Source organism: Xanthobacter sp. (assembly GCF_041911315.1).
Classification (GTDB): Bacteria; Pseudomonadota; Alphaproteobacteria; order Rhizobiales; family Xanthobacteraceae; genus Xanthobacter; species Xanthobacter aminoxidans.
The window spans coordinates 1-42,257 of sequence record NZ_JAYRPE010000023.1; the positions used below are offsets into that span (position 1 = coordinate 1).

Genomic DNA, 42,257 nt, shown 5'->3' on the forward strand with positions numbered 1-42,257 from the left:
AGATGGTGATGCCGGGCGACAACGTGTCGATGGACGTGCACCTGATCGTTCCGATCGCCATGGAGGAGAAGCTGCGCTTCGCCATCCGTGAAGGCGGCCGCACCGTCGGCGCCGGCGTCGTCGCTGCCATCATCGAGTGATCAACAAGAACGAAACGCGCTGCGCACCGGCGTGCGCGTTTCCTCTTCCTGGAGCCAATTGAGCCATGAACGGCCAGAACATTCGAATTCGCCTGAAGGCGTTCGATCACCGCATCCTCGATGCGTCGACGCGCGAGATCGTCGCCACGGCCAAGCGCACGGGCGCGCAGGTGCGCGGCCCGATCCCGCTGCCCACGCGGATCGAGAAGTTCACCGTCAACCGTTCGCCTCACATCGACAAGAAGTCGCGTGAGCAGTTCGAGATGCGCACCCACAAGCGCCTGCTCGATATCGTCGATCCGACGCCCCAGACGGTGGACGCGCTGATGAAGCTCGACCTCGCCGCCGGCGTTGACGTCGAAATCAAGCTCTGACGTGGTGCGAGGAGACACGACCATGCGGTCAGGCGTCATCGCACAGAAGGTCGGCATGACCCGCATCTTCACCGATGCTGGCGAGCACGTGCCGGTCACTGTGCTGAAGGTTGAGAGCTGCCAGGTGGTTGCCCACCGCACGCTCGACAAGAATGGCTACGTTGCGGTCCAGCTTGGTGCTGGCCGTCGCAAGCCCAAGAACGTGACCCGCGCCGAGCGCGGCCACTTCGCCGTGGCTCAGGTCGAGCCCAAGCGGAAGATGGCCGAGTTCCGCGTGCCGGAAGACGGGCTCATCCCCGTCGGTGCCGAGATCACCGCTGACCACTTCGTCGTGGGCCAGTATGTGGACGTCACCGGCACCACCATCGGCAAGGGTTTCGCCGGCGGCATGAAGCGCCACAACTTCGGTGGTCTTCGCGCGACGCACGGCGTTTCCATCTCGCATCGTTCGATCGGTTCGACCGGCGGCCGTCAGGACCCCGGCAAGACCTTCAAGAACAAGAAGATGCCCGGCCACATGGGTGACGTCACCGTCACCACCCAGAACCTGAAGGTCGTGATGACCGACGTCGAGCGCGGCCTCATCGCCGTCGAAGGCGCCGTTCCCGGCCACGCGGGTGGCTGGATCACCGTTCGCGACGCCGTGAAGAAGAGGTTGCCCGCCGAGGCCCCCAAGCCCGGCGCGTTCAAGCTCGGCAACGGTTCGGACGCGGCCCCCGCCGCCGAAGCCGCCAATGAGGAGGGCGCGTGATGGAACTCACCGTCAAGACGCTCGACGGCTCCGAAGCCGGCTCCGTGACCCTGTCGGACGCGATCTTCGGCCTCGAGCCGCGCGCCGACATCCTGCACCGTTGCGTCACCTGGCAGCTCTCGCGCCGCCAGGCCGGCACGCACCGCACCAAGGGCCGTTCGGAAATCAACCGCACGTCCAAGAAGCTGTACAAGCAGAAGGGCACCGGCAACGCCCGTCACGGCGCCGCGTCCGCTCCGCAGTTCCGCGGCGGCGGTCGTGCCTTCGGCCCGGTGGTGCGCTCGCACGCCATCGACCTGCCGAAGAAGGTCCGTGCCCTCGCGCTGAAGCATGCGCTCTCGTCGAAGGCGAAGGCCGAGCAGATCATCGTGCTCGACACCGCCAACCTCGCCGATCCCAAGACCAAGGCGCTCAAGGAGCGGCTTGAGAAGCTCGGCATCTCGTCCGTGCTGTTCGTGGACGGCGCCCAGGTGGAGCAGAACATCGCGCTCGCGGCGCGCAACCTGCCCTACGTGGACGTGCTGCCCATCCAGGGCATCAACGTCTATGACATCCTGCGCCGCGACACCCTGGTCCTGACCAAGGCCGCCGTGGATGCGCTGGAGGCGCGCTTCAAATGAGCTCGCGCAATATCGAACCGCGTCATTACGACGTGATCGTCTCGCCCGTCATCACCGAGAAGGCGACGACCGCGAGCGAGCAGAACAAGGTTGTCTTCAACGTCGCGAAGACTGCCACCAAGCCTTCCATCAAGGAGGCCGTGGAGAAGCTTTTCGACGTGAAGGTGAAGAGCGTGAATACGCTGGTCCGCAAGGGCAAGACGAAGATCTTCAAGGGCCGCAAGGGCGTCCAGAGCGACGTCAAGAAGGCGGTCGTGACCCTCGAAGAGGGCCAGAAGATCGACATCACCACGGGCCTCTGAGAGCCGAGGGGAACGGAATAAGACCATGGCGCTGAAGCATTTCAAGCCGGTCACGCCGAGCCTTCGCCAGCTCGTGATCGTGGACCGCTCCGGCCTCTACAAGGGCAAGCCGGTCAAGACCCTGACCGAGGGCAAGAGCTCCTCGGGCGGACGCAACAACAATGGCCGCATCACCGTCCGCTTCCGCGGCGGCGGCCACAAGCAGACCTATCGTCTGGTCGACTTCAAGCGCCTCAAGCGCGGGATGCCGGCGACGGTGGAGCGGCTGGAATACGATCCGAACCGCACCTCGTTCATCGCCCTCCTCAAGTACGAGGACGGTGAGCTGGCCTACATCCTGGCGCCGCAGCGTCTGGCGGTGGGCGATCAGGTGATCGCCGGCGACAGCGTGGACGTGAAGCCCGGCAATGCCGGCCCGCTGTCCTCGCTCCCGGTGGGCACGATCGTGCACAACGTCGAGCTGAAGATCGGCAAGGGTGGCCAGATCGCCCGCTCCGCCGGCACCTACGCGCAGATCGTGGGTCGCGACGAGGGCTACGTGATCGTGCGCCTGAACTCCGGCGAGCAGCGCCTCGTGCACGGTGCGTGCTACGCCACCGTGGGCGCGGTCTCCAACCCGGACCACATGAACATCTCGCTGGGCAAGGCGGGTCGCAGCCGCTGGCTCGGGCGGATGCCGCATAACCGCGGTGTCGTCATGAACCCGGTCGATCACCCGCACGGCGGCGGCGAAGGCCGTACCTCGGGCGGCCGTCATCCGGTCACGCCCTGGGGTATCCCGACCAAGGGCAAGAAGACCCGCAGCAACAAGGCGACGGACAAGTTCATCGTGTCCAGCCGCCACAAGCGCAAGAAGTGAGGGCCTGAGCTATGTCTCGCTCTGTCTGGAAGGGCCCGTTCGTCGACGGCTACATGCTGAAGAAGGCGGAAGCTGCCGCGGGCTCGGGCCGCCGCGATGTGATCAAGATCTGGAGCCGGCGCTCCACCATTCTGCCCCAGTTCGTGGGCTTAACCTTCGGCGTCTACAACGGTCACAAGCACGTGCCCGTGAATGTCACCGAGGACATGATCGGCCAGAAGTTCGGCGAGTTCGCTCCGACGCGGACTTACTACGGGCACGCGGCCGACAAGAAGTCGAAGCGGCGGTGATCGGTCATGGGTAAGCAGGCAAAGCCCCGCGCGCTCGCGGACAACGAAGCCAAGGCGGTGGCGCGCAACCTGCGCGTCTCGCCCCAGAAGCTCAACCTGGTCGCGGGCCTGATCCGCGGCAAGAAGGTGGCGACGGCGCTCGCCGATCTCGAGTTCTCTCACAAGCGGATCGCCCGCGACGTGAAGAAGTGCCTCGAGAGCGCGATCGCCAACGCCGAGAACAACCACGAGCTGGATGTCGACGATCTCATCGTCGCCGAAGCCCACGTGGGCAAGGGACTGGTCATGAAGCGGTTCTCGCCGCGGGCGCGCGGTCGCGCCTCGCGCATCGAGAAGCCCTTTGCCCACATCACCATCGTGGTGCGGGAAGTCGAGGAGCGGGCCTGATGGGTCAAAAGGTCAATCCGGTCGGGCTCCGGCTCGGCATCAACCGCACGTGGGACAGCCGCTGGTTCGCCAACAAGGGCGAATACGGCAAGCTGCTCCATGAGGACATCAAGATCCGCGAGATGCTGATGAAGCAGCTCAAGCAGGCGGCGGTGTCCAAGGTGGTGATCGAGCGCCCGCACAAGAAGTGCCGCGTGACCATCTACTCGGGTCGTCCGGGCGTGGTCATCGGCAAGAAGGGCGCGGACATCGACAAGCTGCGCAAGAAGGTCTCCGAGATGACCAACTCGGAAGTCTTCATCAACATCGTCGAGATCCGGAAGCCGGAAATCGACGCGCGCCTTGTCGCCGAGTCCATCGCCCAGCAGCTGGAGCGCCGCGTGGCCTTCCGTCGCGCCATGAAGCGCGCCGTGCAGTCCGCCATGCGCCTCGGCGCGGAGGGCATCCGCATCAATTGCTCGGGCCGTCTCGGCGGCGCTGAGATCGCGCGCCTCGAATGGTACCGCGAAGGCCGCGTTCCGCTGCACACCCTGCGTGCGGACGTGGACTACGGCACCGCCACCGCCTTCACCACCTACGGCACCTGCGGTGTCAAGGTGTGGGTGTTCAAGGGCGAGATCCTCGAGCACGACCCCATGGCGCAAGACAAGCGCCAGGCCGAACAGGAAGCTGGTCCGTCGTCGCGTCCCCAGCGTCGCGAGCGCGGTGACCGCGATCGTGGCGACCGCGGCGACCGCGGCTCCCGGGCTTGACGGCCGGCTAGAGAGAAGGCGATCAAGCCATGCTGCAACCCAAGCGCACCAAGTTCCGCAAGCAGTTCAAGGGACGCATTCACGGCGTTGCCAAGGGCGGCACGGAATTGAACTTCGGCGAGTTCGGCCTTAAGGCCGTCGAGCCGGAGCGCGTGACTGCCCGCCAGATCGAGGCGGCCCGCCGCGCGCTCACCCGCCACATGAAGCGCGCCGGACGCGTCTGGATCCGGGTGTTCCCCGACGTCCCGGTGTCGGCCAAGCCCACGGAAGTCCGTATGGGCAAGGGCAAGGGCGCGCCCGAGTATTGGGCGGCCCGCGTCAAGCCGGGCCGTATCATGTTCGAGATCGATGGGGTAAGCGTCGAGCTCGCTCGCGAGGCGCTGACCCTCGCGGCGGCCAAGCTGCCCATCAAGACGCGCTTCATCCAGCGCATCGCCGAGTGAGGAGAGGCTCATGAAAGCCGAGGACGTTCGGGCCCTCAGCCCCGATCAGCTCGCTGATGAGCTGCTGAAGCTGAAGAAGGAGCAGTTCAACCTGCGCTTCCAGAAGGCGACAGGCCAGCTCGAGAATACCGCGCGGTCCAAGCAGATCCGCCGCGACATCGCGCGGATCAAGACCGTGCAGACCGACAAGCGCACCGGTTCGCCGGTGCAGAAGGCGAAGTGAGGAAGCGATGCCGAAGCGCGTGCTCCAGGGCGTCGTGGTGAGCGACAAGACTGACAAGACCGTGGTGGTCCGGGTGGAGCGGCGCTTCACCCACCCGCTGCTCAAGAAGACCGTGCGCCGGTCCAAGAAGTATCATGCCCACGATGAGGCCAATAACTGGCACGTGGGCGATACGGTGTGGATCGAGGAGCACCGTCCGATCTCGAAGCTGAAGAACTGGATCGTGATCCAGGGCGAAAAGCGCGCCGAGGTCTGATAAGAGAGTTTCCCGTCCGGATGGATCGTCCGGCCGGGAGGGCTCCGGTGCCGGGTCCGTCGATCGTCCCAAGGGGGATCGAGTGGAGACCGCACCGCGGCAACACCGTGTTCCGATGAGCGGGCACGGCGAACAAGGGTTGAGGCAATGCCGGTGCGCCGGCGGCGCTGGATGACGAGAACAGGTGCGTCATGATCCAGATGCAGACCAATCTCGACGTGGCGGACAATTCCGGCGCCCGTCGCGTCATGTGCATCAAGGTACTTGGCGGCTCGAAGCGGAAGTATGCCCACGTCGGCGACATCATCGTGGTGTCCGTCAAGGAGGCGATCCCGCGCGGCCGCGTGAAGAAGGGCGACGTGATGAAGGCCGTGGTGGTTCGCACCGCCAAGGACATCCGTCGCGTGGACGGCTCGGTCATCCGCTTCGACAAGAACGCGGCCGTGCTGATCAACAACAACAAGGAGCCGGTGGGCACCCGCATCTTCGGACCGGTTCCGCGCGAGCTGCGCTCCAAGAACCACATGAAGATCATCTCGCTGGCGCCGGAGGTGCTGTGATGGCCGCGAAGATCAAGAAGGGCGACAAGGTCGTCGTCCTCGCCGGCCGCGACAAGGGCCGCACCGGCGAGGTCATTCAGGTGATGCCGAAGGACGAGAAGGCTCTCGTGCGCGGCGTGAATATCGTGAAGCGTCACCAGCGCCAGTCGGCGAACCAGGAAGGCGGGATCATCTCCAAGGAGGCTCCCATCCACCTGTCGAACGTCGCCATTGCCGACCCCAAGGACGGCAAGCCGACCCGCGTCGGCTTCGAGGTGCTGGATGACGGACGCAAGGTCCGCGTGGCCAAGCGTTCCGGGGAGAGGATCGATGGCTGAGGCGACCTACAACGCGCGGCTGCGCACCTTCTATGAAGAGGTGGTGCGGCCGAAGATGATCGAGCAGTTCGGCTACAAGAACCCCATGGAAGTGCCGGTCATCGACAAGATCGTCATCAACATGGGCGTGGGCGAAGCCACCGCCGACACCAAGAAGGTGACGACCGCCGCCGCGGACCTCGCCCAGATCGCCGGCCAGAAGCCGGTCATCACCCGGGCCCGCAAGGCGATCTCGAACTTCAAGCTGCGCGAGAACCAGCCGGTCGGCGCGAAGGTCACCCTTCGCAAGACCCGCATGTACGAGTTCATGGACCGCCTCGTGACCGTGGCTCTGCCCCGCGTCCGCGACTTCCGCGGCCTGAACCCGAAGAGCTTCGACGGCCGCGGCAACTATGCCATGGGCGTGAAGGAGCACATCGTGTTCCCCGAGATCAACTACGACCGCGTCGAGCAGATCTGGGGCATGGACATCATCGTGTGCACCACGGCGAAGACCGATGAGGAAGCGCGCGCGCTTCTGAAGGCCTTCAACTTCCCCTTCCGCCAGTGAGCGGGTATGAGAGGCGCTTCGCTCGAAGCGCCTCTTCGGTTCCGGCTCATGGCCGGGGCCGGACGACGAGACGAGTGAGGATGTGATTTTCCGGCCGTGAGGGGCTCAGGTCGAGCTGCTCAGACGCGGAGAACAGGAGCTTAAGATGGCGAAGAAAAGCGCGATCGAGACGAACGAGCGCCGCCGCAAGCTGGCCACCGGCCAGGCGGCGAAGCGCGCGCGTCTGAAGGCGATCGTGAATGACAAGACCCTGCCGATCGAGGAGCGCTTCCAGGCGACCCTCAAGCTGGCGGAAATGCCGCGCAACGGCGCGAAGATCCGGATCCGCAACCGCTGCGAGGTGACTGGCCGTCCGCGTGCCTTCTACCGCAAGCTCAAGATGAGCCGTATCGCGCTGCGCGAGCTGGGTAACCAGGGCATGGTTCCTGGCCTCGTGAAGTCGAGCTGGTGAGGAGGGAACGATGGCTGTAACTGATCCCATCGGCGATCTGATCACCCGCATCCGCAACGCCCAGATGCGCCGCAAGGACAAGACCTCGACCCCCGGCTCGCGTCTGCGCGCCTCGGTCCTCGATGTCCTGCGCGACGAGGGCTACATCCGCGGCTACACCTCGACCGACCACGGCAACGGCCGGACCGAGTTCGAGATCGAGCTGAAGTATTTCGACGGAACGCCGGTGATCCGCGAGATCTCCCGCGTGTCGAAGCCCGGCCGTCGCGTCTATGCGGCGGTCAAGAACCTTCCCCGCGTCGCCAACGGTCTCGGCATCGCCGTCGTCTCCACGCCCCAAGGCGTGATGGCCGACCACGAAGCCCGCGACAAGAACGTCGGCGGCGAAGTGCTCTTCACCGTGTTCTGACGACGGAGGACAAGATGTCGAAGATCGGCAAGCTGCCCGTCGCCATTCCGGCCGGCGTCACCGCCAGCCTGGACGGACAGACGGTGAAGGTAAAGGGCCCCAAGGGCGCCCTGGAAGTGATCCTGGTGGAAGAGATCGCCGCCAAGATCGAGGGCTCGGAAATCAAGCTCTCGATGAACGGCGAGACCTCCCGTCACAAGGCCATGTGGGGCATGTCCCGCACGCTGGTCTCCAACCTGGTCGAAGGCGTGACCAAGGGCTTCGAGAAGAAGCTCGAGATCACCGGCGTCGGCTACAAGGCGGCGGTGCAGGGCAAGAACCTGAACCTCTCGCTCGGCTACAGCCACGACGTGATCTACGCGATCCCCGAGGGCATCCAGATCGTCACCCCCAAGCCCACCGAAGTGGTGGTCACGGGCATCGACCGCCAGAAGGTCGGCCAGGTGGCGGCGGAGATCCGCGAGTTCCGTGGCCCCGAGCCCTACAAGGGCAAGGGCGTCAAGTATGCCGGCGAATTCATCTTCCGCAAGGAAGGCAAGAAGAAGTGACGGAGGCGAACCATGGCTAAGGATTTGGAGGCGCAGGCGCGCCGCAAGGCCAAGGTGCGCCGTGCGATCCGCGTTGCTGCGAACGGGCGTCCGCGCCTGTCGGTGCACCGGACCTCGCAGCACATCTATGCGCAGGTCATTGACGACGCGAAGGGCGAGACTCTCGCCGCCGCGTCGAGCCTTGAGAAGGACCTGCGCGGGTCGCTGAAGACCGGTGCGGACACCGAGGCCGCCAAGACGATCGGCAAGCTTGTTGCCGAGCGGGCGATGGCCAAGGGCGTGACTGCGGTCGTCTTCGATCGTGGCGCATACATCTATCATGGGCGCGTCAAGGCGCTCGCTGAGGGCGCCCGCGAAGGCGGCCTTCAGTTCTGACGCAAGGACGAGCGAACATGGCCCGTGAACGGGAACAGCGCCACGAGCGCGAGGACCGCGACAATACGTTCGTGGACAAGCTGGTCCACATCAACCGCGTCGCCAAGGTGGTGAAGGGCGGCCGTCGTTTCGGCTTCGCTGCCCTGGTGGTGGTGGGTGACCAGAAGGGCCGCGTCGGCTTCGGCCACGGCAAGGCCCGTGAGGTGCCGGAGGCGATCCGCAAGGCCACCGAGAGCGCCAAGCGCGCTCTCATCCGCGTGCCGCTGCGCGAAGGCCGGACCCTGCATCACGACGTGCATGGTCACCACGGCGCCGGCAAGGTGGTGCTTCGCGCCGCCCCGGCGGGTACCGGCATCATCGCCGGCGGCCCGATGCGCGCGGTGTTCGAAACCCTCGGCATGCACGATGTGGTGGCGAAGTCCTTCGGGTCTTCCAACCCCTACAACATGGTGCGCGCCACCTTCGACGCCCTGAAGAACCAGGACTCGCCGCGCTCCGTCGCTGCGCGTCGCGGCATCAAGGTCTCCCAGCTCCAGTCCCGCCGCCGCGTCGAAGACGCGGAAGCGACCGACTGAGCGGCGCAGGCCGAAGGATAGGATTGCGCCATGAGCGACAAGACCATCACCGTGGAGCAGATCGGCTCGCCGATCCGCCGCCCGTTCGACCAGGAGGCCACTCTCGTCGGTCTCGGGCTGAACAAGCGGCACCGCCGCTCCACTCTCAAGGATACCCCGGCCGTCCGCGGCATGATCGCCAAGGTCGCCCACCTCGTCCGTGTGGTCGAGTGAGGAGCGGGACATGAAGCTCGACGAAATCAGGGACAATCCCGGCGCCCGCAAGAAGCGGATGCGCGTGGGCCGGGGCATCGGCTCCGGCAAGGGTAAGACCGCAGGTCGCGGCGTGAAGGGCCAGAAGGCCCGGACCGGCGTCGCCATCAAGGGCTTCGAGGGCGGCCAGATGCCGCTGCATCGTCGCCTGCCGAAGCGCGGCTTCCACAACATCTTCCGCCTGGACTACAACGAGGTCTCCCTCGCCAAGATCCAGGCTGCGGTCGATGCCGGCCGTCTCGACGCGGGCCAGCCCGTGACCGAGGCCGCCCTCGTCGCCGCCGGCGTGCTGCGCCGGGTGAAGGATGGTGTGCGCGTGCTCGGCACCGGTGAGCTCTCCGCCAAGGTGACGCTGGAGGTGGCCTACGCCACCAAGTCCGCCGTCGCTGCCGTGGAGAAGGCCGGTGGCTCGGTGAGCATGCTCGCGGCGGCCGTCGAGGCCGAGTGAGCCGAGGCTGATCCGGAACAGGGGACGGCGCGGGGCTTCATGCCGCCGCGCCGAACCCATGTTCGGACCAACCTCTTGCGGATGCCCGGCCCAAGGCCGGGTCTTCGCGTCTCGGGCGTCCGTTCTGGCGCTCGGGTTCAGGTGACGCTCCGGTGCCGCCGAAGGTGTGACGGGCGCGATGGCCCTCTTGGCCTCAAGCGCCCGAGTCGGGATCGCTCCCGCGCGCCCGGGCGGCGCGCCACCGGGCGGAACCGGCTTTCCTGCCGGCCTGCGGCCTTCCGTCGCGCCGGCCCCAGTTTGCCCCAACGCTCCGTTCCGGACCTTCCGTCCAGGACGCGCCCGGGCAGCGGCCCATGGCACTCCCGCCAAGGGTCCAGCGCCTCGGCAAGGGAGCCTGGTACCGGACCGTCGGCGGGGAGCCCTTGTCCCTCCGCCCGGTCCCTCTGCCTTGGCACCCGAGCGTTGCGCCCTCATATAAGGGCCGCCCACCAGGGTGGCGTCCATCGGAGCAAGGCATGGTCTCGGCGGCGGAACAACTCGCGGCGAACCTCAATTTCGGTGCCCTCGGCAAGGCCGAGGAGCTGAAGAAGCGCATCTGGTTCACCCTCGGCGCGCTTCTCGTCTATCGGCTCGGCACCTACATCCCCATGCCCGGCATCAATCCGGACGCGCTGGCGGACGTCTTCAAGAACGCCCAGCAGGGAATCATCGGCCTCTTCAACATGTTCTCGGGCGGCGCTGTGCAGCGCATGGCCATCTTCGCCCTGAACATCATGCCGTACATCTCCGCCTCCATCATCATCCAGCTCCTCACCAGCGTCTCGCCGACGCTGGAGGCGCTGAAGAAGGAAGGCGAGGCGGGCCGCAAGCAGCTCAACCAGTACACCCGCTACCTCACCGTGGTGCTGGCCCTGTTCCAGGCCTACGGCATCGCCGTCGGCCTCGAGGGCTCGGGCAGCGTGGTGGCGGAGCCGGGCTGGTTCTTCCGCATCTCCACGGTCCTGACGCTTACCGGCGGCACCATGTTCCTGATGTGGCTGGGTGAGCAGATCACCTCGCGCGGCATCGGCAACGGCACCTCGCTCATCATCTTCGCCGGCATCGTCGCCGAGCTGCCCGGCGCTTTCGTGCGCACGCTGGAACTCGGCCGCGAGGGCGCCATCTCCACGGTGGTGATTCTCGGCATGCTGGTGATGGCCGTGGTGGTCATCGCCTTCATCGTGTTCATGGAGCGCGCCCAGCGCCGGCTGCTGATCCAGTATCCCAAGCGCCAGGTGGGCAACCGCATCTATGAGGGCCAGTCCTCGCATCTGCCGCTGAAGCTGAACACGTCGGGCGTCATCCCGCCGATCTTCGCCTCCTCGCTGCTGCTCATTCCCACCACCATCGCCAGCTTCATGCAGGGCTCGGGGCCGGAGTGGCTGCAGACCGTCACGACCTACATCGGCCACGGGCGCCCGCTCTACATGGTGCTGTATGTGGCGCTGATCGTGTTCTTCTGCTTCTTCTACACCGCGATCGTGTTCAATCCGGTGGAGACGGCGGACAATCTGAAGAAGCACGGCGGCTTCATTCCCGGCATCCGTCCGGGCGAGCGCACGGCCGAATACATCGACTACGTGCTCACCCGCATCACCGTCGTGGGCGCCGCCTACATTGCGGCGGTTTGCCTCTTCCCCGAACTGCTGATTTCCTACGCCTCTCTTCCGTTCTATTTCGGAGGAACGTCGCTTCTGATCGTGGTCAGCGTGACCATGGACACCGTGTCCCAGATCCAGGGACATCTGTTGGCCCACCAGTACGAAGGACTGGTCAAGAAGGCCAAGCTGCGCGGGGGGAGGAGGAAGTAATATGAGGCTGGTGCTGTTGGGCCCGCCCGGGGCAGGCAAGGGAACTCAGGCACAGCGGCTGGTGGCCCGTCACGGCATCGTCCAGCTTTCCACCGGAGACATGCTGCGCGCGGCGGTTGCCGCGGGTACGCCGGTGGGGCTGAAGGCGAAGGCGGTGATGGATGCCGGCGGGCTGGTCTCCGACGAGATCGTCATCGGCATCATCGCCGAGCGCATCGGCGAGGCGGACGCGAAGAATGGTTTCATCCTCGACGGCTTCCCGCGCACGGTGGCGCAGGCCGAGGCGCTGGACCATCTGCTCACCGAGAAGGGCCTCAAGCTCGACGCGGTGATCGAGCTGGTGGTGGACCAGGAAAAGCTGGTCAACCGCATCCTCAACCGCGCCGCCGAGGCCGCCGCCAAGGGCGAGCCGGTGCGCAAGGATGATGATCCGGTGGTCTTCAAGACCCGCCTTGAGGCCTACAATCGCGACACCGCTGTCGTGGCGCCCTACTACAAGGCGCGCGGCCAGCTGAAGCAGATCGACGGCATGGCGCCCATCGATCAGGTCACCGCCGCCATCGACGGGGTGCTCGCCGAGGCGGTGTGAGGGCAGGGGGCTCCGGCCGCCCGTGTCACAGATTGAGGACCCTTCCGTCGGACGGCGGGAGGGTCTTTCTGTTTCGGCCGGGGCTGATGGTGTCGCGTTGCGCTCATTGTGGCGAATCGATCGCGTCGGCGTGAAGCGGGCCGCCTTGACCCATCGCGGAATCTCCGCTATGGGCACTCCCTCGCTTCGGAACAGGTGCCGTTCGGTCCACCCGGAAGGGTCGGACAGGGCGGTAGCTTTGTCGTATCCGGGGCAGCTTTCGTCAATATCCCGCATGGGCCGGCCTCCACCGGACGCGGGGACAACAACCGGCCGGCGGCCTTCGGGCTCCGGCGCACATGGAGAGCGCAGTGGCTCGTATTGCAGGCGTCAACATCCCGACCAACAAGCGCGTCGTCATCGCGCTCCAGTACATCCACGGCATCGGCCCCAAGAAGGCTGAAGAGATCGTCGAGAAGGTGGGCATTCCCGCCGAGCGTCGCGTGAACCAGCTGACCGACCAGGAAGTGCTGCAGATCCGCGAGACCATCGACCGCGACTACATCGTGGAAGGCGACCTGCGCCGCGAAGTGGCGATGAACATCAAGCGCCTCATGGACCTCGGCTGCTACCGCGGCCTGCGTCATCGCCGCGGCCTGCCCGTGCGCGGCCAGCGCACCCACACCAACGCCCGCACCCGCAAGGGTCCGGCGAAGCCGATCGCCGGCAAGAAGAAGTGATCGGCCGCAAGGCTTGAGAATTGGGGAGGCCGGCCAAGCCGGCCTTTCCCCGTTGACCGGCCCGTCAAGGGCCATCCCGAGCGCCTGGAGTTACGGGCGCGCCTGAAGGATCTGAGAGACAGATGGCTAAAGAAGCAACACGCGTGAAGCGCCGCGAGCGCAAGAACATCGCCTCCGGCGTGGCGCATGTGAACGCCTCGTTCAACAACACCATGATCACCATCACCGACGCCCAGGGCAACACCATCTCCTGGTCCTCGGCCGGCGCCATGGGCTTCAAGGGCTCGCGCAAGTCCACCCCGTACGCCGCGCAGGTCGCGGCCGAGGATGCGGCCCGCAAGGCGGCCGAGCACGGCATGCGCACCCTGGAAGTGGAAGTCTGCGGCCCGGGTTCCGGCCGTGAGTCCGCTCTTCGCGCGCTGCAGGCGGCAGGCTTCCTCGTCACCTCCATCCGCGACGTGACGCCGATCCCGCACAACGGCTGCCGTCCGCGCAAGCGCCGTCGCGTCTGATCCGCTCTTCGTTCCTCCGCGGACCCGGTCCGCGGGGATCAAGCCCGGTTTCTCCTCCCCCGAGCGGGACGGGCCAGGCTTCTGGTGGACGGCCTCCGGTTGAGGCTCACCACCCTGGCAGCTGCCGTGGCCCGGCGAGAAAGCAAGGTGAAGCAAGTGATTCAGAAGAACTGGCAAGAGCTGATCAAGCCCGAGAAGCTGCAGGTCAATCCGGGCCACGATCCCAAGCGCCTGGCGACCGTCGTCGCCGAGCCGCTGGAGCGTGGCTTCGGCATGACCCTCGGCAACGCCCTGCGCCGCATCCTCCTGTCGTCGCTGCAGGGCGCGGCAGTGACGTCGATCCACATCGACGGCGTGCTGCACGAGTTCTCGTCGATCCCCGGCGTGCGTGAGGATGTGACGGACATCATCCTCAACGTGAAGGATGTGGCCATCAAGATGCAGGGCGATGGCCCGAAGCGCATGGTGGCCAAGAAGACCGGCCCCGGCGTGCTGGTGGCCGGCGACATCCAGACCGTCGGCGACGTGCAGATCCTGAACCCGCATCTGCCCATCTGCACCCTCGACGAGGGCGCGGAGCTGCGCATCGAGTTCACGGTCGACACCGGCAAGGGCTACGTGGCCGCCGACCGCAACCGTCCCGAGGACGCTCCGATCGGCCTGATCCCGATCGACAGCCTCTACTCGCCGGTGCGCAAGGTCTCCTACAAGGTCGAGAACACCCGTGAGGGCCAGATTCTCGACTATGACAAGCTGACGCTTCAGATCGAGACCAACGGCTCGATCACGGCCGAGGACGCGCTGGCCTATGCCGCGCGCATCCTGCAGGACCAGCTGGAGATCTTCGTCAACTTCGAGGAGCCCAAGCGCGAGAGCGAGGCGACCGCGATCCAGACGCTGCCGTTCTCTCCGGCGCTGCTGAAGAAGGTGGACGAGCTCGAGCTCTCCGTCCGTTCGGCCAACTGCCTGAAGAACGACAACATCGTCTACATCGGCGACCTGATCCAGAAGAGCGAGACGGAGATGCTCCGCACGCCGAACTTCGGCCGGAAGTCGCTCAACGAGATCAAGGAGGTGCTCGCCTCCCTCGGCCTGCATCTCGGCATGGAAGTGCCCGGCTGGCCGCCCGAGAACATCGAAGAGCTGGCCAAGCGCTTCGAGGAGCACTACTGATCCGCAATCCGGGGCGGCATGCTGCCCCGAACCCTTTCGAGCGGCCCGAGCCGCGCAACCCATCGACCGGCTCGTCCGTCGCCATCTTCAGGAGTTCGCCGTCATGCGTCACGGCAAGGTACATCGCAAGTTCAACCGCACCTGGGAGCACCGCAAGGCGATGTTCTCCAATCTCGCGGGCGCCCTCATCACCCACGAGCAGATCGTGACCACCCTGCCCAAGGCGAAGGATCTTCGCCCGGTGGTGGAGAAGCTCGTGACCCTCGCCCGTCGCGGCGACCTGCACGCCCGCCGCCAGGCGATCGCCGAGCTGAAGGACCAGGCCGTGGTCAAGAAGCTGTTCGACGTGCTGGCGCCCCGCTATGCGGCCCGCCCGGGTGGCTACACCCGCATCGTCAAGGCCGGCTTCCGCTATGGCGACAACACCGCCGTCGCGGTGATCGAGTTCGTGGATCGTGACGTTGACGCCAAGGGCGCCGCCGACCACGCCCGCACCGCCGCTGCCGCGGAAGCTGCGTGAGCTTCAGCTGATTTGAGGCTATGAAAAAGGGCGGTCCTCGGACCGCCCTTTTTTCGTTCGAGAGAACGTCTTTCGTTGCAAGAATCGGCTGAACCGCGCGAATCGGCCGTGCCTCCCGCCGCGGCGGGAACGGGTCTCCCCGACCGGCATTGGGCGCGGAACAGGCTTCAAGGGTGGCGCAATGTTCGCACGTCTCTCACGTCCGGCGGCTGTGGCCGCCTTCGGTCTCCTCCTCGCTACGGGCGCCTTCGCCCAGCCGGCGGCGCAACAGCCGCGTGTTCCGGCGTCGCAGGCGGAGGTGACCCTCACCTTCGCGCCTGTGGTGGCGAAGACGGCGCCGGCGGTGGTGAACGTCTATGCGCTGAAGACGGCGCAGCAGCGCGTGAACCCGATCTTCGACGATCCCTTCTTCCGCCGCTTCTTCGGCATGCCCGGCCCCGGCGGGCCGGGTGGCCCCGGCGACGGACCGGGGCTGCGCGCGCCGGAGCGGGTGCAGCGCTCGCTCGGATCGGGAGTCATCGTCGATCCCGCGGGGCTGGTGCTCACCAACTATCATGTCATCGAGGGGGCGGACGAAATCCGCATCGCCCTCAATGACCGGCGCGAATACGAGGCTGAGGTTCTGCTACGCGACCAGCGCACGGACCTCGCCGTGCTGCGCATCAAGACCGAGGCGAAGGAGCGCTTCCCCTTCCTGGAGCTGGGCGATTCGGACGGGCTCGCCGTGGGCGACCTCGTGCTCGCCATCGGCGATCCCTTCGGCGTCGGCCAGACGGTGACGCAGGGCATCGTCTCGGCGCTGGCCCGCACCCAGGTGGGCGTCTCCGACTATCAGTTCTTCATCCAGACCGATGCCGCCATCAATCCCGGCAATTCGGGCGGCCCGCTGGTGGATATGGCGGGGCGCGTGGTGGGCATCAATTCCGCCATCTATTCGCGGTCCGGGGGCTCCCACGGCATCGGCTTCGCCATTCCCGCCAACATGGGCCGAGTGGTGGTGGAGCAGGCCAAGAGCGGGTCCAAGTCCGTGCGCCGGCCGTGGCTGGGCGCCCGGCTCCAGCGCGTGACGCCGGACATCGCCGAAAGCCTCGGCCTGCCGCGCCCCACCGGCGTGCTGGTGCAGAGCGTCACCGCCGGCAGCCCCGCCGCCAAGGCCGGGCTCAAGACTGGCGACCTCGTGGTGTCGGTGGAAGGGCAGGGGATCGACGATCCTGAAACCCTGAACTACCGCCTCGCCACCCGCCCCATCGGCGGCAAGGCGGCGCTGCTAGTGAACCGCTCCGGCAAGGAGCAGACCCTGGTGGTGGTGCTGGAAGTGGCACCGGAGACGGTGCCGCGCGAGGAACTGCTGCTGCGCGGCCGCTCGCCCTTCGCCGGGGCGACCATCGTGAATCTCTCCCCCGCCGTGGCGGAGGAGCTGAAGGTGGACGCCAACGCCACCGGCGTCGTGGTCTATGACGTTCAAGACAATTCCCCCGCCGCTGCGGCGGGCTTCCGCCCCGGCGACGTGATCGTCGAGGTGAACAACGAGAAGGTGGGACGCACCGGCGATCTCGGCCAGCTTTCCGCTGTGCCCCAGCGCGGCTGGCGGGTGACGGTCCTGCGCGGCGGGCGCAGCATCACCGCTGTCCTGCGCGGCTGAGGGCTCCGATGGGCGATCTGTTCGAGGTAGCGGGACTGGGAGAGGGAGTGGCGCGGCCACTCGCCGACCGTCTGCGCCCGTCGCGCCTCTCCGAGGTGGTGGGGCAGGACCATCTGGTGGGGCCGGATGGCGTTCTCTCGCGCATGCTGGAGACGCGCTCCCTCGGCTCGCTGATCCTGTGGGGGCCGCCGGGCACCGGCAAGACCACCGTGGCGCGGCTTCTGGCCTCGGCCACGGATCTGCATTTCGAGCAGATCTCCGCCATCTTCTCCGGCGTCGCGGACCTCAAGAAGGTGTTCGAGCAGGCCCGTGGCCGCCGCCTCTCCGGCACCGCGACGCTCCTGTTCGTGGACGAGATCCACCGCTTCAACCGCGCCCAGCAGGATAGCTTCCTGCCCGTCATGGAGGACGGCACGGTGACGCTGGTGGGCGCCACCACGGAAAACCCCTCCTTCGAGCTGAACGCGGCGCTTCTCTCCCGCGCGCGGGTGCTGGTGTTCCGCTCCCTCGACGCCGAGGCTGTCGCCAAGCTGCTCGCCCGCGCCGAGGAGGTGGAGGGCCGGGAGCTGCCGCTCACCGAGGACGCGCGCGTCGCGCTGGTGAACATGGCCGATGGCGACGGCCGCGCCTCCCTCACGCTCGCGGAAGAGGTCTGGCGCGCCGCGCGGCCGGGTGAGGTGTTCGACGTGGCGGGCCTGAGCGAGGTGGTGCAGCGCCGCGCGCCCATCTACGACAAGAGCGAGGACGGCCACTACAACCTCATCTCCGCCCTGCACAAGGCGGTGCGCGGCTCCGACCCCGACGCCGCGCTCTATTATCTCGCGCGCATGCTGGATGCGGGGGAGAGCCCGCTCTTCCTTGCCCGGCGCATCGTGCGCATGGCCATCGAGGACATCGGCAATGCCGATCCGCAGGCGCTTGTCGTCGCCAATGCGGCCAAGGAGGCCTACGACTTCCTCGGCTCCCCCGAGGGTGAGCTGGCGCTGGCGCAGGCGGTCGTCTATGTGGCCACCGCGCCGAAATCCAATGCCGTCTACACTGCCTTCAAGGCCGCCATGCGCGTCGCCAAGGAGGGCGGCTCGCTGGTGCCGCCCAAGGTCATCCTGAACGCGCCGACCAAGCTGATGAAGGCCGAGGGCTACGGCACCGGCTATCGCTACGACCATGACGAGCCGGACGCCTTCTCCGGCCAGAACTATTTCCCCGAGGCGCTGGGCCGCCAGAATTTCTACCGCCCGGTGGAGCGCGGCTTCGAGCGCGAGATCAGGAAGCGCCTGGAGTATTGGGCGCGCCTGAGGGCCGAGCGGGGCGGGAAATAGCGGGGCAGATAGCGTGGGCAAATAGCGTGGGTTTGGGCCTTCGTATATGATCCGCCCACAGGCTGGCACCGACGAAGACCATCATGACCCGGCTGATGCGCGAACTCATCGAGAAGCTCGAAGCCCTGCCCGAGGCGGAGCAGGACGCGCTCGCCCGCGAATTCCTCCATGTGATCGAGGCCGGCGCTGCGGAAGGCGATGTCTACGTCCTCACCCCCGAGCAGGAGGAGGAGGTCCGCCGCGCGCTGGAGGACGGGGAGCCCGTCCTTGAAGAGGAGGAGGCGCGGCGCTTTCTGCGTGGGCTCGGCGCGTGAGCTTTCGTCTGCGCGAAACGGCCCGCCGGAACATCCAGCAGATCGATGCCTATCTGCGCGCGCAGAGCCCCGTGGCAGCGGCCGGCGCCGCACGGCATTTCCTGACGACCTTCGAGCGACTCTCCGCTTTCCCCTATTCGGGGCATCCGACCTCGCGGACGGGGGTGCGCGCGACAGCGATTCCCGGCACGCGATATGTCGTGACCTATCGCGTGCTCCCGACGGGAGACGTCGAGATCATCGCCATCATACATACCGCCCGAGACCGAAAGGCCTGACCTTCCATGGCGTTCTCTTTGCCCCCCGCCCTCATCGTCTTCCTCGGCGCCGGTCTCGGCGGCACCATCCGGCATTTCGTGAACATGGCGGTGCCGCGGCTGCTGGGGACGGGCTTTCCCTTCGCCACCTTCCTCATCAACGTGTCGGGCAGCCTTATCATGGGGCTGATGGCGGGCTATCTCGCGTTCAAGGACGGGGAAGGATGGACACAGCCGGTGCGGCTCTTCCTCACCACCGGGGTTCTGGGCGGCTACACCACCTTCTCCACCTTCTCGCTGGACTTCCTCTATCTCGCCGAGCGGGGCGAGCTGGGGATGGCGCTGGCCTATGCCCTCGGCTCGGTGCTGCTCGGCTTCGGCGGCGTCTGGGCCGGCATCATGCTGGTGCGCAGCCTGACGTGATCGGGATATTTTCGCCGGAGGTGGCCACGGCGCAGCGAAAGCTCTATTGCTGCGGCATCAAAGGGTTTGCGCGAGGACTAGGTCGAATATGGCTGTCGTGACCAGAACCGTGGCCGAGGACGAGGCGGGCATGCGCCTCGACCGCTGGTTCAAGGTGCATTATCCGGACCTCTCCTTCGGGCACCTGCAGAAGCTGGTGCGCACCGGGCAGGTGCGGGTGGACGGCGGCCGGGTGAAGACCTCTTCCCGCGTCGAGCCCGGCCAGAGCGTGCGCATCCCCCCGCTCGGCATGGAAGAGCCCGAGGCGGCGCCCGCCGCGGCGAAGGGAGCGCGCGGCGAGGCTGGCAAGGAGGGCGCCCGCGCGGCCTCCGCCGAGACTGGCGCCAATCCGTCCGCCAATCCACCGGCAAAGCCCCGCGCGTCCAAAGACCCCGCCGTGCGCAAGCTGGAGGAGGACCGGGCCTTCATCAAATCCATCACCCTGTTCGAGGACAAGGACGTGATGGTGCTGAACAAGCCCTTCGGCCTTGCGGTGCAGGGCGGCTCCGGCACCTATCGCCATGTGGACGGGCTTCTGGAGGCGCTGAAGGACAGGGACGGGCAGAAGCCGCGCCTCGTCCACCGCATCGACAAGGACACCTCCGGCTGCCTGCTCATCGCCAAGTCGCGGCTCGCCGCCTCGGTGCTGGCCAAGAGCTTCCGCTCGCGCGAGGCGCGCAAGGTCTATTGGGCCGTGGTGCCGGGCGTGCCGAAGCCCCGGCAGGGGCGCATCTCCACCTATCTCGCCCGCGACGAGGACGAGGAGAAGATGCGCGTCGCCCGCCATGGCGAGGACGAGGCGAGCCACGCCATCACCTATTACGCCGTGGTGGACCAGGCCGCGCAGAAGATGAGCTGGCTGTCGCTGAAGCCGGTGACGGGCCGTACTCACCAGCTGCGCGCCCATCTCGCCCACATCCACCACCCCATCCTCGGCGACCCCAAGTATTTCGACATCGAGAACTGGGAATTGCCCGGCGGCCTGCAGAACCGCCTGCACCTGTTGGCACGACGCCTCGTCATTCCGCATCCGCGCGGGCAGGGGGTGATCGACGTGTCCGCGCCGCTGCCGCAGCACATGGCGCAGACCTTCGCCGTGCTCGGCTTCGACGCCTCCCAGTACGATCCGATCCTGGAAGCGCCCGAGGGATGAGGCGCGCCGCCCTTGGGTGGCTTGTTGCGGCGGCATTGGCCGTCGCGCCGGCGGCGGCGGGCGGTACAGGGGCCGGGCGGGACGGCGTGCTCTACTGGTTCCGCGATCTCCAGATCGCCCAGGCCACCGGCTTTCCCGATTATGAGATCAGCGGGGAGGGCGCCGGCGCCACGGCCTCGGGCGGCCGCCTCTACGGGCCGCGGGCGCGGGTGACGCTCACCCTCGATGTTCCGCACGGATATCTGCGCATCGACGACCGGGGCGATGGGGACGGGGCGGCGCACTTCGTTACGGAAGTCGCCGTGTGGTTCGACCGGGAGGGATTTCCGCTGCTCGGCCTCAGCGAGCGCGCGCTGCGTGGCGGAGTGCCGTTCGGCGGGCGGGTGCGCTTCTATTCCCATGCGTCCGGGCGGTGGAATCTGGTCACGGACGCGGTGATGCCGTCGCAGGACCAAAGCCTCTGCCGCACCGAGCCGCAGGAGGTGGAGGAGAGCACGGCCGCGTTCGAGGGCCTCGGCCGGGCCATCACGCTGCTGCCGCGCCAGGGCACCGACCTTGCGGTGTGGTGCGTGGCGCCCAGCCCCGTCGCGGGAACCGGCCGGGTGCTGGAGTGGGATCGGGCCACCGCCCGCTTCACGCAAGGGCAGCTTTTGCCCGGTCCGCCGCCCTGGCCGGATGCGCCCGCGCCGCGCTGAAGCCGGCGTCTTCGACTTTGGTCGGACCCTTGCCGCATTCGGCAGTCTGGTAACCGCCTCCGGCTTGAAGTCACGTCATCTTCCCCTATGGTGCGCGCCAAGGCCTGAAGGCCAAAGAAGAAGCAGTCCGGAGCCATCTCCGGCCGCGCCCGAGGGAATTGATCTCGATGACAGCCCTTCTCGCCCTCTCGCGGGGGATCGATGCCGTCAACACCCGCATCGGCAAGGCCGCCGCGTGGCTGATCCTCCTGTCCATCCTTGTGTCGGCGCTCAATGCGATCATCCGCAAGCTGTTCGACATGAGCTCCAATTCGTGGCTGGAGCTGCAATGGGTGCTGTTCGCCGCGGTGTTCCTGCTGTGCGCGTCATGGACGCTCATCGACAACGAGCACATCCGCATCGACATCGTGAATTCCCGGCTGCCCAAGCGCACCCGCGACGGCATCGACATCTTCGGCCACATCTTCTTCCTGCTGCCGTTCTCGATCCTGTTGCTGTGGACCTCCTGGCCCTTCTTCCTCGCCTCCTTCGAGATCAACGAGCAGTCGCTGAACGCCGGCGGCCTGCCCCAGTGGCCGGCGAAGCTGCTGGTGCCGGTGGGCTTCTTCTTCCTGACGCTCCAGGGCATCTCGGAGCTCATCAAGCGCGTCGCCATCTTCACCGGAAAGATGGAGGACCCCCACGAGGGCGCGGGTGGCAGCCATGCGGCCCTTGCGGCGGAGGCCGAGCGCCTGCTGGCCGAGGCCGAACTTCCCGATGGGGCGCCCGGCGTCTCCGCGGTCAAGAAGTAGGAGCGCGTTCATGTCCTTCGTCCGCACGCTCCTGAAGCGCCGCCCCCTCGCCGCGCTCGCCGTCGCGCTCCTTGCCGTCCTGCTCATCGCCCTGCCCGACGTGGCGATGGCGGCGGAGCCTGGCTTCCGCGGCTGGTTCATCCACAACATGGCGCCGATCATGTTCGGCGCGCTGGTGCTGTTCCTGCTGCTCGGCTACCCGGTGGCCTTCTCGCTGGCGGCCAACGGCCTCATCTTCGGCCTCATCGGCATCTGGCTCGGCCTGTTCGAGCCCAAGTTCCTGCAGGCGCTGCCCGAGCGCGTCTACGGCACCATGAACAACGAAGTGCTCCTCGCGGTGCCCTTCTTCACCTTCATGGGCCTCATCCTCGAGCGCTCCGGCATGGCCGAGGACCTGCTCGACACCATCGGCCAGGTGTTCGGCTCCATCCGCGGCGGCCTCGCCTATGCGGTGATCTTCGTCGGCGCGCTGCTCGCGGCGACCACCGGTGTGGTGGCGGCCTCGGTGATCTCCATGGGCCTCATCTCGCTGCCCATCATGCTGCGCTACGGCTACGACCGGCGTGTCGCCTCCGGCGTCATCGCGGCGTCTGGCACGCTGGCGCAGATCATCCCGCCCTCCCTCGTGCTCATCGTCATGGCCGACCAGCTGAACCGCTCGGTGGGCGACATGTACGAGGGCGCGTTCGTGCCCGGCCTGCTGCTCGCCGGCCTCTACGCGGTCTACATCTTCATCGTTTCCTCGATCTTCCCGAGCGCCGCGCCCGGCCTGCCGCTGGAGGCGCAGACCCTGCGCGACCCCGAGCAGAAGATGATGCCCTCGCGCATTCTCGGTGCGGTGGCGGCGGCGGGCTTCGCCTATCTCATCGCCACGGGCTCCCTGCCGGGCCTCACGGCCGGCGCCATTCCCGGCGTCGCCAACGTGGCGGTGTGGGGCGTCGTGGCGTTCGTGCTGCTCTATTTCGTCATGTCGGGCACGGCGAAGCTGCTGACGCCGTCCCTCTTCATCGCGCTCGCCTTCTCCATCGCCGGCGGCATCGTGCTGATGGAGCGCAGCCATGTGAAGTTCGGCGCGGACTATGTGGTGCTCACCATGTCGGCCACGGTGGGCATCGCCTTCGTGGTGGCGGTCATCAACCGCCTGTTCCGACTGAAGCTGATGTCCAAGCTCGCCGAGCAGGTGGTGTTCGTGATGGTGCCGCCGCTGGCGCTCATCTTCCTCGTGCTCGGCACCATCTTCATCGGCGTCGCGACGCCGACGGAGGGCGGCGCCATGGGCTCGCTCGGCGCGGTCATCCTCGCCTTCGCCCGCGGCCGGCTGAAGTTCGACCTGCTGCGGCAGGCGACCTATTCCACCGCCAAGCTTTCCGCCTTCGTGCTGTTCATCCTGCTCGGCGCCCGCGTGTTCTCGCTCACCTTCTACGGTGTGGACGGGCACAAGTGGGTGGAGGAGCTGCTGGTGTCGCTGCCCGGCGGGCAGACCGGCTTCCTCATCGCGGTGAACGCGCTGGTGTTCGTGCTGGCCTTCTTCCTCGATTATTTCGAGCTGGCCTTCATCATCATCCCGCTGCTGGGGCCTGCGGCGGACAAGATGGGCATCGACCTCATCTGGTTCGGCGTGATGCTGGCGGTGAACATGCAGACCTCGTTCATGCATCCGCCGTTCGGCTTCGCCCTGTTCTTCCTGCGCTCGGTGGCGGCCAAGGTGCCCTATGTGGACCGGGTGACGGGCAAGATGATGCAGCCCGTGACCACGGGCCAGATCTACTGGGGCGCGGTGCCGTTCGTGTTCATCCAGCTCATCATGGTGGCGCTCATCCTGATCTTCCCGGGCATGGTGACCCACTACAAGAGCGGCGGCATCCAGCTGGACCAGAAGCAGATCCAGCAGCAGTTCGAGAACCTTTCGCCGGGCCTCGATGCCGCGCCGCCGCCCCCCCTCGACCTCGGCTTCGGGAAATAGCGGGCGCCGGCGGGCTGGCCTTGCCCTCCTAAGGGCGCATTCGGAATGGAGATGACGGGGTGGAGGGCTTCAGTTCCTCCGCCCCGTCGTGCATTCGTGGTGACGGGGGAGGCCTTGCGATTCGCGGCGCGCCGCGGGACCCAGGGCCCATCGATCGATCAAGGTGCTGGACCGGCCGGGGCGACCGCCAGCGTGGCGCAGCCAGGCGACCGAAACGGACTCGGCCGAGCGTGCGGAGGTGATTGCGATGAACCCGAGGCCCGACTTCTGTCCCGGCTGCGGGGCGCAGGTCTATCCCGAGGAGGCCCATTGCCCCTTCTGCGGCCGCAAGCTCCATACGAGCTATGTGATGCCCTTCCTCGTGGGCCTGGGCGGCACCGTGGTGGCGCTGATCTCGGGCGGCCTCGTCTGGTGGGTCATGTCGGCCGAGCCGGGCGAGACGCCCGATGCGCAGCCGCAGGTTCAGGCCACGGCTCCCGCTCCCGCGACCCCCGCTCCGCAACAGCCTGCGCCCGCCCAGCCTCCGGCGCAGGCCGCTGCACCGAGCCCGACCGAGCCGCCCGCGGCCGCGCCGGGACAGGAAGCCTCCCTGCCGCTGCCCACGGTGAACACCCCCGTCGCGGCTCCGGCGGCGGATGCCGCCGCGCGCCGGGCCTTCGCCAAGAGCAAGCAGGACAGCTTCGCCCAGAACGGCCTCGACCTCACGGTGACGGCCGGCGGCAACGACGCGACGCTCCTCACCATCAAGTTCAACTTCCCGGCAAAGGAGGCGGCCGAGCTGATCGTCGGCGGCCCCTTCCCCAAGCAGTGCGAGCAGCGCGGCTTCCGGCAGGTGTTTTTCGTCGATCCGTCCGGCACCACATGGGTTTATGATATCGCCACCCAGCAGATGACGCAGAAATGAGCGCAGCAGGCGACACCGATCCTTCCCCCGCCGCCGGCCTGAAGCTGGTGCTGTTCGATTGCGACGGCACGCTGGTGGACAGCCAGCACCTGATCGTCTCGGCCATGAACGATGTTCACGCCGCCTACGGCGTGCCGGTGCCCGACCGGGAGAAGCTGCTCTCGGTGGTGGGGCTCTCGCTGCCGCAGGCGTTCGCCGTGCTGTCGCAGGGGGATGCGTCCTATCCCATTCAGGCGATGGTCGATGCCTACAAGGTCGCCTTCAACCGCATGCTGAATGCCGATGCCCCCGAGCCCATGTTCGACGGCGCCCGCGAGGTGCTGGAGGGGCTGCGCCAGCGCGAGGACGTGGTGCTCGGCATCGTCACCGGCAAGTCGCGGCGGGGGGTGAACCGCATCCTCTCCGTGCAGGGCATGGAAGGCTGGTTCTCCACCATCCAGACCGCCGACGATGCGCCGTCCAAGCCCCATCCGGCCATGGTGTTCCAGGCCATGGGCGAGGTTGGTGCGCGGCCGGAGGACACGGTGGTGATCGGCGATACCACCTACGACATCTCCATGGCCCTGCAGGCCGGGGCCTCGGCGCTCGGCGTCGCCTGGGGCTATCATGAGACGCCGGCGCTGGAGCGGGCGGGCGCCGACCGCATCGTCCGGCATTTCCGCGAGGTGCCCGACGCCATCGCGGAGCTTCTGGCCCGCCGCCGCGTCGTGATCTGAGGACAGCTCGAGATGCGTGAGTTCCTGGAAGATGTGGAGAGCGGCGATCCGGGCGATCCCGTCGCCCGCGCCCGCGCCGCCCAGAAGGCGCCTCTGCCCAAGCGCTTCTACAAGGAAGTCAGCGTGGGCGAGGGGGAGGGCGGTTTCACCATCCTCCTCGACGGCCGCCCGGTGCGCACCCCGGCGCGCGGCCTGCTGAAGGCGCCGACCCGCGCGCTGGCGGAAGCCATGGCGGCCGAATGGGCGGCCCAGCAGACCGAGATCGACCCCTTCAGCATGCCACTTACTCGGCTCGTCAACGTCGCCCTCGACCGGGTGACGCCGGAGGCGCAGGCGGTGGCGGACGAGGTGGTGAACTACGCCGGCACCGACATGTTGTTCTATCGCGCCGACGGCCCGCAGAAGCTGCTGGACCGGCAGGCGAAGCACTGGGATGTCGTGCTGGACTGGATGGGCGCCACCCACGGCGCGCGCTTCTTCCTCGCCGAGGGCATCACCCATGTAAAGCAGCCGGAAGAGGCGCTGGCGAAGGTGCGGGCGCTGGTGCCGGCCGATCCGCTGCGCCTCGCGGCCGTGCATTCCATCACCACGCTCACCGGCTCGGCCCTCCTCGCCCTTGCGGTGGCCGAGGGCGCGCTCTCCGCCGACGCGGCGTGGACGGCGGCCCATGTGGACGAGGATTTCAACCGCGAGCAATGGGGCGAGGACGAACTCGCCACCGCCCGCCGCGCCGCCCGCCGCACCGAGATGGACGCGGCGGCGCAGGTGCTGGCGCTGGGCTGAGCCGCCCTTCAAGCCCGCGCGGCGTTTGAGCGAAGCAACGGGGAGGGGGAATGGACGAGGACGCGATTGCCGATCTCTTCGCTGCCTTCGGCCCGGTGGCGGTGAAGCGCATGTTCGGCGGGGCCGGGCTCTATGCGGACGGGCTGATGTTCGCCTTGTGGGCGGGTGAGGCCTTCTACCTCAAGGCCGATGCGGCACTCGCCGAGGATCTGAAGGGGCGGGGCTCGGTCCCCTTCAGCTACGAGGCCAAGGGCGTCGTGCGCACCATGGGCGGCTACTGGTCGGTGCCCGAGGCAGCACTCGACGATGCCGACGACCTCGCGGCCCTCGCCCGCCGCGCCCTCTTCGTCGCGCACGCGGCCAGCGAGGCCAAAGCCCGGCCGGCAGGCCGGGCGTCTTCGAACAAAGCGAAGCCGGCAGGCCGGGCGTCTTCGAACAAAGCGAAGCCGACAGGCGGAGCGTCTGCGAAAAAGCCGAAGCCGGCAGGCGGAGCGGCCGCGAAGAAGCCTGCCGCCAAAAAGAAAAGCGCGCCGGCCCAAGATTGAGCGGCGCGCTGATCCATCAGAACATTTGACAGGATGCGCCGGCCCGGAGGTCGGCGCAGACTTCAGCCTGCCATCACGCGCCGGCCTTCACACGCACGGGGCGCAGAAGGAAGGCGGGGAGGTGGGACATGTCCGCCGGCTCGTTGGCGGGCGCCCGCTCGCGGCGCGGGGGACGTGCCTCGGCAGCATCCTCGCGGGCGGGACGGCGGTTGCGCTCGGGGCGGTCGCCACGCTCGGCACTCCGTTCCGGACGCGCGGCGCGTTCCCGCTCCTGACGCTCGGGACGTTCGGTGCGCTCGGGACGCTCCGTGCGCTCGGGACGATCGGCGCGTTCGGGACGCTCCGCCCGTTCAGCCCGCGGCTGACGCTCGGCACGCTCCGCACCTTCGGCCCGGGGCTCGCGCTCACGGCGCGGCTCGCGCTCGCCGCGACCTTCGCGATCACCACGGCCCTCGCGGGGCTCCTTGTCCATGCGGCGCTTGCCGCGCAGACGGCCATCCTCGCGCCCGCGGCGCTCGGAGGCCGGCGGGGCGTCGCCCAGGGGCGCGCCATGCCAGGGGATCGGATTGCCGATCAGCTTCTCGATGGCCGAGAGGGACTTGGCATCGAGGTGCGTGACCATGGTGTAGGCCGTGCCGGCGCGGCCGGCGCGGCCGGTGCGGCCGATGCGGTGGACGTAATCCTCGGCGTGGTGCGGCACGTCATAGTTGAAGACGTGGCTCACCGCCGGAATGTCGAGGCCGCGTGCGGCCACGTCGGAGGCAACCAGCAGTGTCGCCTCGCCGTTGCGGAACTCGTCCAGCGCCTTGATGCGGGCGTGCTGGTCCATATCGCCGTGCAGGGCGACGGCATTGAAGCCGTGCTTCTGCAGCGAGCGGTGGAGCACCGCCACGTCGCGCTTGCGGTTGCAGAAGATGATGCCGTTCTGCAAATTCTCGCAGCCTCGGATCAGCTCCCGCAGGACGTCGCGCTTCTCGTAGTCCTCGCGGCCGGAGGCGACCAGTTCCTGCGTCACCGTGGTAGCGGTGGACGCGGGCTTGGAGACCTCCACCCGAACCGGGTTGGAGAGGAATTGCGAGACGAGGCGCTGGATCTCCGGCGGCATGGTGGCCGAGAAGAACAGCGTCTGGCGGGTGAAGGGCACGAGCTTGCAGATGCGCTCGATGTCCGGGATGAAGCCCATGTCCAGCATGCGGTCGGCCTCGTCGATGACGAGCACTTCGATGCCGGAGAGGAGCAGGCGGCCGCGCTCCACATGGTCGAGCAGGCGGCCGGGGGTGGCGATCAGCACATCCACGCCGCGAACGAGCTTGGTGTCCTGGTCGCCGAAGGAAACGCCGCCAATGAGCAGGGCGACGTTGAGCTTGCTATACTTGCCGTAGCGCGTGAAATTCTCTTCCACCTGGGCCGCGAGCTCGCGGGTGGGTTCCAGGATGAGAGTGCGCGGCATGCGGGCACGGGCGCGGCCCTGCTCCAGCAGCGTCAGCATGGGGAGCGTGAAGGCGGCGGTCTTGCCGGTACCTGTCTGCGCGAGGCCGAGAACATCCCGGCGCGCGAGAACATGGGGGATGGCCTGGGCCTGGATGGGGGTCGGGGTCGTGTAGCCAGTATCGGCGACAGCCGCGAGAACCTTATCGCTCAGGCCGAGCTCGGAAAATGACATTGCATCTTTTGGATGCGGCGGCGCGCCGCTGATCGAACGTCCCGTGCCGTACGGGGTCAGACGAGTGGTCGTCGGTCGGCGCGCTTGGATTCGACATATCTCGGACGACGCATAGCAACATAAGAAAATGATGCGCCGTGTCAATGTTTTCCGCCCGGTCTCGCCGATTCGGAGGGCATAAAGCGCCGTTCTTCCGGCGGTGGCGCGGAAATGCACGCTTTGCGGGCAGTCGCCATGCGCGCGGCGAATGAGTGTGCGCTGCACCCATGCGGTCTCGTCGGGTTGACCCGATCCGGCCGACGCCGCACGGATGGCATTCCTGTCGCCGTTCCGGATCCCATGCCTTTCCTCCTCGTCCTCGGCCTCGCGGCGTTCGCGAGCGCGTTTTCCATGCGCGTCGTCGATCCCATGCTGAACATCCTGGCGAGCGAGCTTCAGGTGACGTTGCAGCAGGTGGCGATGCTCGCCAGCGCCTTCACCTTTCCCTATGCGCTGATGCAGCTGGTGTTCGGCCCCATCGGCGATGCGGTGGGCAAGGTGCGGCTCATCCGCGTGAACCTCGCCATGCTCTCCATCGGCCTCGTGGTCTCGGCCACGGCGACCAGCCACGAGATGCTGCTCGCCTCCCGCGTCTTCTGCGGCGCCTTCGCCGGCGGCATCATTCCGGTGGTGCTGGCGACGGTGGGCGACCGGGTGCCGTTCGAACGCCGGCCTCTGGCCCTCAGCCGCGTGCTGCTCGCTTTGGTGCTGGGCCAGCTCTCCGGTTCGGCGCTGGCCGGCTTCATCGCCGAGCTGGTGGGGTGGCGCGAGGTGTTCTGGTGCGCCCTCGCCGTCGCGGCGCTGGCGGCGCTCGCCACCACCTTCGGCCTGACGGAGGAGGGCGAGCGCAAGCCATTGTCCTTCGCCGCCTCCATCGCCCGCTATGGGCTGGTGCTGCGCAATCCGTTGTCCATCAAGGTCTACGGCGTGGTCGCGATCGAGGGGGCGCTGAGCTTCGGCGTGTTTCCGCTGGTGGCGCCGCTGATGGTCCATCAGGGCATCGGCAACGCCAAGGAGGCCGGCATCGCGCTCGCGGCCTTCGCCATCGGCGGCGCCGTCTATACCTTCGCCGTGCCGCTGCTGGTGCGCTATCTCGGCCTCAGCGGCATGGTGCGCTGGGGCGCGGCGGGGGTGGGCGTGCTGCTCATTCTCGCCACCCGCGCCCATGGGCTGGTGCTCATGGCGGCGATCTTCGCCGGGGCGGGCTTCGCCTTCTACATGATCCACAACGTGCTGCAGATCCTCGCCACGGAACTGGCTCCCGAGGCGCGCGGATCGGCGCTGGCGCTGTTCGCCTCCTCCTTCTTCATCGGCCAGGCGTTGGGCGCGCTGGGGCTGACGCAGGCGGCGGGTTTTGCCGGGGTGGTGGCCATGTTCATCACCGCCGGCATCGGCATGCTGCTGCTCGCCGGCCCCGCCGGGCTGCTCCAGCCGAGGCGGGGCCAGATTTCACCCCCCGAGACGCTTTGAGATGCGGACCTCGTGAGGGCGGCGGCTCCCGTCAGATGTTGATCCTCACCGACGCGCCCTGCTTGGCGCAGCGGGCGGTGACGCCGTTGCGGTGGACCTGCGGCGCCCTGGACATGGATTGCGCCGACTGGCCCATGCACCATTTGGTGTGGCGCATGGGGTCGATCAATTCGTTGGCGCGCCTCCAGTCGCAGCCCTGGCTCGCCGCCAGATAGATGACGGACACCGCCCAATAGCCATAAGAGACGCAGGACTGCTCGTCATTGCCGAACGACTGCGCCCGCGCCGCCCCCGGCAGCAGCGTCGCAAGCGCAAGGCCAGTAGCCAGAGTCATCCGCACGCCGCGCCCCGCGCGCGGTACGTTCTTCCCGTCCCCCATGATCTTCCCCCTCCGGTGCCGCGATGGCGGCGTTAATCGCCCGGCGCCCCCGCCGGCTCAGATGTCCAGCATCTCCTCGCCGGCGAAGGCGGCGCGCTCGGAGATGAAGGCGAAGCGGGCTTCGGGCTTGTTGCCCATGAGACGCTCCACGAGATCCACGGTGGCGGCGCGCTCGGCGTCCTCCACGGAGACGCGCTGAAGGGTGCGCGTCTTCGGGTCCATGGTGGTTTCCTTGAGCTGCGCCGGCATCATCTCGCCGAGGCCCTTGAAGCGGCCGACGTCCACCTTGCCCTTGCCGTTGAATTCCTTCTTCAGCAGCCGCTCGCGGTGGGCGTCGTCGCGCGCATAGAGGGTCTTGGCCCCCTGCGTGATGCGGTAGAGCGGCGGCACGGCGAGGAAGAGGTGGCCCTCCTCGATCAGCTTCGGCATCTGGCGGAAGAAATAGGTGACGAGGAGGGAGGCGATGTGCGCCCCGTCCACGTCGGCGTCGGTCATGATGATGACCTTCTCGTAGCGAAGGTCCGTCTCGCGGTAGTGGGCGAGCGTGCCGCAGCCCAGCGCCTGGCCGAGATCGGCGAGCTGCTGGTTGGCGGCGAGCTTGTCGCGGGTGGCGTTGGCGACGTTGAGGATCTTGCCGCGCAAAGGCAGCACGGCCTGCGTCTTGCGGTCCCGCGCCTGCTTGGCCGAGCCACCGGCCGAGTCGCCCTCGACGATGAAGATCTCGGAGCCGGCCGCCTCGGTGTTGGAGCAGTCGGCGAGCTTGCCGGGCAGGCGCAGCTTGCGCACGGCGGTCTTGCGGGAGACCTCCTTCTCCTGCTTGCGGCGCAGCCGCTCCTCGGCGCGGTCGATCACATGGTCGAGCAGACGCGAGGCCTGCACCGGATTGGCCGCGAGCCAGTGGTCGAACGGGTCGCGCAGCGCCTGCTCGACGATGCGGGCGGCCTCGGCGGTGGCGAGGCGGTCCTTGGTCTGGCCCTGGAATTCCGGCTCGCGCACGAACACGGAGAGCATGGCGGCGCAGCCGGTGATCACGTCGTCGCCGGTGATGACGGAGCCGCGCTTGCCCTGTCCGGCGCGCTCCGAATAGTCCTTCAGGCCCTTGAGCAGAACCGCCTTGAGGCCGTTCTCATGGGTGCCGCCGTCGGGGGTGGGGATGGTGTTGCAGTAGGAGGAGATGCTGCCGTCGGCATCCGCCACCCACGCCACCGCCCATTCCACCGAGCCGTGGCCGCCGGTCTTCTGGATGCGGCCGGAGAAGATGTCCGGGTGGACCAGCGTGTTGCCTTCGAGGTCCGCCGCCAGATAGTCCTTCAGGCCGCCGGGGAAGCGGAAGACCGTCTTCTCCGGGATGTTCTCGCCGGCCTTCAGCAGCTCGGGATCGCACGACCAGCGGATTTCCACGCCGCCGAACAGGTACGCCTTGGAGCGGGCCATGCGGAACACGCGGGCCGGCTCGAAATGCGCGCCGGCGCCGAAGATTTCCGGATCGGGATGGAAGCGCACGCGGGTGCCGCGCCGGTTGGTGATGCGGCCGACTTCCTTGAGCGGCCCCTGCGGCACGCCCTTGGAGAAGCTCTGGCGATAGAGGGTCTGGTTGCGCGCGATCTCCACCTCCAGGTCGTCGGAGAGCGCGTTGACCACCGAGACGCCGACGCCGTGCAGGCCGCCGGAGGTCTCGTAGACCTTGCTGTCGAACTTACCGCCGGCGTGCAGCGTGGTCATGATGACCTCCAGCGCCGACTTGCCAGGAAACTTGGGGTGCTCCTCCACCGGGATGCCGCGGCCATTGTCCGAGACGGTGAGGTAGCCGTCGGCGCCGAGCTGCACTTCGATGAAGGTGGCGTGGCCGGCCACGGCCTCGTCCATCGAATTGTCCACCACTTCGGCGAAGAGGTGGTGCAGCGCCTTGGAATCGGTGCCGCCGATATACATGCCCGGGCGGCGCCGCACCGGCTCCAGCCCTTCCAGCACCTCGATATGGGCGGCGGTATAATCGCCCGCCATGGCGGGCACGACGGCGGCCTTGCCGCGCGCGCTCTCCCTGCCGGTCGATTCCCGCGCAGGCGACTTGCTGGCACCGCGCGGGCGGGCGGCGAAGAGATCGTCGGAATTATCGCTGTCGGACATGGGTCTCTGAGGTCGGAGGTTTGGGCGCCAGATAGCAGAACGGCAGGGCCGGCGCGAATCGGGACGGCGCCGCGGCCCCTGATTTCCCCATAGTGACAGAGCCGGAGGGCGAGGGGAACAGAATGGCAACAATTGAGCCATGCCCGGCCCGTGCTCGACGCCGCGCCTCTCCTCTGGCTTCATGCGCGCGTGAACATCGCCGTGCCGAATCGCCTCTTCCTCGACGTCGCCCGCTCCGCCACCGGCCGCACCTGGCGGGAGCGGCTGGACGTGCGCGGGGGGCAGACGGCGCTGGCCATGGCCCAGCGCTTCGGCATCAGCGAGCTTCTGGCCCGCGTATTGGCCGCCCGCAACGTGCAGCTGGACGAGGTGGAGCGCTATCTCGACCCCTCCATCCGCACCCTGCTGCCCGATCCCGACACGCTCACCGACATGCCCGCCGCCGTGGCGCGCCTCGCCCGCGCGGTTACGACCGGCGAGCAGGTGGCGGTGTTCGGCGACTATGACGTGGACGGCGCCTGCTCCACCGCCCTCACGGTGGGCGTGCTCCAGGCCGGCGGGCTGGATCCCTTCTTCCACATTCCCGACCGCATCTTCGAGGGCTACGGGCCGAACGTGCCGGCCATCGAGCAGCTCGCCGCGCGCGGCGTGACCCTGCTGGTGACGGTGGATTGCGGCACGACCTCCCTCGAACCGCTGGAGGCCGCGAAACGGCTCGGCATGGATGTGGTGGTCATCGACCACCATCAGGCGGGGGAGACCCTGCCGCCCGCCACCGCCATCGTGAACCCGAACCGGGAGGACGACCTCTCCGGCCTCGGCCATGTCTGCGCGGCCGGGCTCGCCTTCGTCGTCGCGGTGGGCCTCGTGCGGGCGCTGCGCCAGAGCGGGCATTTCAATGCCGAGCGGCCCGCGCCGGACCTGCTGGAAGCCCTCGACATCGTGGCGCTGGCGACGGTGGCGGATGTGGTGCCGCTCATTGGCCTCAACCGCGCCTTCGTGGCGAAGGGGCTCCTCGCCATGCGCCGGCGCACCCGCATCGGCCTCACCGCGCTGATGGACGCGGCGCGGCTCGACGGGCCGCCCCGGCCCTTCCATCTCGGCTTTCTCATCGGCCCGCGCATCAATGCCGGCGGGCGCATCGGCGAGGCGACGCTGGGCGCGCGCCTGCTGCTGACGCAAGACCCCGCCGAGGCGCGCGGCATCGCCGCCGAGCTGGATCGCCTCAACGCCGAGCGGCAGGAGGTGGAACGCGCCATCCTCGCCGCCGCAGAGGCCGAGGCGCAGGCGGCGCTCGGCATCTCGGAGGAGGGCGCCGTGGTGGTGGTGAGCGGCGAGGGCTGGCACCCCGGCGTCGTCGGCCTTGTCGCGGCGCGGCTGAAGGAGCGCTTTCAGCGCCCGGCCTTCGCCATCGCCTTCAATGGCGAGACCGGCACCGGCTCCGGCCGCTCCATTCCCGGCGTGGACATCGGCCGGGCGGTGCGCGGGGCGGTGGAGAGCGGGCTTCTGGTGAAGGGCGGCGGCCATGCCATGGCGGCCGGCCTCACGGTGGAGCGCCGCCAGCTCGGTGCCCTGCGCGCGGAGCTGGAGCAGCGCCTCGCGCCGGACGTGGAGCGCGCCCGCGCCGAGGGTACCCTTTCCATCGACGGCGCGCTGACCGCGCGCGGGGCAACGGTGGACATGGTGGAGACCGTTTCCCGCGCCGGCCCGTTCGGCGCCGGCAATCCCGAGCCGGTGTTCGCCTTTCCCGGCCACCGCATCAGCTATGTCGAGAGCTTCGGCGCCGGCCATGTGCGCGCCCGCATCTCCTCGCCGGACGGCACGACATTGAAGGCCACCGCCTTCCGCTGCGCCGAGGAGCCGCTGGGCCGGGCGCTCTTGGCCGGGCGCGGGCGCAATCTGCATGTGGCCGGGTGCCTCGACATCGACACCTGGCAGGGCGAGACGCGCGTGGCGTTGCGCATCCGCGATGTGGCCGAGGCCGGATGAGGTCGCCGCTGTGAAGGTCCTGCTCGCCGTCCTCCTCTGCTTCAACGCCGGCTTCGTGGATGCGGCGGGCTTCGTCGCGCTCGGCGGGCTGTTCGCGGCCCATGTGACCGGCAATTTCGTGACCATCGCCGCCTCGCTGGCCCACGGGGATACGCCTTCGCTGACGAAGGTCCTGGCGCTGCCGGTGTTCGCCATCGTGGTGTTGTGCGCGCGGGAGCTGAGCCTGTTCCTCGCCCGGCGCGGGCGGGATGATTTCCGCATCCTGATGGCGGCAAAGCTCGTGCTGCTTGCCCATGCGGCGCTGGTGGCGGTGCAGAACGGGCCCTTCTACGACCACGACGCTCCCGCTGCCGTGATGATGGGCATGACTTTGGTGGCGGCCATGGCGCTGCAGAACGCGCTCCACCGCACCCACCTCACCGACTCGCCGCCCTCCACCGTGATGACGGGCACCTTCACGCAGGTGCTGGTGGACATCGCCAATCTCTTGCGACCGCTGGAAGGCACCAACATTCCCGCCACCCGCGCCCGTCTCGGCCGGATGAGCGCGTACCTCGCCGCCTTCCTCTTCGGCTGCCTTTCGGCCGCGCTGCTCTATCGCGCGGTGGGCATGTGGTGCCTGTTCGTGCCCACCTTCGTGGCGGTGGCGGAGATCTTCACGCTGGGGCCGGACCCGGCGCCGCAGAAGGACAAGGCGTAACCTTGCGCCTCAGCGCTCTTCCGACACCCGCAGCGCCGTCCGCCCGGTGATCTTGCGCTTGCGCGGCGCGGGTTTCCCATCGGCCGGCGCGGTCTCTACGGGGGCGGCGGGCGCCGGAGCTGGCGCCTTGCGCGAAGACGCCTTCTTCGCCGGCTTCGCGGCCACGGCGGCCGGGGCGCGGCTGCCATCGGCGAGGGCAAGCAGCGCCTTCACCCGGTCGCCGGGCTGGGTGAGGGCAGGGGCGTTCGGGTCGACGCGGGAGAGCAGCGCCTTGGTCTTGGGCGCCGGCACACCATCCAGCGCCTCGGCGAAGGCGGCGGGACCGAGCAAGGCGCGGATGGCGCGGATAGCCTCAAGGTCCGTCCCCTCCGCCACCAGCTGGGCGCGGGCGATCTCGTTCACTGCCTTGCGCGCGAGATTGCCGCCGGCCGGGAACAGGCCGGCCTTGCCGCCGATGGCCGCGAGCAAAGCGAAGAAATCCGAAGCCTCAGCCATGGAGCCGCCTCCGCGTCTCGTTCACCAGATCGCGCACAGCATCCACCGCGTTGTACCATTTCTGCTCGAAGGAGGGCGCGTAGGGAAAGTTTTCCGGGTCCATGGCCCGCTCGATGGCGGCCTGATTGCGGACTTCGGTGTCGAACATCTCATAGACCGCATTGGCGTCCTCCGCCTCGTCCCGGAGGCTGATGAGCGTATCGCGGTGCTGGATCTTCTGCGCATGCACCCGGCTCGCCAGCACCAGCGGCCGGCGCTTCGGCTGGGGCAAGGCGGAGCGCGTGACGTGGGCGTTCTCCCACACCGAGGCGCGGAAGGCGTCGAAGCCGAGGGTGGAGAGATAGTCCGGGATGGTCGGCACGATCACCATGTCGGCGAGGCGGATGGCCACCTCGGTGAAGGCGGAGATGCCCGGCGCGCAGTCGAACAGCACCACGTCATAATGCGCGCGCAGGTAGCCGAGCGCCTCGTCGAGCACCTTCAGGGACTGGCCCTCCAGCGAGCGCAGCCCGTAATTCTTCTCTGCCAGCCGCAGGACGATCTCGCGCTCCAGCAGGCGCAGGCGGGGGCTCGCCACCACCATGTCGATGGCCAGTTCCTCGCCCGCCTTCATCACATGGCAGATGCTCGGCGAGATGTACTGGGCGATGGAAGTGCGGTCGCCATAGAGCAGCCGGTCGGCGAGGAAGGACGTCACCGACTGGCGGCGGTCGAGGATCGCGCGCAGCTCGTCGTCATGGGCGAAGCAGTAGGAGGCGTTGGCCTGGGCGTCGAGATCGACCACCACCACCCGCGCGCCCTGCTCCGCAAAGCCTTCCGCCAGCATCACCACGGTGGTGGTCTTGCCCACGCCGCCCTTCATGTTGGCGACAGCGATCACCCGCCCCCCGGCGTCGGCCTCCCCCACTTCGGCCATGTCCGCACCACCCCTCGCAGCCCATGTTGCGCCGCAACCTAAAGGCGATGCTGCACCTGCTCAATAGAGGCCGGTCAAATAATAGAAGCCGATCACGACGAAGGCGGCGGTGGTCTTGATGATGGTGACGGCGAAAATGTCGCCGTAGGACTGACGATGCGTCAGCCCTGTCACGGTGAGGAGGGTGATGACCGCGCCGTTGTGCGGCAGCGTGTCCATGCCGCCGGCGGCCATGGAGGCGACGCGGTGCATCACCTCCAGCGGGATGCCATAGGCCTGCGCCTCGGCGATGAATTGCTGCGCCATGGCCCCCAGCGCGATGGAGAGGCCGCCCGAGGCCGAGCCGGTGATGCCGGCCAGCGTCGTCACCGTGATCGCCTCGTTGATGAGGGGATTGGGGATGGAGGTGAGCGCAGCCTTGATGACGAGGAAGCCCGGCAGCGCCGCGATCACCGCGCCGAAGCCGTATTCCGTCGCCGTGTTGAGGCCGGCGAGCAGCGCCCCGCCCACCGCTTCCTTGGAGCCGCCGGCAAAATGGCCGGCGATGGCCCGGTAGCCGAACGCCACCACTGTGAGGATGCCGAGCAGCAGCGCCGCTTCCACCGCCCAGATGCCGGCCCAGACGTGGGTCTCAACGCTCACCGCCGGGCCGCCCTCCACAAGCGTCGCGCTGGCCTGCGGCCCGAACCATCCGGGGATGTGCCAGGCGAAGAACAGATTGGCGAGGCCCACCACAACCAGCGGCAGCACCGCGAGCAGCGGCGGCACGGGCGGGACGCCGTCGTCCGGCAGGCTCTCGTTGAGGTGGCCGGTGCCATAGCCTTCGCCGGCGCGGTGGGCCTGCATCCGGCGGAACTCCAGATAGGAGATGCCCACCACGAAGATGAAGATGGAGCCGACGATGCCGAGGATGGGCGCGGCATAGGCTGTCGTGCCGAAGAAGGCGGTGGGGATGATGTTCTGCAGCTGCGGCGTGCCGGGCAGCGTATCCGCCGTGAAGGAGAAGGCGCCGAGCGCAATCACCGCCGGCAGCAGGCGCTTGGGGATGCCCACCTGCCGGAACATCTCCGCGCCGAACGGATAAAGCGCGAACACCACCACGAACAGCGAGACGCCGCCATAGGTAAGTACCGCGCCCACCAGCACGATGGAGACGATGGCCCGCCTCGGCCCTAGCAGGTTCACCACCGCCGAGACGATGGAGCGCGAGAAGCCGGCCAGCTCGATGAGCTTGCCGAAGATGGCGCCCAGCAGGAACACCGGGAAGTAGAGCTTGATGAAGCCCACCATCTTTTCCATGAACAGGCCGGAAAAGATCACCGGCACCGCGGCCGGATCGGTGAGCAGCACCGCGCCGATGGCGGCGATCGGCGCGAACAGGATGACGCTGAAGCCGCGATAGGCCACGAGCATCAGGAAGAAGAGCGCGGCGAGGCAGACGACGAAGCTCATGGCTGTCAATCCGGCGCAGGTAGGGGAGTCCTCAAGCGGGACAGTAATGCGCCCTACGGCCGAGCACCAGCTTCGGAATTCATAAGAATTGTTGCACTGCAATGGCTTGCCGCCGCCCCGGCATCCGCCGGGTCGGCGTCATTCCCTGCCAGCCCCTACGGCGTCGCGATCTGTGCGCGACGCTGCACCCGCTCAATAGAGGCCGGTGAGATAATAGAAGCCGATCACGAAGAACACCGCGGCGGTCTTCACCAGCGTGATGGCGAAGATGTCGCCATAGGCCTGCCGGTGGCTCAGGCCGGTCACGGCGAGCAGGGTGATGACGGCGCCGTTGTGGGGCAGCGTGTCCATGCCGCCGGAGGCCATGGAGGCGACGCGGTGCAGCACCTCCATGGGGATGCCGGCGGCATTGGCCTGGGCGATGAACTGCTCCGACATGGCCGCGAGCGCGATGGACAGGCCACCCGAGGCCGAGCCGGTGATGCCGGCCAGCGTGGTCACGGTGATGGCCTCGTTGACCAGCGGATTGGGGATGGCCGACAGCGCCGACTTGATGAGAAGGAAGCCGGGCAGCGCCGCGATCACCGCACCGAAGCCGTACTCGGTTGCGGTGTTGAGGCCCGCGAGCAGCGCGCCCGACACGGCATCCTTGGAGCCGGTGGAGAATTTGCCGGCGATGGATTTGAAGCCGAACACCGCCACCGTGAAAATGCCGAGAAGCAGCGCGGCTTCCACGGCCCAGATCGCCGCCCAGGTGCTGGTCGGCACGCTGACGGGGGCCGCGCCCGGAACCAGCGTGGCGGTCGCGGTGGCGCCGAACCACTGCGGGATGAGGCGGGCGAAGATCAGGTTGGCGATGCCCACCACGACCAGCGGCAGCAAGGCGAGAATCGGGGAGACGAGCGGCACGGTCTCGTCCACCACCACCTCGTTGAGGTGGCCGGTGCCGTAGCCCTCGCCGGCCTTCGCCGCCTGGCGGCGGCGGAACTCGAGGTAGGACAGCCCCACCGCGAGGATGAAGGCGGTTCCGACGAGGCCCAGGATGGGCGCGGCATAGGCGGTGGTGTGGAAGAAGGTGGTGGGGATGATGTTCTGGATCTGCGGCGTGCCGGGCAGCGTGTCCATGGTGAAGGAGAACGCGCCGAGCGCCACCACCGCCGGCAGGAGCCGCTTGGGAATGCCCACCTGGCGGAACATTTCCGCGCCGAAGGGATAGACGGCGAACACCACCACGAACAGCGAGACGCCGCCGTAGGTCAGCAGGGCGCCCACCAGCACGATGGAGAGGATGGCGCGGCCCGGCCCCAGAAGCTTTACCACCGAAGCGACGATGGAGCGGGAAAAGCCCGACAGCTCGATGAGCTTGCCGAAGACGGCGCCCAGCAGGAACACCGGGAAGTAGAGCTTGATGAAGCCCACCATCTTTTCCATGAAAAGTCCGGAAAAGACGACCGGCACCGCGGCCGGATCGGTGAGCAGCACCGCACCGATGGCGGCGACGGGGGCGAACAGGATGACGCTGAAGCCCCGATAGGCCACGAGCATCAGGAAGAAGAGCGCCGCAAGGCAGACGACAAAGCTCATGGGACGAATCCGGTGGAGGTAAGAATGCGATCGGGCCGGACACTAGTGCGGCCCGCGACCGGACACAGCTTGTCCTTTGGTATGGGGGACCCGACGGACCTTGCGGTAACCGGCAGAAGGCGCACGATGAAACACGGGCCGAGTCGAAAAGGTCCCGGGTACCTCTTGACTTCAACACTTCAACGATTGATAGAGTGTTCACATGAGTTTCGACGCGCAGCGTTCGCTCACGGGCCGGCAGGTGGATGAGGCGGCGGGGATGTTCTCCGCATTGGCCGATCCTCAGCGCCTGCGGCTGCTGATCCTGCTGGCCGGTCGCGAGGCTTCGGTGACGGAGCTGGCGGAGGCCCAGGGGGAGAAGCTTTCGACGGTGTCGGTGCGGCTGAAGGTGCTTCACGCCGCGCGCCTCGTCGGGCGGCGGCGCGAGGGGAAGTCGATCCTCTATCACCTGGCGGACGACCATGTGCTCGCCCTCGTGGCGAGCGCGGTGGAGCACGCCTGTGAGAACCATTGAAGCCGAGAACCGTTGAAGCGAGGAGCAAGCCATGTCCGGGACCTGCAAGATCCACCCGAACCACGACCACCAGCACGGCCCCGGCTGCGGCCACACCGCCATCCGCCACGAGGGGCATGTGGACTATCTCCACGACGGCCACCTGCACCACATGCACGGCGACCATGTGGACGAGCATGTCATCGCGGTGAGCGAGACCAATCCCGACCGCTGCACCCCCAACCACACCTGTGCCGGCCACGAGCCCGGCCATGTCCACGGCCCCGGCTGCGGCCATGAGGCGGTGCCCCACGGCGACCACGTCGACTATCTGGTGGACGGCCACCTGCACCACCCGCACGGCGGCCATTGCGACGACCATGGCCCGGTCGAGGTGGTCCGCGGCTGATCCGCGGGATCGGGATCGCAGATACAAAAAGGCCGCGCCTGATGAGGGCGCGGCCTTTTCGCGTCAGGTGGGGATCACGGCATCAGCGCGATCTGCTCCAGGCCCTCGGTCTCGGGGAAGCCCATGACGAGGTTCATGTTCTGCACTGCCGAGCCGGACGCGCCCTTCACGAGGTTGTCCAGCGTGGAGATGATGACGGCCCGGCCGGGCACGCGGTCGGCCACGACGCCGAGGAACACCATGTTGGACCCGCGCACATGGCGCGACTGCGGCACCTGGCCGAACGGCAGCACATGGACGAAGGCCGCGCCCTTGTAGAAATCGGTCAGGATGCGGTGCAGGTCCTCGGCGGTGGCGCCGGTGGTGCGCACATAGATGGTGGCATAGATGCCCCGGTTCATGGGCGAGAGCACCGGCACGAACATGGGCTTCACCGGCCGGCCGGCGGCCTTGGAGAATTCCTGGTCCAGCTCGCCCATGTGGCGATGGCCGGAAACCGCATAGGCGTGGATGCCCTCTGACACCTCGGAGAACAGCATGGCCTCCTTGGCCGAGCGCCCGGCGCCGGACATGCCGGTCTTGGAATCCACGACGATGCTCTCCGGCTCCAGCGCGCCGGCTTCCAGCAGCGGCACGATGGGCAGGATGGCGGTGGAGGAATGGCAGCCGGGATTGGCGACGAGGCGCGCCTTGCGGATCTCGTCGCGATAGATCTCGGCGATGCCGTAGGCCGCCTCCTTCTGGAGGTCGAGCGCCTGATGGGGATGGCCGTACCATTCCTCATAGGCGCCGGGATCGGACAGGCGGAAGTCGGCGGAAAGGTCCACCACCTTCACGTTGGGCGCCGTATCGAACACCTTCTTGATGACCAATTGGGTGGTGGCGTGCGGCAGCGCGCAGAACACCACGTCCACGGCGGTGAAATCCACCTCGTCGATGGTCACGAGCTTGGGCAGCGCGAAGGGCGCGAACTGGGGGAACACGTCGGCCATGGACTGGCCGGCCTTGCGGTCCGCGGTGAGCGCGACGATCTCGACGCGCGGATGGCGCAGCAGCAGGCGCACCAGCTCGGAGCCGGTGTAGCCCGAGGCGCCCAATACCGCGATCCTTGCCTTTGCGTCAGACATCTTGCTCTCCCGAAGGGTCTCCCGCCGCCCGGCCGCAGCCGGCGAACGGGGCCAAGGTGCTTACACCCAATCACACGTCAGGGAAAAGACAGGGGGGCGCATGGCCGTTCCACGTTTCGTGGAAGAACTGGCGATGCCACCCCTCCGCCGCACGGGAGAGGGGAGAACCGGGACCGTCATTGCCCGGCTCGTCCGGGCAATCCACGGCTGGACCGGGGCAGATCTTCGTACATCCAGGCTGCGGACGGGTGGATCGCCCGGACGAGCCGGGCGATGACACCGATAACCAGCACAGGCCTTTCTCCCTCAGAGGGAGAAAGGTGCGCTCACGCCAGCCGGAACTTGGAGAAGTCGCGGTGCTCGGTGGCGATGCGGCGGACGGTGCCGGTGGCGGCGCGCATCACGATGGTGTCGGTGAGGATCACGTCCCGGCCGAAGCGCACGCCCTTCAGCAGCGCGCCGTCCGTGACGCCGGTGGCGGCGAACAGGCAGTCGCCGCGCACCATCTCGTCCAGCTTGTAGACCTTGGAGAAGTCGGTGATGCCCAGCGCCTTGGCCTGGGCGCGCTTCTTCTCGGTGGCGGGCACGAGACGGCCTTCCAGCTGCCCGCCGGTGCTGCGCGGCG

Annotated in this window: 54 protein-coding genes and 1 pseudogene; 46 read left to right on the plus strand and 9 right to left on the minus strand. The window is 67.8% G+C overall.

What is annotated here, in order from left to right; all coding sequences use genetic code 11:
* The 41 genes and pseudogenes from tuf to ACE3QW_RS09505 form a co-directional block, all read left to right on the plus strand.
* Positions 1-140: pseudogene (gene tuf / locus ACE3QW_RS09305) on the plus strand (elongation factor Tu); the annotation flags it as partial.
* Positions 141-205: 65 nt separating this feature from the next.
* Positions 206-514, plus strand: coding sequence for a 30S ribosomal protein S10 (rpsJ, locus tag ACE3QW_RS09310; RefSeq protein ID WP_012113701.1), 309 nt, complete (start codon positions 206-208; stop codon positions 512-514).
* 22 nt (positions 515-536) lie between these two features.
* A complete protein-coding gene (gene rplC, locus ACE3QW_RS09315) occupies positions 537-1,265 on the plus strand; it encodes a 50S ribosomal protein L3 (protein WP_024278440.1) in 729 nt (242 codons plus the stop codon).
* The gene (rplD, locus tag ACE3QW_RS09320) at positions 1,265-1,885 is read left to right on the plus strand and encodes a 50S ribosomal protein L4 (protein WP_024278441.1); all 621 of its coding nucleotides are present in this window, start codon (positions 1,265-1,267) and stop codon (positions 1,883-1,885) included. Before rplC ends, rplD begins: the two co-directional genes overlap by 1 nt.
* Complete coding sequence (locus ACE3QW_RS09325; RefSeq protein WP_024278442.1) at positions 1,882-2,187, plus strand: 50S ribosomal protein L23; 306 nt, start codon at positions 1,882-1,884, stop codon at positions 2,185-2,187. Before rplD ends, ACE3QW_RS09325 begins: the two co-directional genes overlap by 4 nt.
* Positions 2,188-2,212: 25 nt before the next feature.
* Entirely contained in the window at positions 2,213-3,046 is an 834-nt protein-coding gene (gene rplB, locus ACE3QW_RS09330; RefSeq protein WP_029558960.1) for a 50S ribosomal protein L2, read from the plus strand.
* Between the two features lie 11 nt (positions 3,047-3,057).
* On the plus strand, positions 3,058-3,336 hold the full coding sequence (gene rpsS, locus ACE3QW_RS09335; protein WP_024278444.1) for a 30S ribosomal protein S19: 279 nt from the start codon (positions 3,058-3,060) through the stop codon (positions 3,334-3,336).
* A 6-nt stretch (positions 3,337-3,342) separates the two neighbouring features.
* A complete protein-coding gene (gene rplV, locus ACE3QW_RS09340; protein WP_038193664.1) occupies positions 3,343-3,723 on the plus strand; it encodes a 50S ribosomal protein L22 in 381 nt (126 codons plus the stop codon).
* Positions 3,723-4,475 (plus strand): 30S ribosomal protein S3, encoded by a 753-nt coding sequence (rpsC, locus tag ACE3QW_RS09345; RefSeq protein ID WP_024278446.1) that lies wholly within the window; start codon positions 3,723-3,725, stop codon positions 4,473-4,475. The genes rplV and rpsC overlap by 1 nt, the downstream gene beginning before the upstream one ends.
* Positions 4,476-4,504: 29 nt before the next feature.
* Positions 4,505-4,918, plus strand: a complete 414-nt coding sequence (gene rplP / locus ACE3QW_RS09350) for a 50S ribosomal protein L16 (RefSeq protein ID WP_024278447.1) — start codon at positions 4,505-4,507, stop codon at positions 4,916-4,918.
* A 10-nt stretch (positions 4,919-4,928) separates the two neighbouring features.
* The gene (gene rpmC, locus ACE3QW_RS09355; protein ID WP_024278448.1) at positions 4,929-5,141 is read left to right on the plus strand and encodes a 50S ribosomal protein L29; all 213 of its coding nucleotides are present in this window, start codon (positions 4,929-4,931) and stop codon (positions 5,139-5,141) included.
* A 7-nt stretch (positions 5,142-5,148) separates the two neighbouring features.
* A complete protein-coding gene (rpsQ, locus tag ACE3QW_RS09360) occupies positions 5,149-5,397 on the plus strand; it encodes a 30S ribosomal protein S17 (protein ID WP_024278449.1) in 249 nt (82 codons plus the stop codon).
* Between the two features lie 191 nt (positions 5,398-5,588).
* Positions 5,589-5,957 (plus strand): 50S ribosomal protein L14, encoded by a 369-nt coding sequence (gene rplN, locus ACE3QW_RS09365; protein WP_024278450.1) that lies wholly within the window; start codon positions 5,589-5,591, stop codon positions 5,955-5,957.
* Positions 5,957-6,274, plus strand: a complete 318-nt coding sequence (gene rplX, locus ACE3QW_RS09370) for a 50S ribosomal protein L24 (protein WP_029558958.1) — start codon at positions 5,957-5,959, stop codon at positions 6,272-6,274. The genes rplN and rplX overlap by 1 nt, the downstream gene beginning before the upstream one ends.
* Positions 6,267-6,824, plus strand: coding sequence for a 50S ribosomal protein L5 (gene rplE / locus ACE3QW_RS09375; RefSeq protein ID WP_029558957.1), 558 nt, complete (start codon positions 6,267-6,269; stop codon positions 6,822-6,824). The genes rplX and rplE overlap by 8 nt, the downstream gene beginning before the upstream one ends.
* Before the next feature lie 145 nt (positions 6,825-6,969).
* Entirely contained in the window at positions 6,970-7,275 is a 306-nt protein-coding gene (rpsN, locus tag ACE3QW_RS09380) for a 30S ribosomal protein S14 (RefSeq protein WP_024278453.1), read from the plus strand.
* Positions 7,276-7,285: 10 nt separating this feature from the next.
* Positions 7,286-7,684: a 30S ribosomal protein S8 gene (rpsH, locus tag ACE3QW_RS09385; protein ID WP_024278454.1), complete on the plus strand. Its 399-nt coding sequence runs from the start codon at positions 7,286-7,288 to the stop codon at positions 7,682-7,684.
* Positions 7,685-7,698: 14 nt separating this feature from the next.
* On the plus strand, positions 7,699-8,232 hold the full coding sequence (gene rplF, locus ACE3QW_RS09390; RefSeq protein WP_024278455.1) for a 50S ribosomal protein L6: 534 nt from the start codon (positions 7,699-7,701) through the stop codon (positions 8,230-8,232).
* A 12-nt stretch (positions 8,233-8,244) separates the two neighbouring features.
* Complete coding sequence (rplR, locus tag ACE3QW_RS09395) at positions 8,245-8,607, plus strand: 50S ribosomal protein L18 (RefSeq protein ID WP_024278456.1); 363 nt, start codon at positions 8,245-8,247, stop codon at positions 8,605-8,607.
* Between the two features lie 17 nt (positions 8,608-8,624).
* A complete protein-coding gene (gene rpsE, locus ACE3QW_RS09400) occupies positions 8,625-9,182 on the plus strand; it encodes a 30S ribosomal protein S5 (RefSeq protein WP_024278457.1) in 558 nt (185 codons plus the stop codon).
* Positions 9,183-9,212: 30 nt separating this feature from the next.
* A complete protein-coding gene (gene rpmD, locus ACE3QW_RS09405) occupies positions 9,213-9,395 on the plus strand; it encodes a 50S ribosomal protein L30 (RefSeq protein WP_024278458.1) in 183 nt (60 codons plus the stop codon).
* 10 nt (positions 9,396-9,405) lie between these two features.
* The gene (gene rplO / locus ACE3QW_RS09410) at positions 9,406-9,882 is read left to right on the plus strand and encodes a 50S ribosomal protein L15 (protein ID WP_250165570.1); all 477 of its coding nucleotides are present in this window, start codon (positions 9,406-9,408) and stop codon (positions 9,880-9,882) included.
* Positions 9,883-10,397: 515 nt separating this feature from the next.
* Positions 10,398-11,732, plus strand: a complete 1,335-nt coding sequence (gene secY, locus ACE3QW_RS09415) for a preprotein translocase subunit SecY (protein ID WP_029558955.1) — start codon at positions 10,398-10,400, stop codon at positions 11,730-11,732.
* A 1-nt stretch (position 11,733) separates the two neighbouring features.
* The gene (locus tag ACE3QW_RS09420; RefSeq protein WP_024278461.1) at positions 11,734-12,321 is read left to right on the plus strand and encodes an adenylate kinase; all 588 of its coding nucleotides are present in this window, start codon (positions 11,734-11,736) and stop codon (positions 12,319-12,321) included.
* A 350-nt stretch (positions 12,322-12,671) separates the two neighbouring features.
* A complete protein-coding gene (gene rpsM / locus ACE3QW_RS09425) occupies positions 12,672-13,040 on the plus strand; it encodes a 30S ribosomal protein S13 (RefSeq protein ID WP_024278462.1) in 369 nt (122 codons plus the stop codon).
* Between the two features lie 122 nt (positions 13,041-13,162).
* Positions 13,163-13,552 carry a 30S ribosomal protein S11 gene (rpsK, locus tag ACE3QW_RS09430; protein WP_024278463.1) on the plus strand — a complete coding sequence of 130 codons (390 nt, stop codon included), beginning with the start codon at positions 13,163-13,165 and terminating at the stop codon, positions 13,550-13,552.
* Positions 13,553-13,708: 156 nt separating this feature from the next.
* Positions 13,709-14,725: a DNA-directed RNA polymerase subunit alpha gene (locus ACE3QW_RS09435; protein WP_024278464.1), complete on the plus strand. Its 1,017-nt coding sequence runs from the start codon at positions 13,709-13,711 to the stop codon at positions 14,723-14,725.
* Positions 14,726-14,828: 103 nt separating this feature from the next.
* Positions 14,829-15,245 carry a 50S ribosomal protein L17 gene (gene rplQ, locus ACE3QW_RS09440; protein ID WP_024278465.1) on the plus strand — a complete coding sequence of 139 codons (417 nt, stop codon included), beginning with the start codon at positions 14,829-14,831 and terminating at the stop codon, positions 15,243-15,245.
* 181 nt (positions 15,246-15,426) lie between these two features.
* Complete coding sequence (locus ACE3QW_RS09445; protein ID WP_374251320.1) at positions 15,427-16,887, plus strand: DegQ family serine endoprotease; 1,461 nt, start codon at positions 15,427-15,429, stop codon at positions 16,885-16,887.
* A gap of 8 nt (positions 16,888-16,895) precedes the next feature.
* A complete protein-coding gene (locus ACE3QW_RS09450; protein ID WP_250165573.1) occupies positions 16,896-18,206 on the plus strand; it encodes a replication-associated recombination protein A in 1,311 nt (436 codons plus the stop codon).
* A gap of 83 nt (positions 18,207-18,289) precedes the next feature.
* Positions 18,290-18,520 (plus strand): hypothetical protein, encoded by a 231-nt coding sequence (locus tag ACE3QW_RS09455; RefSeq protein ID WP_024278468.1) that lies wholly within the window; start codon positions 18,290-18,292, stop codon positions 18,518-18,520.
* Complete coding sequence (locus ACE3QW_RS09460) at positions 18,517-18,798, plus strand: type II toxin-antitoxin system RelE/ParE family toxin (RefSeq protein WP_250165574.1); 282 nt, start codon at positions 18,517-18,519, stop codon at positions 18,796-18,798. The genes ACE3QW_RS09455 and ACE3QW_RS09460 overlap by 4 nt, the downstream gene beginning before the upstream one ends.
* 6 nt (positions 18,799-18,804) lie before the next feature.
* Positions 18,805-19,200 carry a fluoride efflux transporter CrcB gene (crcB, locus tag ACE3QW_RS09465; RefSeq protein WP_250165575.1) on the plus strand — a complete coding sequence of 132 codons (396 nt, stop codon included), beginning with the start codon at positions 18,805-18,807 and terminating at the stop codon, positions 19,198-19,200.
* An 88-nt stretch (positions 19,201-19,288) separates the two neighbouring features.
* Positions 19,289-20,392: a pseudouridine synthase gene (locus ACE3QW_RS09470; RefSeq protein ID WP_374251321.1), complete on the plus strand. Its 1,104-nt coding sequence runs from the start codon at positions 19,289-19,291 to the stop codon at positions 20,390-20,392.
* A complete protein-coding gene (locus tag ACE3QW_RS09475; protein ID WP_374251322.1) occupies positions 20,389-21,087 on the plus strand; it encodes a hypothetical protein in 699 nt (232 codons plus the stop codon). Before ACE3QW_RS09470 ends, ACE3QW_RS09475 begins: the two co-directional genes overlap by 4 nt.
* Positions 21,088-21,254: 167 nt before the next feature.
* Positions 21,255-21,878 (plus strand): TRAP transporter small permease subunit, encoded by a 624-nt coding sequence (locus tag ACE3QW_RS09480; RefSeq protein ID WP_029558944.1) that lies wholly within the window; start codon positions 21,255-21,257, stop codon positions 21,876-21,878.
* 106 nt (positions 21,879-21,984) lie between these two features.
* Positions 21,985-23,841: a TRAP transporter large permease subunit gene (locus ACE3QW_RS09485; protein ID WP_374251336.1), complete on the plus strand. Its 1,857-nt coding sequence runs from the start codon at positions 21,985-21,987 to the stop codon at positions 23,839-23,841.
* 247 nt (positions 23,842-24,088) lie between these two features.
* The gene (locus ACE3QW_RS09490) at positions 24,089-24,745 is read left to right on the plus strand and encodes a hypothetical protein (RefSeq protein WP_374251323.1); all 657 of its coding nucleotides are present in this window, start codon (positions 24,089-24,091) and stop codon (positions 24,743-24,745) included.
* The gene (locus tag ACE3QW_RS09495; protein WP_374251324.1) at positions 24,742-25,461 is read left to right on the plus strand and encodes an HAD-IA family hydrolase; all 720 of its coding nucleotides are present in this window, start codon (positions 24,742-24,744) and stop codon (positions 25,459-25,461) included. The genes ACE3QW_RS09490 and ACE3QW_RS09495 overlap by 4 nt, the downstream gene beginning before the upstream one ends.
* A 12-nt stretch (positions 25,462-25,473) precedes the next feature.
* Positions 25,474-26,244, plus strand: a complete 771-nt coding sequence (locus tag ACE3QW_RS09500) for an ATP12 family chaperone protein (protein ID WP_374251325.1) — start codon at positions 25,474-25,476, stop codon at positions 26,242-26,244.
* A gap of 50 nt (positions 26,245-26,294) precedes the next feature.
* Positions 26,295-26,789 carry a TfoX/Sxy family protein gene (locus ACE3QW_RS09505; protein WP_374251326.1) on the plus strand — a complete coding sequence of 165 codons (495 nt, stop codon included), beginning with the start codon at positions 26,295-26,297 and terminating at the stop codon, positions 26,787-26,789.
* Between the two features lie 73 nt (positions 26,790-26,862).
* Here the strand turns inward: ACE3QW_RS09505 and ACE3QW_RS09510 are convergent, their stop codons facing one another.
* The gene (locus tag ACE3QW_RS09510) at positions 26,863-28,452 is read right to left on the minus strand and encodes a DEAD/DEAH box helicase (RefSeq protein WP_374251327.1); all 1,590 of its coding nucleotides are present in this window, start codon (positions 28,450-28,452) and stop codon (positions 26,863-26,865) included.
* A 339-nt stretch (positions 28,453-28,791) separates the two neighbouring features.
* Between ACE3QW_RS09510 and ACE3QW_RS09515 the strand changes: the two genes are divergently transcribed.
* On the plus strand, positions 28,792-29,961 hold the full coding sequence (locus ACE3QW_RS09515; protein WP_038193657.1) for an MFS transporter: 1,170 nt from the start codon (positions 28,792-28,794) through the stop codon (positions 29,959-29,961).
* A 31-nt stretch (positions 29,962-29,992) separates the two neighbouring features.
* On the opposite strand, the gene ACE3QW_RS09520 is transcribed toward ACE3QW_RS09515, so the two are convergent.
* Together ACE3QW_RS09520 and parE are read right to left on the minus strand one after the other, a co-directional pair.
* The gene (locus ACE3QW_RS09520) at positions 29,993-30,295 is read right to left on the minus strand and encodes a hypothetical protein (protein WP_156026414.1); all 303 of its coding nucleotides are present in this window, start codon (positions 30,293-30,295) and stop codon (positions 29,993-29,995) included.
* Between the two features lie 102 nt (positions 30,296-30,397).
* A complete protein-coding gene (gene parE / locus ACE3QW_RS09525; RefSeq protein WP_374251328.1) occupies positions 30,398-32,467 on the minus strand; it encodes a DNA topoisomerase IV subunit B in 2,070 nt (689 codons plus the stop codon).
* A gap of 201 nt (positions 32,468-32,668) precedes the next feature.
* On the opposite strand from parE, the gene recJ reads away from it, so the two are divergent.
* Entirely contained in the window at positions 32,669-34,456 is a 1,788-nt protein-coding gene (gene recJ, locus ACE3QW_RS09530; protein WP_374251329.1) for a single-stranded-DNA-specific exonuclease RecJ, read from the plus strand.
* Positions 34,457-34,466: 10 nt separating this feature from the next.
* On the plus strand, positions 34,467-35,156 hold the full coding sequence (locus ACE3QW_RS09535) for a YoaK family protein (protein ID WP_374251330.1): 690 nt from the start codon (positions 34,467-34,469) through the stop codon (positions 35,154-35,156).
* A gap of 9 nt (positions 35,157-35,165) precedes the next feature.
* On the opposite strand, the gene ACE3QW_RS09540 is transcribed toward ACE3QW_RS09535, so the two are convergent.
* The 4 genes from ACE3QW_RS09540 to ACE3QW_RS09555 form a co-directional block, all read right to left on the minus strand.
* On the minus strand, positions 35,166-35,651 hold the full coding sequence (locus ACE3QW_RS09540) for a hypothetical protein (protein ID WP_374251331.1): 486 nt from the start codon (positions 35,649-35,651) through the stop codon (positions 35,166-35,168).
* Positions 35,644-36,567, minus strand: coding sequence for a ParA family protein (locus ACE3QW_RS09545; RefSeq protein ID WP_374251332.1), 924 nt, complete (start codon positions 36,565-36,567; stop codon positions 35,644-35,646). The genes ACE3QW_RS09540 and ACE3QW_RS09545 overlap by 8 nt, the downstream gene beginning before the upstream one ends.
* A gap of 60 nt (positions 36,568-36,627) precedes the next feature.
* Positions 36,628-38,019 (minus strand): GntP family permease, encoded by a 1,392-nt coding sequence (locus tag ACE3QW_RS09550; protein WP_374251333.1) that lies wholly within the window; start codon positions 38,017-38,019, stop codon positions 36,628-36,630.
* Between the two features lie 192 nt (positions 38,020-38,211).
* On the minus strand, positions 38,212-39,603 hold the full coding sequence (locus ACE3QW_RS09555; RefSeq protein ID WP_029558929.1) for a GntP family permease: 1,392 nt from the start codon (positions 39,601-39,603) through the stop codon (positions 38,212-38,214).
* A 202-nt stretch (positions 39,604-39,805) separates the two neighbouring features.
* Between ACE3QW_RS09555 and ACE3QW_RS09560 the strand changes: the two genes are divergently transcribed.
* Together ACE3QW_RS09560 and ACE3QW_RS09565 are read left to right on the plus strand one after the other, a co-directional pair.
* Positions 39,806-40,117 (plus strand): helix-turn-helix transcriptional regulator, encoded by a 312-nt coding sequence (locus ACE3QW_RS09560; protein ID WP_169124321.1) that lies wholly within the window; start codon positions 39,806-39,808, stop codon positions 40,115-40,117.
* 31 nt (positions 40,118-40,148) lie between these two features.
* The gene (locus ACE3QW_RS09565; protein ID WP_024278489.1) at positions 40,149-40,505 is read left to right on the plus strand and encodes a hypothetical protein; all 357 of its coding nucleotides are present in this window, start codon (positions 40,149-40,151) and stop codon (positions 40,503-40,505) included.
* Between the two features lie 74 nt (positions 40,506-40,579).
* On the opposite strand, the gene argC is transcribed toward ACE3QW_RS09565, so the two are convergent.
* Entirely contained in the window at positions 40,580-41,632 is a 1,053-nt protein-coding gene (gene argC / locus ACE3QW_RS09570; protein ID WP_374251334.1) for an N-acetyl-gamma-glutamyl-phosphate reductase, read from the minus strand.
* Positions 41,633-41,958: 326 nt separating this feature from the next.
* On the minus strand, positions 41,959-42,257 hold a 299-nt coding region (locus tag ACE3QW_RS09575), incomplete at its 5' end, for a fructose-bisphosphatase class II (protein WP_374251335.1).

Bases quoted from the DNA above. Each gene is read 5' to 3' on its own strand.
- rpsJ (WP_012113701.1), top strand. From the start codon at position 206: ATGAACGGCCAGAACATTCGAATTCGCCTGAAGGCGTTCGATCACCGC.
- rplC (WP_024278440.1), top strand. From the start codon at position 537: ATGCGGTCAGGCGTCATCGCACAGAAGGTCGGCATGACCCGCATCTTC.
- rplD (WP_024278441.1), top strand. From the start codon at position 1,265: ATGGAACTCACCGTCAAGACGCTCGACGGCTCCGAAGCCGGCTCCGTG.
- ACE3QW_RS09325 (WP_024278442.1), top strand. From the start codon at position 1,882: ATGAGCTCGCGCAATATCGAACCGCGTCATTACGACGTGATCGTCTCG.
- rplB (WP_029558960.1), top strand. From the start codon at position 2,213: ATGGCGCTGAAGCATTTCAAGCCGGTCACGCCGAGCCTTCGCCAGCTC.
- rpsS (WP_024278444.1), top strand. From the start codon at position 3,058: ATGTCTCGCTCTGTCTGGAAGGGCCCGTTCGTCGACGGCTACATGCTG.
- rplV (WP_038193664.1), top strand. From the start codon at position 3,343: ATGGGTAAGCAGGCAAAGCCCCGCGCGCTCGCGGACAACGAAGCCAAG.
- rpsC (WP_024278446.1), top strand. From the start codon at position 3,723: ATGGGTCAAAAGGTCAATCCGGTCGGGCTCCGGCTCGGCATCAACCGC.
- rplP (WP_024278447.1), top strand. From the start codon at position 4,505: ATGCTGCAACCCAAGCGCACCAAGTTCCGCAAGCAGTTCAAGGGACGC.
- rpmC (WP_024278448.1), top strand. From the start codon at position 4,929: ATGAAAGCCGAGGACGTTCGGGCCCTCAGCCCCGATCAGCTCGCTGAT.
- rpsQ (WP_024278449.1), top strand. From the start codon at position 5,149: ATGCCGAAGCGCGTGCTCCAGGGCGTCGTGGTGAGCGACAAGACTGAC.
- rplN (WP_024278450.1), top strand. From the start codon at position 5,589: ATGATCCAGATGCAGACCAATCTCGACGTGGCGGACAATTCCGGCGCC.
- rplX (WP_029558958.1), top strand. From the start codon at position 5,957: ATGGCCGCGAAGATCAAGAAGGGCGACAAGGTCGTCGTCCTCGCCGGC.
- rplE (WP_029558957.1), top strand. From the start codon at position 6,267: ATGGCTGAGGCGACCTACAACGCGCGGCTGCGCACCTTCTATGAAGAG.
- rpsN (WP_024278453.1), top strand. From the start codon at position 6,970: ATGGCGAAGAAAAGCGCGATCGAGACGAACGAGCGCCGCCGCAAGCTG.
- rpsH (WP_024278454.1), top strand. From the start codon at position 7,286: ATGGCTGTAACTGATCCCATCGGCGATCTGATCACCCGCATCCGCAAC.
- rplF (WP_024278455.1), top strand. From the start codon at position 7,699: ATGTCGAAGATCGGCAAGCTGCCCGTCGCCATTCCGGCCGGCGTCACC.
- rplR (WP_024278456.1), top strand. From the start codon at position 8,245: ATGGCTAAGGATTTGGAGGCGCAGGCGCGCCGCAAGGCCAAGGTGCGC.
- rpsE (WP_024278457.1), top strand. From the start codon at position 8,625: ATGGCCCGTGAACGGGAACAGCGCCACGAGCGCGAGGACCGCGACAAT.
- rpmD (WP_024278458.1), top strand. From the start codon at position 9,213: ATGAGCGACAAGACCATCACCGTGGAGCAGATCGGCTCGCCGATCCGC.
- rplO (WP_250165570.1), top strand. From the start codon at position 9,406: ATGAAGCTCGACGAAATCAGGGACAATCCCGGCGCCCGCAAGAAGCGG.
- secY (WP_029558955.1), top strand. From the start codon at position 10,398: ATGGTCTCGGCGGCGGAACAACTCGCGGCGAACCTCAATTTCGGTGCC.
- ACE3QW_RS09420 (WP_024278461.1), top strand. From the start codon at position 11,734: ATGAGGCTGGTGCTGTTGGGCCCGCCCGGGGCAGGCAAGGGAACTCAG.
- rpsK (WP_024278463.1), top strand. From the start codon at position 13,163: ATGGCTAAAGAAGCAACACGCGTGAAGCGCCGCGAGCGCAAGAACATC.
- rplQ (WP_024278465.1), top strand. From the start codon at position 14,829: ATGCGTCACGGCAAGGTACATCGCAAGTTCAACCGCACCTGGGAGCAC.
- ACE3QW_RS09445 (WP_374251320.1), top strand. From the start codon at position 15,427: ATGTTCGCACGTCTCTCACGTCCGGCGGCTGTGGCCGCCTTCGGTCTC.
- ACE3QW_RS09450 (WP_250165573.1), top strand. From the start codon at position 16,896: ATGGGCGATCTGTTCGAGGTAGCGGGACTGGGAGAGGGAGTGGCGCGG.
- ACE3QW_RS09455 (WP_024278468.1), top strand. From the start codon at position 18,290: ATGACCCGGCTGATGCGCGAACTCATCGAGAAGCTCGAAGCCCTGCCC.
- crcB (WP_250165575.1), top strand. From the start codon at position 18,805: ATGGCGTTCTCTTTGCCCCCCGCCCTCATCGTCTTCCTCGGCGCCGGT.
- ACE3QW_RS09470 (WP_374251321.1), top strand. From the start codon at position 19,289: ATGGCTGTCGTGACCAGAACCGTGGCCGAGGACGAGGCGGGCATGCGC.
- ACE3QW_RS09475 (WP_374251322.1), top strand. From the start codon at position 20,389: ATGAGGCGCGCCGCCCTTGGGTGGCTTGTTGCGGCGGCATTGGCCGTC.
- ACE3QW_RS09480 (WP_029558944.1), top strand. From the start codon at position 21,255: ATGACAGCCCTTCTCGCCCTCTCGCGGGGGATCGATGCCGTCAACACC.
- ACE3QW_RS09485 (WP_374251336.1), top strand. From the start codon at position 21,985: ATGGCGGCGGAGCCTGGCTTCCGCGGCTGGTTCATCCACAACATGGCG.
- ACE3QW_RS09490 (WP_374251323.1), top strand. From the start codon at position 24,089: ATGAACCCGAGGCCCGACTTCTGTCCCGGCTGCGGGGCGCAGGTCTAT.
- ACE3QW_RS09495 (WP_374251324.1), top strand. From the start codon at position 24,742: ATGAGCGCAGCAGGCGACACCGATCCTTCCCCCGCCGCCGGCCTGAAG.
- ACE3QW_RS09500 (WP_374251325.1), top strand. From the start codon at position 25,474: ATGCGTGAGTTCCTGGAAGATGTGGAGAGCGGCGATCCGGGCGATCCC.
- ACE3QW_RS09505 (WP_374251326.1), top strand. From the start codon at position 26,295: ATGGACGAGGACGCGATTGCCGATCTCTTCGCTGCCTTCGGCCCGGTG.
- ACE3QW_RS09510 (WP_374251327.1), bottom strand. From the start codon at position 28,452: ATGTCATTTTCCGAGCTCGGCCTGAGCGATAAGGTTCTCGCGGCTGTC.
- ACE3QW_RS09515 (WP_038193657.1), top strand. From the start codon at position 28,792: ATGCCTTTCCTCCTCGTCCTCGGCCTCGCGGCGTTCGCGAGCGCGTTT.
- ACE3QW_RS09520 (WP_156026414.1), bottom strand. From the start codon at position 30,295: ATGACTCTGGCTACTGGCCTTGCGCTTGCGACGCTGCTGCCGGGGGCG.
- parE (WP_374251328.1), bottom strand. From the start codon at position 32,467: ATGTCCGACAGCGATAATTCCGACGATCTCTTCGCCGCCCGCCCGCGC.
- ACE3QW_RS09540 (WP_374251331.1), bottom strand. From the start codon at position 35,651: ATGGCTGAGGCTTCGGATTTCTTCGCTTTGCTCGCGGCCATCGGCGGC.
- ACE3QW_RS09545 (WP_374251332.1), bottom strand. From the start codon at position 36,567: ATGGCCGAAGTGGGGGAGGCCGACGCCGGGGGGCGGGTGATCGCTGTC.
- ACE3QW_RS09550 (WP_374251333.1), bottom strand. From the start codon at position 38,019: ATGAGCTTCGTCGTCTGCCTCGCCGCGCTCTTCTTCCTGATGCTCGTG.
- ACE3QW_RS09555 (WP_029558929.1), bottom strand. From the start codon at position 39,603: ATGAGCTTTGTCGTCTGCCTTGCGGCGCTCTTCTTCCTGATGCTCGTG.
- ACE3QW_RS09560 (WP_169124321.1), top strand. From the start codon at position 39,806: ATGAGTTTCGACGCGCAGCGTTCGCTCACGGGCCGGCAGGTGGATGAG.
- ACE3QW_RS09565 (WP_024278489.1), top strand. From the start codon at position 40,149: ATGTCCGGGACCTGCAAGATCCACCCGAACCACGACCACCAGCACGGC.
- argC (WP_374251334.1), bottom strand. From the start codon at position 41,632: ATGTCTGACGCAAAGGCAAGGATCGCGGTATTGGGCGCCTCGGGCTAC.